The sequence below is a fragment of the Flavobacterium sp. DW-iso2 genome (genome assembly GCF_058725285.1).
On sequence record NZ_JBZXDY010000025.1, the window covers coordinates 1 to 54,942 of the forward strand.

Sequence of the window (54,942 nt, forward strand, 5' to 3'; positions counted from 1 at the left end):
AATTCGCTTGTACGTTTTTTTCATAATTCAACAAAGATAAAATTTATCATTTGTTGCGTTAGGTTATTGAATTCTCCAGATGTTTCAAATATAGTGAAAAACCCGCCACGGCATTGCGTGGTTCCGACACCACGGCGGGAACAAAACCAAACAATAAAAATTATGTTTGAATACCAACAAAACACACTTTGCGTTGCTTCGACTTGGCTAGTGAATGAGGGATTTTTGTCTGATTCTAATTTAAAGTTACTTACACATCGGGGTAAAATCAAAAAACTAACAATCGGCGGTAACGGTCGTAAGGCTTTAGTAGCCTACGAGTCTATCCCTGACCGTTTCAAGAAACTGATCCGTGAAAAAGTGGGCGATCCATACGCAAGCGTTAAAAACATTGTTTTTAGCGACTACATGGACTGGGATCATACTGCTGAACAGTATTTCAGAGATTACCTATTAGAGAATGGCTCGCACCTTCCTGAAGAAAAGCAGAAAGAATACACACACCAGGCGATCATGTTCAATGCTGTTAAACACATCGCAATTAATGTAGTGGTGCAAAAACGCTTCGGAGGTAAAAAACAAATGTGGGATCGTATGCTCGAAGCAATTGGAAATCTACCTGAAACGTGGTTACACACTCGGTACAAAAACGTGATTTCGTTCAAGCGAGCTATCCAAAAATATGATGCTGAAAGTTACGGGTCAATAGTTTCAGGCAAATGGATGAACTCAAACCCTTCTAAGATCATTGACGATGTTGCCGATTTTATTATGTCTCAATATTGTTTGCCTGTCAAATACACCATCACTGAAGTACTAAGAATTTACGAATCAGTACGTGAAGCCAAAGGATGGAAATCATTAAGCGAAAGAGCTGTTGGAGCGTGGCTTGATAAAACGGAACAAAAAAGGATTTGGATGCTGGCGCGAGACGGAAAAGACGAATACATGAAACACTTTGGCCACACTGTAACACGTAACCGTTCCCAGTGGTTTCCTAATGCTTGGTGGGCGATTGATGGTACTAAGCTAGATCTAGTACACTTTGCGGACAACAAACAGAAAATGGCAGCAGAACTTAAAATAAACGTTGTTTTTGACGTTCACAGCGAAAAAATCATTGGTTGGGACATTGCATACAGCGAGAACCACGCATCGCACTTTAGAGCTATTAAAATGGCTGTTAATCATTCAGGGTGCCGTCCACATTTGTTCACTTACGATAAGCAATCAGGGCATACCTCAGGAAAGATGCAAGATTTATACGATAAGCTACCGGTAAAAGGGCATCATTACAGCCATAAAGTGGGTAGAAAATCAAGTCCAGCTGAGCAAATTTTTAACCGCTTGCAACAACAGGTTATCTCTAAAATGTGGTTTTCTGACAAACAAGGGATAAAAGTTAGAACCGCTACAAACAAACCCAACACGGATTTCATTATGGAATACAAAGAGGCGCTTCCTACAGTAGATCAATTTAATAAAATATTCACAGCCCTGGTTAATAAATGGAATGCGGGCAAACAAGAAGATTGGGCAATCAACCGCATTGAAAGATACAATGAAGAAACGGAACACCGCGAAGAAATTAGCATTATGGACCAACTATCAATGTTCTGGATTGATGAAACCAAAGTTAAAAAATACTACGCTCACGGAATGCCACTTACTGTTGAAGGCAAAGATTATATCTACGAAGTGTATGATGAAACAAACAACATCGACACGGAATTTAGACGAAAATATGTTGGCGAAAACCTCATTGTAAGATACGATCCTGAACGACTAGATGAATTTATTGGATTATACGAATTGACTCCTTCAGGCGAAAAAAGATTTGTTGCCTATGCTCAATCCAAACGAATGCACGAGTCTATACCGGTACTTATGAAAGGAAATTCAAGAGCATTACTCGACCAAGACATAGCCGTTAGAGATGCCGAGCTAAAACGAGACCAAGAAGCCTACGAAAGATTAATACAGCGATCAGGCATAAGCCGCGAAAGCTTAATCGAAGAACAAGAGATGATGATCAAGTTTCAAGGCCATTTGCCAAAAGAGGAACAAATGGAAACCGACAGAACTTCTTTTCATTCCAGATTTTAACCCTTTAGAACTATTTAAAAACCATTTAAACACTGATTAAACCTAAGATTATGACACACACAGACAAATTAAACATCGTAGAACATTTAGATCAATACATTACTCAAAAAGGATCTCAAAACAAAGTAGCAATCGAAATGAAAACCGTTTCAGCCGCTACCCTTTCACAAATGAGAAACCACAATTGGGATAATATAGCCGAGGAAATGTGGCGCAAAGTTTCTGCCTTTCTTGGTATAGGTACTAACGAATGGAAAATTGCTGAGACTGGGAACTCTCAACTACTAATGAAATTGTTTAGCGAGTCTCAAAACTTCTCTTTAGTTCTAGCGGTTACGGGAAACGCAGGAAGCGGAAAAACAGCCATTGCCAAGAAATATGAAGAAGAGAATAAAAACGTATTTAGACTTTCCTGCAACGAATATTGGGACAAAAAATGGTTTCTACGTGAGTTGCTTTCCAAGATGGGAAAAGAGACAGACGGAATGACATTGCCCGAAATGATGCATAAGGCAGTTATGACATTAAAATCAGCATCAAAACCAAAAATCATACTAGATGAAGCCGATAAGTTGTCGGATACGGTTCTGCTGTTTTTCATCACCCTATACAACGAGCTCGAAGGACATTGCGGTATTACCATTATGGCAACCCAATATTTAGAAAAGCGTATCCGTCGAGGAATCGCAATGCAAAAGAAAGGCTACCGTGAGATTTATAGCCGAGTTGGTTTGCGCTTCATAGAATTAGATCAAACTACATTTTCAGATATAAAAGCAGTATGTGTGGCTAATGATTTGAATGACGAACAGATCATAAGAGGAATTGCCAAAGATGCTGACGGAGATTTAAGACGTGTAAAGCGTTTGGTTTTCGCCAATAAAAGAGCGGTATAATGAGTGAATTTAGATACCACCCAATCATAGAGTACCTCAAGATTAATGAAGATGGGTCAGAAATATTACTGAATGGTGCGATTTTAAAGATTAGTAGCCAGCAACTGCCTCACACAAAAAAAATTAGAAAAGTAGTTTTTGTTAATAGAAAAACGATCAACACTATCAGGCTAGTTTGTGAAGCTTGGCATGGTATAGCTCCTACAGGAGAACACGCAGCAAGGCGCACAGTGGAAACAAATGGAGATCATTACAGCAATTTATACTGGGGTAAAAAAGGAATGACCGAAAGTAATATTGTAGGACACAAATGGAATAACCGAGGAATACGAATGACTGAAGACCTTTTCAAATCAATAAGTGATAGGCTAGCAAATGAAAAATTAACCATTGTTCTAAAAGAGTTAAAAGTCAATGCAAGCTCTTATTACTATTATAAAAAAAAGCATGGCAAAAAAAATAAATAGAGCCTACTCTGTTTCAAACGTTCTTTCAAAAAAATTCAATCCTTTAGAGTTCTCTGGTGAATGGGAATCTACACTAGGAAAACCTGACAAGGCCTTTTCGGCGATCATTTGGGGAGGTACTACAAACGGTAAAACCGAAGCGGCTATAAAGTTTGCAAAGTACCTCACAAATTTCGGGAAAGTAGCCTACGATTCCCTAGAACAGGGGCTTTCGTCAACAATGCAAAATGCATTGGTGCGAAACCATATGGAAAGTTGTGGTAACTCATTTGTTCTCTTAGATCGTGAACCTTTTGATGAGTTAATTATTAGAATGAGTAAACCCAAATCACCTGATTTCTTATTTGTCGATTCAGTTCAATACACTCGAATTACTAAGGCTCAATATTACCAACTAAAGGAGTTAATGTTAAAAAAAGGAAAAGGGATCATTTGGATATCACAAGCCAAAGGGAGTATGCCAAAAGGTGCTTTAGCAGATGATATCATGTTTGATGTCGATTTGAAATTATGGGTTGAGGGATTCAAGATGTTTCCTGACGGACGGTTAAACGGAGGTGGTCAGCCATTCGTTATATGGGCTCAAAGAGCCGCTAAATATTGGAAAGAGATTATTTAAAAAACAACAACAGCCATGAACACAACAAAAACAACAAAAGAAAACACAGTAGCCTACCTATTGGAATTGCTACAAAAAACTAGCACAAAGGAAGATTTTATTTTTGAATTCTACTTATTCTGGGTTGAAAACGTAACAATAAGGCTTAGAGATTTCCAGAACGTCCTAGCGAGTGCCTCTGTTAATAAATGGTGGCTGCAAGAACTAGCAAAACACGAGGAACACTTTAGAGAAATAGCCGCCTCTTATCCAGAGATAGCGGGAAAAGATAAAGATCAGTTGTATTGCCAGTGTGTCAATAAAATGATGTCTCGCTTTCCAAAAGCATTGTTAGACCAGGCGCAAAAAAGAGAGTCAAAACCACAGCTGACAAAAGTAGCCGGGAAAAGAATTGAATACTCCATCATTAATCAAAACTAACCATGACAGAAACAAAAATTAAAGACCGAATCGAAAAACTGCAAAACTGCCTCATCGAAATGCCCAACCATCCCAACCGAGTGGAGATTGAAACCGACATCAGGAATTTAGAAAACCGCCTACACCACGAAGATTATGAGTAACCGAAAAATAAACCAACGCCTAGAAGACCTGCAGAACGTATTGTTCTATTGTTCAGAATTGCAAAAAGAAGGAAAGATATATGTGTTCAAAGTGGGCGAACGCATCTGCATTAATCAGGAAAGAGGGTCATTATTTAGCCAACTATCATTTGACAACAACGAGAACTATCTACACGAAGTGAGAGGTTATGAATGCCCACCCGCATTAGAGGCAAAAATAAAGTTCACCGTAGAGAAGATACAAGCCACCAACTGGGGCGGATTCAATCAAGATCAATATTTAAAATAAATGAACATCAATAATATAATAGTAAATCAACCAATAATTATGAATGCAGCAACATTAGATCTAAGCACGTTCAGTGCGGAACAATTAAAAGAAGCCTTGGCCAAAAAAGAAGCCAAAAAAGACACAGACCGTGAAGCTTACAAAGCTTTAGTACTCGAAACCGTACCTAAAGCCATGTTTCAACTTTGCGTAGCTTCCGAAGTAATTTCCGAAGCCAAAACCAAAACGTTTCAGTTTTTTGAGCAGGTTTTAGACTTAAAAAATATCGTTTACGGTATAAAAGAGAAACAACAGTCACACACCTTTTCTACAGATAAAGAAGAAATTACCATCGGGTACCGCATCAATGAGGGTTGGGACGATACCGTAACCGCAGGGATTGCAAAAGTCGAAAAGTACATAGGTTCCTTATCAAAAGACGAAGAAACTGCTTCACTTGTAGACATGCTTTTCAACCTACTAAAGAAAGATGCCAAAGGAAATTTGAAAGGTTCCAGAGTTCTCGAGCTTCAAAAAGCCGCAGCTAAATCTAACGATGAAGAATTTAAAGACGGCGTGGCCGTCATTGGGTCAGCATACAAGCCAGTGCGTTCTTCATGGTTCATTGAGGCTGCATTAATTAATGAAGATGGTTCTAAGACTAACGTGCCGTTGTCCATGTCTTCAGTCGGTTTCTCAGGAAATTACAAGTTTGAGTTTTTTAGCGAAGTAATACCAGCAGATCATGGAGATGAACAACAGTAATACCAGCATCTTATTAGTGATACTACTAATACTACTGAACGGAAAAGCCATAATTACCTATGTGTTATGGCTTAGATTCAAAATCAAAACCCACTTTACCCAACTAAAAAATGAGCGCAACAGTAACGATACTGCCCCTAGAAGATCATCAGCAATATAGTGTCAATGGGCATACTGTTTATAAGGATACCAACGGCAACTATATCTCAAGAATGGATTTATCAGACACAGAGAATCGAGCTTTCTCCAGGTATAAGAAAATAGTCATTGACAATCCAAGATTTAAAACACACACAAAAGCAACTTATAAATTATAATTATGAAAACACCTAAAATAAAAATTACGATCATTCTTTTAATCGCCACTTTGTTAACATCATGTGCCGACTCTAAAAAGTTCAATATAGATAATAAAGAGGTTGAAGTTCAGCCTTACGGATGGTTTGATTTAGAAGCGAAAAACGATAGCATTAAATACAAATTAAACACGGGTAACATTATTTTAAGTGTTGTTTTTTGTGAAACAATCGTCATTCCGATACTAATAACAGGTGACCAATTATGGGAACCAGTCGCTAAAAAATAATTCAGAGAATACCACCTAGATTATTAATTCGGTGTCCCGAGTGTCTTGGAGAATAAAAACTAGCTGAAAGGGACAATAGGTTTTTTAAAAAGTGATGCAGCCCGCCACCCATTATGTCAAGGGACCATCACAAGCAGGTTCGAATCCTGCCTCGGGAGCAAATTTAAAACAACAACAACAAGATGAATACAGACTTATTCTTAAAACAAAGAAAATTGTTATTAAACAAAAAAGAAGCTCAACTAAATGAAATTAACGTTGAATACGCTCGGATTTTAGAAGAGTTTAAAAAAAATAACTCCCCTGTTGAAAAGCATAAAGTATATGAGCTTATTGAGAATGGTAGAAAGCGTCGAGGTTTTAAACGAATTGTGATCTATGACCTTGAAGTTTCGGTATGGGATAAGGATAGTGTAATGATGCGTGTAGGTGGTTGGTGGCTTGATAAGGATAATGTACCAACCAAGTGGGATACAATGACAGTAGTCGGAGTAAGCAACAATGCAGTTTTTAAATTATCTGATAATCAAACAGCTAAAAAACACCCAGAAGCAAATGACAACAACTAAAACCGCACCATACGCCTACCAAGGCACAGGCAGTGCCACAGAGGATTACTTCAAACCAAAGCCCGCAAACTCTCCCCTTCCTTCGGAGGAAGTCGGGGGGAGGAACTACGGACTCTTCGACCACAAAAACCCCCAACACAAGCGAATAATGGCAAACCTACGAACGGCAAACATAGTCGTAAAAAGCGAACGCTGGGGCGAAGTTGCCGACATGACAGGATGGTTTGACCGCTTTTTAAAAAGCGATAAAAGCCCAGTTAAAAAGCCTTTAAAGGAAATGACCGAAAAGGAAGTATCAAAAATAATCGTGGCCCTGGACGGGGTAGTAATTTGGAAAAATTCAATATAAAATGATAACAACTACAACATTGATTTCAGGAATAGTAAGCTTTATTCTCGGGATGTTTTTTGAAGCATGGACTGAGCCGAAAAAAAAAAGAAAAGCAAAAAAAAGAAAAAAGAACACCGTTCGATGTGGCTCTACTGACCTCTATTGTTTCGAATGTGAAATGGAAATGTCAACAAAAGAAAAAAACGGTCAGCTATTTTGTAATAATTGCGGATTACGTCATTAATCATGGAAAAATGCAAACACCTTTACACCCGCTTAAAAGTAGTAAGCGTTACCGTCACCTGCGAAACCACTGTAGTGATCTGCAGTAGTTGCAAAAAAGAACTAGAACCTAGAAAAACACACTGCGCATGAAAATAGCAAAAGTAATAACAGAATGTCCAGAGTGTGAATTTTGCACTAAAGGATCTGCCCAAAATAGCAATAAAACAAACTTTCTTGTTTGCATGTCTCCAATGGCACAACCATTTTTAATTGATGCAAATGTTAACGAGTCTGTGATGAATTTCGAACATAAAATTCCCGAAAACTGCCCGCTAGAAGATTATAAAACACAAGAGCCATGAAAGAGCCAATTTTTACAATAGAAGAACTTCAAAATATGGGGTTTAAGGAACTGGAAGGCGATGCCTTAGATAATAATGGCTATTATCGTTGGTGGGGACTTCAAAAAAACGACTCTGAACTTCACGTTACTTACGTGTATGAGGCTGGCAATAAATTCTTAAATGCCTGCCTAGAGTTCAACGGCGAACAGCTTAAAGGCAGAGAGCTCACAAAAAAAGATGTCGAATTTTTAATCGAATTGATGTAATGAAAATAACCTTAAAACTAAACCCCGAAACCGCACTAATTGTAGCCGCAACAATTGAGGCAGTTTATAACAGCAAAGCATTAACCAGGAGGGAAAAGTCAACGCTTTCGATTGCTCTTGATGTAGCCGCTAAATTAGATGGAAAAGCAGTAGCTATCAAAGCAAAAATGAATCTTTTTGACCCTAAAAAGAAAATTACAATTAACCTAAAATTTCACGAAGCCGATATGTTAGAGTTGCTACTCATTCAACAAATGCAAGGTGTACAAGACACCTATATCAGGCTGGAAATTCAAAAAGCAATCAATATTCTCAATCAGAAGCTCGCATGATAAAAACTAAAACAATCCCAAAAAGACCTGTAGACAAAACCGAAACGATATTTGAAGAGGAATACCGCCTACGTCAAGAAGCAATCAAGTTGTCAAAAACATTCGTTCACACCAAACCCACTAGATACCTATTAAAATGAAAAAAATATACATCGCTGGTAAAGTAACCGGATTACTCCCCGCACAAGTTCAATCAAAGTTTTTTGATGCCACCTTAGCCGTAAATGTAGCGGGATTTGATGCCGTAAATCCTATAGAGGTAGTCAATGATTCCACCACCGAATGGGATGTTGCAATGAAACTATGTGTAGCCGCTTTACTAAAATGTGATGCTGTACTAGCACTGCCTTGTTTCGAAGACTCTCGAGGCGCAAAAGTAGAACTTTGGTTATCTATGAATTTAGCGATCCCCATATTTTATAACATCGAACAATTGAAGCAATGGAACAACTCACAACCTACCGTGTAAAACACAAAAAAAACGGTCTTATATTCCTGTTTAAATTTGATTTAAACGGTGATTTAAGATGGTTCGGTATTCCTGATGAGATTATGAATAACGAACAAATGGACTGGCTTTATTCTAATAAATTCCCACGACAGGAAAGTTATATGGATAAATGGAAAACCGACCCAAAGTACACCAAGCAATTTGAGGTAGAGAAATCGCCCGCCGATGTTTCCTTTGAAGCCCTTTGGAATCTATACGATTATAAAGTGAGCCGAATGGATTCCGAAAACAAATTTAAGAAGCTCAAACCCGCTGAAGTAATAAAATGTTTTATCGAAATTCCTTATTACCTCGACACCTTAAAGAAAACACCGGGCATTGGTAAATTGCATTTGGCCACCTACATCCATAAACGAAGATTTGAAGATGAACGCCCACAAGTAGCCATGAAAGTGGGCAAAGTTTTTAACCCCGTATTAAAGGATTTAGCTAGTAAAATGAGAAACAAGTAAAAGTATAATATTAGAACTCATAGAAAATGACAAAACACTTTATAAAAGTAACTAAAACAAACGGGGCTAAAAACAAGCTTCAGACGCTTTGTATTGACAAATTAACAAAGCTAGACCAAATACTATGCAATAGTTATCCTGAGGCTAAAGAAGAGGTAGAACGCCATTTTTACAACGCTTTAAAAGCCTATGTCGGTACCGCCAAAGAACCTGAATTAAGAGATTTTATTTCAAATGCTCACGAGCAAATATTTTATATCGAAGACCTAATTTACATCTCTATTTATAAAGTAAAAATTGAAGTAATAAACCCATAATCATGATACTAGGATTTAGCACAGAAATAAACGACAAGCCCACTTACTTTGTAGAGAAGATTTGGGCAGAAGTTGGTAAAATATTTGCCGAAATTACTCCAACAGGAAAGTATTATCTAATGCCAAATGAATATTTTGAATGTCTTGATAAAGGATTCCAAAATATGAGCCCTTTTCACCCCAAACTCCACAGCATTCGTGAAGATAAAACCAATCGATGGAAACAAGGGATGAAGATTGATTTTTTTATCAATGTTCGGAGAAAAAATATGTTCCGGTTTGCTCCGGTTCTGCCAGTGGTTAGCGTTCAAGATTTTGAGATTGTTTACTATACAGATCGAGAAGTGTTACGAAATGATTTACCACCCAAAAGGGCTATTGTAATTGACGACAAACGTTTATCAGAAGATAAATGGCTAGAACTAGCCCAAAACGACGGTTTCGACACGGTAGAAGAATTCTTTGCTTACTTCAATGAAGATTTTACAGGTAAACTAATTCACTGGACAGATAAAAAATATTAAAAACATGAGAACAAAATCAATAAATAAATCAGAAATACTAGCTATTCATAATTTTTTAAGGGATGCTATATACCGCTTCAGAGTAATGAACTGTAACCCGGATGAATTAATTGTCAGCTTACCTAATTGGCTACAACAGCTTTTAACTAGCTATCCAATGACTAATTATCTAGATCATAGCCTAGCAATGATTTTAGAACATTCAAGGTATTTTGATGTTAAAATACAGTCCCATTATAGTGATGAAGTGGTAGTGTTTTTTAAAGACTACCACTTGAACCCCAGTTTTTTTAAACCAATCATTCACAGAATTAATTTTGAGAATGAGGAAAACCGTAAGGAATCATAAAAACAACCTAATACCTTTGATTATGCAAGAAATATGGAACGATCACCACCGCCAATTAAAAGAAATAGACAGGCGGTATAAAAAACGAATAATAGTGCTGAAATTATTTGCAATACTAATATTTGTTGCTTTTATAATAATATTTACAAATAATTCCTACATTTGATTTATGGAGATACGTTATTATAAACAAAAAGTAGCAAGATATTTTATTATTATTGATGGAATCTATGAAATCTCAACTGATAGTTTAGACGATGTCACTCGCTATATTAAAGAACGTTCGATACCGGATATAATGCTTTTGGACGTTCAAGAAAGGAAATGGATAGAAGTTGAGTCACTACTAAAAAAAATAAATTAAATATGAAAAAACTAATCCTCTTAAGCACATTAGGGCTTATGTTAGCAGGTTCAGCAGTGGCCTATGAATATGTGGGTAAAAAGTGTACAGGAACAAAAAGTTGTTCTGCCTGTAAAAATTGTAAGTATTGTAAACACTGTGCAAAAGATGGCGGAGAATGTGGAGTATGTAAATAATAATAATCAAAAAATAAAAATTATGGGAAAACAAAATAATCCATCACCGTCAAGACCTACACAGTCACCTCCTTCAAGTCCACAGTCTCCACCGTCAAGTCCAACACAGTCTCCACCAGGACGTGGGAGTGAACAACAAAAAGGAGTAGAAAGACCTCCTAAAAGGTAGTTAAAAAATATATTAACATTAGAATCAATCCTGCAAATAATGAATACATACTATAAAAATTTAATTTCCTTGTATAAATACTATAGGTATCTGAAAGGTCGTCATACATTGTAATTTCTTGATCAATTTTTGCTTTTTTTATGTCATCTGTTTTGGTGTCTAATTTTTCAAGTTGAGATTCACTCATTAAGTAATCGTTGTAATTAGCTTTTAAGCCATAATGTTGTGATAAAAAGTTTAAGGCAACACCAAGTAAGAATGCTAAACCACAAAATTTTATAAATAAACTACAGGATAATTTATTGACAGCATTAAATTTAATAATTTCAAGACATACGTAAATTCCAGCTCCACAAAATGATACAATCAGCAAATCAAGTCTTTGAGCGCTATAAACCATATTATCCCACGCTTGTTTTTTACGTTCTTTAATTTTTTCCATATCATTTAATTTTGATCAAAATTACCTTAAATATACATGCAATGAAAAAAATAATATTACTTTTCTTATTCCTTATAAGTTCATTTATCCAAGCGCAAGACTTCAACACTTATCTCGCTGATGCAAATACATCATTAGAAAATAGAGACGCCAAAAAAGCCTACGCCATTTCTACCAAGGCAGTGGAGCTTAATGTAAATAGTATTGAGGCTAGATGGACTAGAGCGCAAGCCGCAACGGCAACAACTTACTTAGAAGAAAAATACACACAGGCATTAACTGACTTGAACTTTATATCTAATAATGGCGGCGCATCTGCTAAAGTTTACAACGCTATCGGACTTGTGGAACAAGAAATCGGTAGTAATGTGTATCGTTTTAAAAAGGCAAAAACAAATGACAGTTTTTCAGACGACAACACCGCTTATATCAAAGCACAAACGCAAATTTATAGCGAGGCTATTACAAACTACCAAAATGCAATAGCAGCCTTTAAAAATGCTATAGTAGCCAAACCCGAAACCGAATCGAGTTTGAAGTTTAAAATAAAAGATTCAGAGCGGTATATTTCCCAAATAAAAGAATCAATTTCGGATCTGAAATAACCCCAAAAGCCCACCTAAAAAGTGGGCTTTTTTTATATAAAAAAGTTTTCTATTTTTGTACTATGTCCAGAGATATTTTACTACAAACCCGCAAGAAAAAAGAAATAGTTGAGCACTTCAATAAGTTGAGTGCTGAGCGTGCGTTTGGAGTTAAGAAATATACCATTGCCTACTGCGTGGCCTCTACTGCAGAAAAATTCTTTTTGCGACCAAAAACAGTCGAAAGTTACCTATACTGCTAGACCTCTATTGTATCATACAAATCACTTTGATTTCCTGCGGGTGGTACCACCTCTCTAATTACTTCCATTTCCATCTGTTCAAACTTCATATTGTCATACAAAACACTTGCAGAATCGTCCATCATCGTTAACTCATACCGTTGCACGTATAAAATACCCGCACCGCCCGTTTCTACAGGGTTAAAACCAGTCCTGCGCATATTGTTGTAATAATTCCCATTTGTAGCGTGAAAAACGGCGTTTATTTGCGTTAGTAAATCCAAGAAATCTAAGGCTTTTTGTTGCCTTTTGCTGTTTTTTGCCGTATCGGCAAAGGTTTCGTAGAACAAATACACATCCACCTGCAGGCGAAGTTCTTGTATTTTCTCTCCCTGGTCCTCGGTACCTAAAACACGATAGCCAAAAAATACAGCTGGCGATTTAAACGGATGCTCCTCTGCCATAAAGCTAACCTGTTCACTCCACAAATCAGAATGTTTTATTTCGGGAATGTTAGCCGTTACACGGTTTTGATGCTCTAGGTATAAATTCTTTAAATCCTTCATAATTAATCAGTGTTTAAACGCTTTTGAAACGTTGTATAATCATATTTTGAAACTTCGCATCGATTAGCGTATTAAAAGCAATTGAATTCCCCATAAATTGACGTTTTGGCATCTTAATAGTTAGGTGCGTTTTCTTTGTTAGTGCCATCCCTTTGTATTTACCTTGTCCGGTTTCTTTGTATTTGTACCAAAAAAACTTACGCATTTTTGCCGTTACCGGAATGTTGATGATTCCTCCTTCATTATGAATTTTTGCATGAGCAGCATTAGTGCCTAAAACAACTCTTTGTGTACTGCTTTCGGTAATCCTTATAGAATCTCTTAGGCCTGCAGACTTGGTTAAAATGGCACGCCCAGGATCATCATTGTTTTTGCGTTGTTCCCAGTTTTGAATAGTAGCGTCTAAAAATCCTTGTTTCTCAAAATTGCCCATAACAAAGTTGATCATCTCTACTTCAGCAATAGTTTGAGCGTCTAGGATCAATTGTTTGCCCATCTTTTCAAAATCAGGTACTTTTTCTAACATATTGAAATTATTTGTATATTTGCCTATATAAATGGTTACGCGGGGCGAAAGCCCCAAGTTTCCTCCCTCTAATTACAAGCTTCTTAATTTTTTGTAATTCTTTTTCAAAACATCTTCTCTAGTTACTTCAACAGCCTTTCCTTTTCTAATTAAAAACAAAGAAGTTATCTTCTTACCACGTACTTCGCTTATTTTATTTTCAATTTGCTTAATGATAACATCAAAATCAATTGTTTTTATTTTGTCAAAATTCATCACAATAGAATAATTGAGACTTATGGTACCCATTTGTTCTTTTGCGGCTTTAAACTGTTTTGTAATACCGTTGTTACTTTCGGGATTCTTTAAATCCGAGACAAAGCCACGAATCAAGTATTCTGGGTTTTTTACTTTTGAAAGTTCACTATGTGGCCGTATGCTAACATCAACGCCCAATTGTTCAACAATTGTTTTTGCATATTGTACGTTTAGCTCAATATCTTTGGGGTCTGCCCAAGTGGATACTGCTAACTTTGCTTTTTTAGTTTCAAATACCGTTTGATAATCAGGTGTTGAAATCTTCATGTCTTCAAAGCTTGCTTTTATTTTCTTTACATCTGCATCAGGAAAAGCAAAATAAGGGTGTTCGTCTTCATTAAAGATCATATTCGATTTACCCACGTTTCCGTGAAAGCCGGGTGTCGGTTTGCCTTCGGGAGTTCCTTCAGTAGAAGCTTCATCGGTTTGGGTTACATAACAGCGACACGCCCACCCATTTGGTGGGTACCAGCTATCCCAAAAGGCATCATCGACTGGTTTTATAATATCCTCCAGATTGCGATGCTCTTCACGAACACGGTTATCTTTTACGGTTTTATATCTCAGGTTGGGATATAATACTTTTTGAGAGTCGAATTTATCCCATTTCTCAGCCATTGCACCTGATCGGTTAGCGCTATTGTATTCGGTTTCCAAATGCCTAACATTGTACTCCTGATTGACTTTTAAAGCTTTGTCCCTAAAGTCTTGAAAGTTTTTAGCATCTTTCAAATTATAATTAATTCGGGCTAGTTCTTGATAGGTCTTAGCAGCTGAAAAGCGGTATAAGTTTTTGTTTAAAGCTAAATTTCGTTTCGCTTTATCGGTATAATTATAAAAGGATTTACCCACACCTTCAGCGGTGGCGGTTCTCAGATCGCCCAATGTTTTTTGTAACAATTCGGGGTTTAAATCCGTAGGTTTCAAATTCCCCTCATGCAGTTGCTTGGATAGTTTTTCAATTAGCTTGCTGTAATCAGTAAGTTCTACCGCTTTAAAGGTGTTGTGTTCATAGTCGCAAGGATTCGCATTATAAAAATTTACAATTTCGTTTGCCAAAAAGCTACTGGCTGTTGCTTTTGAGACTTTTTTTTTTGATCCGGTTCTACCGTTGCTGCAGTAGTAGTTTGTTTTAATCCAATGATTGGAATACCTGTTTTGTCAGTGATAAATTTGGCGTCCACTTCAAAACCTGCATCAGATATATCTTTGACTAATGCAATCACTTCCGCTGCTGTTAGTTCCTTGGAATCATCCCAATCGAAAGTATAATTTTTCAATTGTGAATAAGCCGGGCTTATCAACTGCAAACGCCAAAGCAAATCCTCGTTTATAAGGTCTTTAATGTCGTTTTTGTCCGAGTCGTGACGATCATCAGATACGCCTTGCATCACCTTTAATGAGCCATACGTTCCTGTAGCTCCTGCATCAGTCGTTCCGTCTTGACCTAATATTCTTTTGGTCATTTCAGAGTTCATGCGATCAATCAACTTATCAAAAATCTCATATGAACTCGAACCCGCTGAGTTCATTACTTCAATTTTCTCATTGCCTTTCAATACTGCCCAATGGTTTGACACCATGTTTGCCATCATGTCGGCCAACTCGTTTTCTCTCGTTTCGCTATAACTATCTGTTGTTACCCAACGAGGTGGAATTCCGTATTTTTCGACATACTCAGCCCACGCAGCTTTGGCAAATTTCTTTGTCAAAGCATCGGGCGCAACGTCTTTTAATATTCCTAAATCCTTGTTTTTACCTATTTGGATATAATAAGGCTTCAAAGGATCTTCTCTATAACTGTAGCCCTTACTGTCGCCGTTCTCTTTTACAATCAAACCCTGCTCAGGAATAACGTTTTCTTGAGGGATGAAGTTCACACTCGCAAGCTCTGTAGTTTCGGCATTCAAGTCCCACAATTCAACGACAGTTGTTCCTTTGAATTTGGCATTAATAGCATGGTAAATAAAGGAGTTAAACCAAGGCCTCTCGAGTAATTTGTTTATTTCGGGATTGGTTTTTCCTGAAGCGTCTACGAGTTTAAAACGGGATTGCTTAATTTTTAAAGTTCGGCTTTCTATAACAGAAGCCAAATGACTGTCTAGTAAGATACTTTCGTATAATTCTACCAAGGGCGCACGGTTAGCGTTTTCGGCCAGTTGTGCCAATGTCAAAGCATCCTTCCATTTTCGAATGGTTTGAACGCTTAGCGATTTGCTTTTTGGTAAGATGATATTGGACGGTCTATTGTCGTAGGTCTTACCTACTTTTGCTCCTTGTGCCATAATTAATAATAATAGTCTTCGTTCTTGTTATTGCCCCATTGTACTGTTTTGCGTTCCACCTCTTTTGCGGGTAGTTCTGGACTCTCTATTGCATCTCTAACGCTATCGAGCCACTTTATAGCCCAATTGTAATTGTCCTTAAAGTCAGACGGGATTTTCCTTGGCGCATTCCGTTTTACCACAAAATAATTGACTAGTGAGGTCAACACTTGTTTGATAATAGGCTTGTCTTCGTAATCAGCCACAGAAAACATAACAGCAACATCAAAACGCCCACGAAGCTTGCTTTTCATAAAAGCAATTTGCTGTAGTTCGATATTGTCCAGGGCTTGTAAATCTTCTTGAACACTATCATCGATATAGGTTTCAAAAAGTTGTGTTTTTAAATCGTCTTCAGTTAAAAAAGATAGTGCCATTAGTATACGTGTTTGCGTTCAACTCTTCCCGTTTTTGGTTTTGTTCCGGGCTTTGGAGGAATCCATTTTGCTAAAAAAGTAATGCATTGTTCGTCTGCATCTGGTGAATCATCGTGACCGCTATACCCGGGTTCTATTCCAAGCAATAAAGCGTTCCCGATTATTGTATCATTATGCGACTTCATCTTCTCGTTGTACCAAACCCGGTTGTTTTGGTAAAAGCTATATTGCGATATAATTCGAGATTCTTTTTTACCTTTTGGAATATTGACCTGTGTTAGCCTTAGTTCAATACTTTCGGCTTCCTCTACAGCGGCAATAACTTCTTTTACGGCATCATTCCAAAATTGCGACTCAAATCGCCACAGTATTTTAACACTCTCAGGTAGAAACTTTTGAAAATCTGCCATAAATTGCACCGCGGGTTTCATTTTTGACTTTTTCACAAAACTGGTGATGTAATAAAAATGTTTGTCTTTTAATCCCCATATTCTCACGGCATTATAATCGGCTTTTGGTGTGCCTGAATAGGCAACATCCCAATGCCCAACAATGCACTCAAAATGGTCTATTCTTGGTAAAGATGTCCATTGTATATCACTTTCTTTCCAATACTTACCTTCAACGTGCGGTTCTTGGTTGTATTCAGACTGAGCGGCTAGTATGTCATCGTCTTCAATTTCTTTATAGTAATTCTTATCGTATTTTTGATGCCAACGAGGCTTGTAAGTAATAGGGTCGTACGCTTTTATACGGTGTATTTTCCATTTTGGGTGCCTTGCTTGGAGCTTCTTCTGGATCATGATAGGCGCAAATGCATTGTTGGACTGCATGAAGCGTCTAGTTTCTCCATCCATTGTAGGAATCAAAGAGCGCTCAATCCAAGTAACCAAAGTATCTTGGTTCTTTTCATTACTTATAGTTTCCTTACTCTCAATATCATCTACATTGATAAAGTTCGGTCTCAACGGACCTACTCTTAAACCTCTACAGTTTTGACCAATACCTAAAGATTGCCCAATGAATCTACCGTCTTTAGTTTGCCATAATTTTTCATCCCAACCACCAAACTTCTTTTGTTCGCCAAAATCGGCTATAATTTGAGCGTTGTTCTCAAACTCTAGGCGTAAATCTTCCAATAATTGAGTGGCTTTACTTTGATTGGTTCCTATGATGACCATGTACACCTTCTCATCATTTAGCCACAGCCAAAAAGGCAATAAGGTATTGCAGACAACCGATTTTGCCAACCCACGACCCCACTCACAAAAACCACGAAAGTTTTTGTTTTTCTTGACCAATTTTGCATATTCAATATGAAAGTCGGGTGTTTCAAAAGTAGCATAATGGGGAAAGTACCTTTGAACCATAAAAGGAAAGTCGGTTTTGCATCGCTCAATAGCTGCTTTCCGTTCTTCTTTGGTTTCGTTGGTATTCCCTTTACCGCCAGACGCACGAATTAACTTGATCTTATCAAGTATCCTCGCTTTAGCTACTTTGTCAACTACTTTCATTTATTTAGAATCTAAAATGTTATTCGCCGTTGTGTGGTTGATCTTATTCTCGTTGAAATCATAGAATAAGTTGGTAATCACTTTTACACGATATCTTTTGTTTCCTATGTGTTTTTCTCTAATTATTTGTCCCACTTTATAGCCACAGCCTTTTTTTAATAAATGTGCGCCTAGTTGTAATTGCCATTCACGGACACTGGCTCTGTTGAGCAATAGATTTAATATGATTTTAAACATGATTTAATTAGTATTTAAGCGCAAGCTCATTAGTATGATTTTCAAAAAACTCTAGAATTTCCAAATGAATCTTTGGATTAACCTTTGCGATCATATCGCTCATGATTAAGTCCATCACATTGATGTACGTGTTGTAAGGAATGCGGTGTTCTTTTTCAAAACCATCTTTGGTTTTGTTCAGTTTTGCAATGGCATCTACCAATTTAATCTTATCGGCATTATTGGCATCAGCATCGCTTTCCATCTCCACTAGCTTTTCGGCATAGATATCAATTAGGTTATTAATGTTTTGAAGTCCGTTTTTAGTAGAACTTAACAGCGCATTACGGCGATCCTTCCACTTGAACTTTTCGACCCAGTCGCCAATTGTCTTTTCGGTTACACCTACAAGAGCAGCGATTTCCTTAGCTGTTTTCTTGCCGTTGATGTATTGATCCTCTGCGAGCTTTTGTTCTCTAATTTTTGCCATAAGTGCGTTGATTATAGGACAAAATTGCACATTCATTATAGATAGTTAAGTATTGGATTTCCTAGACAGGGTTTGAGTTCCCCGTTAATAGGTTTGTATCCCTCGTTTAAGAATTATGATTTTTTTACCACTCGAAATAATCCAAATTTTGCCACTCAATCATTGGATTAAAAAAATGAAAAACACATGTAAATCAATCTTAATCATCGGAACCGCAGGGAGCGGGTTGACGGCAGCTGCTATTGAGGCAATGTCTAAACAATTCCCATTAAGTATTACTGCGGAAGCGGTAGGGCAAACGGCAAACTTTAGAGTTACCGGTGCATTATATGACTGGAACAATACAGCTGAAGATATGACAGCGCAAGTTGATCAGTTCTTAGCAGATGGTGTTCTTGATGTTCATGTTTATTTGAACGGTCCAGGAGGCGATGTATTTCTAGCTGCTGAAATCGAAAACCAAATTTTGCGTTTCCCCGGAAAGAAGATTGGAACGGGTGGTGCGCTTATCGCATCGGCATATACTAAGATTGCGAGTTGTTTAGATGACTTCAAGCAAGCAGATAATGGTCATTATATGTACCATAAGCCATCGGCAAACATTAGAGGTAATGAAGACGAAGTAACATCTGGTTTACAATTACTTAAAAACCTCAGTACATCTTACAAAGAAACGTATGCCACAAAAACGGGATTATCTGTTGAGCAAATTGAAAGCAATTGGTCAAAAGGAGATGTATGGCTAACAGCAAAAGAAGCCGCAGCTCAAAAATTTATTTCAGGAGTAATCAAAAAAGAGCCTATCACGGCCGAAATCAAAGCCTTATTTCAGGCTTGTCATTCTCCTATTATTCCAAAAATTACAAACATTAAAAAACCTGTAAATATTATGAATCAAAAACTTTTAGCACAAGCCCTAGGGCTTCCAGAAGATGCCAGCGAAGAGCAAATAAATGCTGTCGTATTGGCGAACAAAAAGGCAGCTGAAGAAACCGCTGGACTTAAAGCAACTGCAACTCTTAAAGAGGAATCAGAGAAAACGGTAAAAGTTGACGCCTTAATTAATGGCGCAATTACCGATAAGAAAATCACCGCAGCACAAGCTGAACCACTAAAAAGTTGGGCAAAACTAGACTTTATGGCCTGTGAAAACCATATCAAAGCATTAACTGCTTTGGGTAAAGTTTCAGATGCTATTGTTCCCGGTGCAACTTCAACGACGGCCAAAGATTATAGTGCCATGACTGAGGCAGAACAACAAACACTAGCACAAGAAGACCCTGAAGCTTTCAGAGCTTCATACATGGCTTATTTAGAGAAAAAGTAAAAAACAACAAAAACCAATAATTAGAATTATGAAAAATAAATTCGGAATGATCTTCGGCTTACTATTAATGGTATTGGCTGTAGTTACGGGTTTCGCAAAGGAAAACCCAAAAGGAGTAGCAATGGCTGCCGTTACAATTGTAGATGGCGATTTGCTTAATGAATTGAATGAAAAGTTCATCTTATCAAAATTCAAGCACTTAGGAACTTGGATTCAGGAAGTAAAATCCAAAGACAACTGGGTGGGTAATAACGCCATTAGAATACCTAAGAGAAAAGGCGATTCGGCACCAACAGTCTTAATTAACAACAACGTTTTCCCAATTGTGTCTAGCGGGCGTGAGGATGAGAAAGTAGTGGTTTCCCTTAATCTTTACTCTACAGTAAATAAAGAGGTAACTGCTGCAGAATTATATGCTATTGCGTATGACAAAGAAGGCGATATCAACATGGAGTTGAAAGAGGAATTAGAAAGCAAATCTACAGATCACGCTTTGCACTCTATTTCGCCAGCATCACACACAACGGACACACCTGTGTTGGAAACAACCGGAGAAGCGGATGGAACTCGTAAACGTTTATGTAAAAAAGACATCATCCTTTATAAAGGGAAGTTGGATAAATTATCGGTACCGTTAAAAGGTAGAATTTTGGTGCTGTCAACAGTACACGCCAACGACTTGTTATTGGAAGATGCTGCTTTTGAAAAAGGATATCACAACCGTATGGACGGTGCGATTTCTCAAAACTACTATAGCTTCAAAATTTACGAAGAGGTGTACACACCAACCTACCACGCTACTACAAAAGTAAAATTAGCTTTTGACTCTGTTACTGCAGGTAGAACGTCTTCTATTGTTTTCCACAAAGATTCTACGGTAAAAGCTAAAGGAACGGTGGAGCGTTACGCAAGAGACAAAAAGACTGATCCTGAACATAGAAAATCAGTAGTAGGTTACGATTTATACTTTGGATGTTTTGCTATCCAAGACCAAGGTCAAGGAGCAATCATTGACGGCGTAGTAGTCTAGTAATAATTTAAGCCCCGATTAATCGGGGCTATAAGCAACACTAAAAAAAGATGCGAAAGATAAAGTACTTAGCCGTGCATTGCACCGCCACAGCCCAATCGGAAACCGTTGAAAACATACAAAAATACTGGCGTGATAACCTAGGTTGGCAAATGCCCGGCTACCACTTTATTATTAAACCTAATGGTGAGATTGCCACTTTATTAGCAATTGAGAAAGTGTCAAATGGTGTAAAAGGATTCAACTCTGAAACAATTAATATATCCTATATAGGAGGTGTTGACGCAAAGAACAATCCACAGGACACTAGAACGGCACAACAAAAAACAACGCTCTTAAAGCTTTTAAGAGAATTGAAATCAAAATTTCCACAGGCAATAATACAAGGACATCGTGACTTTCCAAATGTTCACAAAGCATGTCCGAGTTTTGATGCTAAAACAGAATACAAAAATCTTTAACCCATGAAAAAGGCATTAATATACCGAGCTTCATTTTTGTTTTTAGGGTTAACAATAGTTGCCTGCAGCAGTAAAAAAGTAGTCATTCAAAAAGAAATAACGAAGGACACTATTATAGAAACGGTACACGATACGCTATTTTCTGTTGAAAAGGACAGCAGCTATTACAACGCACTTTTAGAGTGCCAAAATGGTAAGGTAGTGATCAAAGCCGTTACGGGAACTAGCGCAGGCAGAAAACTGGGGACTCCAAAAGTAGTTATCCAGGACAATCAATTAAAAGTAGATTGTTATGCTGAAGCGGAACAATTATTTGCTAGTTGGAAAAGCACTTTTATCTCAAGATACAAGGAAACCAACCCGCCATTAATTACCAATGTTTTGACATGGTGGCAACAAACACAAATTTATTTTGGTCGTATAGCGGCTTTATTAATAGCCTTATACCTCCTTTTATTATTATTCAAATTCAAACAATTGTAAGATGAATCAAGAAATTAAAAATGAAGCAATTGCGGTTTTCAAGAATTACCCCAATGCAAAAGAAGTTTTCGTAACTGCTGATGGTCAGGCTTTCTTAAAAAAAGACCGTGCAATATTGCACAACGTAGATTTTGAAACGGTAAAGCGCTCAGTTGTGATGCCGGCAGAAACAACAGAAGATACAGACGCACCCGTTAAAAAAACAGCTGCAGAACTAATCGAATTTATCCCAACTGTGGAAACAATCGAAGAGTTAGACGCTTTAGAAAAAGGCGAAAAAAGAGCCACAGTCTTAGCAGCTATTACAGCTAGAAAAGAGGCTTTAACCACTAAACAAGACTAATTATGAGCTTTGAAGGTGTAATAATTAACAAGGGGCAAGGCGGGTTAAACCGTACAGAAACTTCTACCGATGCCATCATGGCATTGGTGGTTTTTGTTAACGATCCCTTGACTAATGCTGTAAATACGGTTATGGAATTGACCAGTACTGCAGCGGTAGAAGCTTTGGGCTTCACAGCGGCTTATGATGCCAATGAGGCTGTTTTGCTTCATCATCATGTGTCGGAGTTCTTTAGGCTTGCGCCAAATGGAACTTTGAAATTAGTGGTTACCGAAAAGGCAACGGCTAAATTGTATTTTGAAAGTGATGTTGCAAAAGCATCATGGAGAGCGAATACAGATGTGAAAAGAATCGGATTCGTTTATAATTCGGATGTTGTGGCTTTAGATCTTGATTTAGAAATCAATGCCTGCCAATTGTTTATCAATGATTTGTTTGCTGATAAAATTTACCTAAACGGAATTTACCTCGAAGGTAGAAACTTGGGTAAAGCGGCAATTAACCGTAGAACATTGACAGCAGGAAAAGTAAGCGTAGTGATTGCACAAGATCCTGCCATTGCTTCCTTGGATGCAGCTTATTCTCATTATGCTGCTGTTGGTTCTATCCTAGGGAGTAGAGCGGTTAGAAAAGTGAACGAGAATTTGGGCTCTGTAGACATTATCAATAAACCGAACGCTCGAAAAGGAGAAATCACTTATCCGTTAACGGAAAGTTTGCAAGGGTTGTGGCTTTCGGCCTCATTAAGTGACGGTACTCCAGTTTCGTCTTTAACAGATGTAGAGAAAAAAACTTTAACGGCTAATGCCTACATCTATGCAGGAACTTTTCAAGGTTTTGCGGGGGTTTACCTAAATGGTGAGCCTACTTGTATTGCCATTTCCTCAGACTATTCTACAGGAGAAAACAACGGGGTTTGGGATAAAGCCGCTCTAGGAATTAGAAACGCATTATTGCCAAAGGTTCGTGGATGGTTTCAAAGAAACCCAACAACTGGTGCATTGAAAGATACTTCTATTACAGACTTGGAAAACACGGGTAAAAAACCATTGCAGGCGATGCTTGTGGCCGCTGAAATAAGTGGTTATGATTTGGTTATCCCTGCGGGTCAAAATCCAAACGATCAAACACCTTTATTGGTTAAAACAACAGTAACGCTAGGCGCTATTATTCACACTTTCGAGGTCGATTTATCATTAAACTAAAGACATGGCAAAAGTAACAACATTAATTAACGCCTTTGGGCGCATGGCGGGGTGGAACTCTGTCACTATGAATATACTAGGGCGTGATGCCCAGGGTATTTCTGAAATATCCTATGATGACGAAGTTCCTAAAGAACTCATTAAAGGAGCAGGTAAATTCTCTGTAGGAGTTGGAGAAGGTGATTATAACGCAAAGTTTGGATTGAAGCTTTACCAAGAGGAAGTAATCGCACTTATGGATGCATTACCTCCGGGTGTGCGTATGCAGGATATATTACCCTTTGATGTGATTGTGCAATATGCGTATAATACTCGTATTTATAAAGACATCATTCGTAATGTGGAAATTACCAAAGTGGGGAAAGCAGTAAAACAAGGAGATAAAACCGTGGAGCAAACACTTGAGGTGATTTGTTCTCACATAGACTGGAACGTATAATGGAAAAGAAAACACAAGATATCGAAGTAGTAGAAACGCCAATCTTCCCGATTGGCTATTTAGACGATAATCAATTAGCGGCTTTGAAATCGCAAAAGAAAGTAAAGTACATTCATGAGGTAATCACAGCCAATGAGGATGATGAGCATCATGTTACCTACTTCACTAAACCAACAATGGATCAGTTGCAAATGTTAGCTTCTTATGCTAAAAAAGACCAGTCTGAGGAAGGTATGGAAATTCTTTTCAATACCTGCCGTGTGGCTGGTTCTGACGAAGTGCTTACTGATGACGAAATGAAAGTTTCGGCATTCAAAGCATTAGCCGGAATCTTTAAAAGAAGGGAAGCCGTTATAAAAAAGCGATAGCAGATGAAAGCATCTCATCTGACGATCCTTATGACTTTTACAGGCGCGGTAATGCTTTAATAAGAAGTTATTTTAATAGAGGTCCTGAAAAGCTTTCTCTTAAAAAATGGACGACACTATACCACGAGGCGATGTATTTAAAAACATTAGATGCAGAAATTCAAACCAACTTATTCACTAAAATTTTTGGAGGGAAACCCGAAGAGCAAGATTAACCCATGGCAGATCAAGAAACGAATTGGATATTAAAGTTAGTTAACGAAATCACCGCTCCTGTAAAGGAAGTAACGGCGGGTGTGAAGTTAATGGAACAAGCTATCGAAAACGTGGACAAAGAAGTCGTTAAGATGGGTAATGACTCGGAAAAGGCTTTTAAAAAGTCGAATGATTCTTTGCGACTTTTAGCAGCTCAAGCAGGCGCACAAGCTTTAACTAATTTGGGACAACCCTTATTAGACGGTGCGCAAGGGGCGTACGCTTATGATGCTTCGCTCAAAGAATTGTCTGCCATTACTGGTGTTGTTGGCGATAACTTGGATTTGATTGGTAGCAATGCCCGTCAAAGTGCCAAAGACCTTGGAGGCGATGCCGCTGAATCGGTTAAAAGTTATACCCTATTGCTTTCTAAACTAGCTCCCGAAATTGCCGAAAACCCAAAGGCTTTGGATATGATGGGGCACAGTATTGGTTTACTGGGTGAAACCATGCACGGGGATTTAATAGGTGCGACCAATGCGGCATCAAGTGCCATGAACCAATTTGGCGTTGACTTAACAAACCCTGAAGAAGCGGCAAAACAAATGGATTTGATGTTGAACCAAATGGTGTCGTCTGCCAAAGTTGGTTCTCAAGAAGTGGATCAGGTTGCGGCGGCTTTGGACGCATCGGGAGCGGTGGCAAAAAACGCCAACGTTTCGTTTGCAGAAACCAACGGAGCTTTGCAAGTTCTTGGGAAATTTGGAAAAGAAGGAGCTGAAGGTGGTGTCGCTTTGCGTAATGTGTTGTCTATTTTGGGTAAAGAGGAATTTTTGCCAAAAGAAGTTAGAAAACAATTGCAAGGCGCAGGTGTCGATGTCTCCATTTTGGCAGACAAAAACAGAAGCCTAGCCGATAGATTGACCGAACTTAAAAAGCTAGCCGGTAAAGATGCACTATTAGGTGCGATGTTTGGTCAAGAAAACACAGTCGCTATAACAGGCTTGTTAGGTAATGTCGATTTATTGAAACAATATACTAATGACATTGTAAACGATCAAACAGCACTTGCTGATATGGCAGGTACAATGGGTACCAGTTACCAAGAGCAAAAAGATAGAATTGTTTCCTATTTTGATGATATCAAATTGAGTATTTATGGAGCTACGGGTTCGATGTTACCGTTTATTGATGTTGGTATGCAAGGCGTTTTGGGGATGATTAACCTCGCACCTGGTGTTCTTGCGATGGTTAATATGGTAACGTTATTAAAGGAGGCTACTATTTTACAAACGGCAGCGCAATGGGCTTTAAATATTGCAATGGATGCCAACCCGATTGGGTTAATAATCGCAGCGGTAGCAGTTTTAATAGGTAGTATCGTTGCGTTAATAAGTTATTGGGATGAATGGGGTGCTGCAGCAACATTAGCTCTTTCTTATATTTTTCCACCATTAGGTTTAATCATTGGCTTAGTTCAGAGTTTTAGAATGCATTGGGATAGTATTACGGATGCTTTCTCAAACGGCGGTATTATATCAGGAATTAAGCGGATTGGTCTTGTATTACTTGACACCTTGTTATATCCAGTGCAACAATTACTGGAGATACTCGCACACATTCCGGGGCTTGGTACTTTGGCGGGTGGTGGGGCTAAAATCATCAATGAAATTAGAACCAATCTACAACTTACTGAGGGTGATCCGAAAAAGGAAAAAGCAAAAGCGAAGGAAGAAAAGAAGCTTAAGGCGACCGATCATGATTTTAAACAACCACCATTACCGGGTTTTGTAAAATCTCCAAGTTCGATTGGTTCTGGTGATGCTAAAGGGGGAAACTCTGGAGCGGGTAAAATTATCAACATGACTCTTAACGTAATCAACAACTTCAATATCAAGGAAGGTGGCTTTATGAAGAACAAAGAGGAAATAGTGGATTATGTAGTAGGTAGAATGAATGACAGTTTAAAGGACGCATTAATAACAGCAGGATGATAGAACTAGGATTTAGCGTACCGCTTTCGGGCTTGTTTCAAGAGGTGTTTGGTGTTCGTATTGGTGGTATGTACCGCCCTGAGGTTGGCGATGGAGCGGATGACCCCACGACAAAGGCCTCTTATTTTGGGGTTCAGTATGTTGATGATACAACAGCGAAGCAATTGAGCCAATTTGGTACGCCTATTATTTATCCTATTGAGTTTGGCGCTTTTCGATACAAAAAGTACAATGATAAAGGCGAAATAGTAGACGCTGATATGAGTGATTTTCGTTTGCCAGTTGCTTCTATTGTTTCTTTTAAAAGAGATAAGGTTATGGGCGAAACCAAAATGAATGGCGGTTATGGTACAGTCAAAGAAATTTACGGTTTTGATAATTTTCAGGTAACAATTAACGGTTTTTTGATTCCAGACAGCACTCAACCTCAAGGTTTATTTACACCATTAGACCAAGAAAAAGAATTACAAAAATGGGATGATTTGGCATCCTCTATTGAAGTGTTTGGGGAGTTATTCGATGCAAAAAAAATAAGAAACCTAACTATTAAGGGAATGAACTTTGAGCCTATGCGTGGGCGTCCAAATATTAGAGCCTTTACCATTAATGCGGTTAGCGATGAACCAATAGAACTGAATATAAAAAGCGGGTTATGACATTAGCAATGGTTTCGAAAATAGTGTTTCCTGAAACGGACGTTCATGGCGAAATAGTTATTAGGAAAGCTAATGCTGTGAAAATTGAAAGCTCATGGGAAACATTGACAGATACAGCAACAATTGTATTGCCACGTAATGTCAAGGATTTTGATAAAATCAATGTGAAGTCAGTTTTTAAAAAAGGTGACCCTGTTGAAATTTATCTAGGCTATGATGAAAAGTTATTATTAGAATTTACTGGTTTTATAAGTGAAGTGTCGGCAGATATCCCGATAAAAATAAAGTGTGATGACTTTATGTATTTGCTTAAAAAACACACGGTAAATGTGTCGATGCGATCTACCAAATTGCTTGACCTGATAAAACTAATTGTTCCTGCAGGGATTGAATATGATGTTGCTGATATGAATTTAGGAACAAAACGTTTTCCAAATACTACTGCAGCAAAGATATTAGAGGAACTGCAAGGAGAAAATATCTACTCCTATTTTGTAGGTAAAAAGTTGATTGTTGGTAAAATATACAGTGATAATAAAGAAGACGCTGTAGTATTCAACTTTTCTCAAAATGTAGTTGATAATGCGCTGCAGTATAAGAATAAAGAGGATGTTATTGTTAAAATAATAGCGACCTCGACACTACCAAAAGGAAAGAAGCTAAAAGCGGAGTTTGGTGATGATTTTGGACAGGAACAACATTTGAGTTATTACAACATTACGCTTGAGGCGGAATTGTTGAAGTTGGCAAAAGCCGATTATGATAAATATAAGGTAGAAGGTTTTGAAGGAAATATAACGGCGTTTGGAATACCATCTGTAAAGCACGGAATGAAAGCCCAAGTGATCAGTTACCAATACCCAGATAGAAAGGGTTTGTATTTTATTAAAAAAGTAGTTAAGGAGTTTGATGACAGTCCGAAATACCGTCAGATAATTGATTTAGATAAAAAAGCAGAATGAGCAAACATTTAATAGAATTTAGAAAATTACTTACTGAAAAGATGCACAATAAGGTGCCTATCCAGACGGAGTGGGTAAAAGTGAGTTCTGTTGACTGGGAAGATAAAACAATGGTTGCAATAGGCGAAAGCAATGGCTTAGAATATTTTGATGTTCTGCTTGGGTTAGGTTCTTTGAATATAAGGCCAAAAGTAGAAAGTTTGGCTTTAGTGGGTTCTATCCATAATGGAGAAGCCTGTTTTATGATTTCCTGTGAGGAAATGGAAGAAATAGAGCTGATTGATAAAACAGGGTTTAAATTGAGTTTAAACAATGGTTTATTACTGATTAATGGAGACGAATACGGGGGAATTGTTAACGCCAAAGAGTTGAAAACGCAACTGGATAAAAATACTTTGATTTTGGAAAAAATACAAACGGTTTTTCAAAGTTGGGTTGCAGTGCCTAACGATGGCGGAGCGTCATTAAAAACATTGGTAACTGAGTTTGTTTCATTGGAACGAACGGATTTAGACAATATTGAAAACACAACAATACAACACGGCAATGGCTAAAGATATACTACTGGACCAGGGAAACGATTTACTAATTATCAACGGTGATTTTGCCATTGGTGAAAGCGAATTACAAGAGGTGGGAATCATTTTGCAAATGAGTCAAGGCGAATGGAAAAGTGACCCAATGATGGGAGCCAATTTAACGACTAATATAAGAGGTGTTCAAAATGATGCTAAAATTAAACGCCACATTGAAAAACAATTGGAGTTGGATGGTAAAAGTTACGACTTGATAAAAGATAGGTTAACGCAAAAAATATAATTAAATGGAGTTGATATTGAATAACATAGGTGTTCTTTTAGGAGCTATTGGAGGTACGGGTCTATTTACTTTTTTGTTTGCAAAAAGTAAATACCAAGTAGATGTTTTGCAAGCGAAAGAAAATGCGGAAACAACTGCTATTGACAACGATGTAAAATTATCTGGACACTATAAAGAGATTCTCGATGACTTAAAACAACGATATGAATCTAGATATCAAGAGTACGACGGAATGATGCAGCGGAAAATTTCTCTACTTGAAGAGGAAAACAAGCTGAAGGATAGAAAAATAAAATTACAGCAGATTGAAATTGTTGAGTTGAAACGAGAAAACCGAACCTTAAAAGCCAATGCAAAAGCAAGTAATACATAATCAATCCTTATTTGATGTCGCTATTCAAGAAGACGGCAGCGTTATGGCCGCGTTTGAGAGGGCTTTTATAAATGGATTATCATTAACGGATGAATTAGCACCAGGACAACAATTAATTGATCCTATTTCAGTCTTTAAAAATAGGGATGTTGCTAACTATTTTGAAGGTAAAAATCAAATGATAGCCACAGGCTTCAACGGATCAGATAACACCGATATCATACCGCACCTCGGTATAGGAACAATGGCAATTGAATCAACATTTATAATTAGTTAACATGGCTAGAAATATATACGACATACAGCAACAAATGTTTAATGCAATTACCGCAGACGAAACTTTGGCTGGATTGAACTCTACTAGTAGGGTTTCAATTTTTCGTCTTTTTGTTCTTATGGTTGCATACCCTATTTGGTTACTCGAAACTTTATTTGACACCCATAAAAAGGAAGTATCTGAAGTAATTATTAACGATAAAGCGCACCGCCCGAGTTGGTACAGAACCAAAGCTTTGGCGTTTCAGTACGGATTCGATTTGATTCCCGATACTGATAATTACGACAATACAGGTTATACTGCTGAAGAGATCGAATCTTCAAAAATTATAAAATATTGTGCGGTTTCTAAGGGTGGGCAAAAGTTCTTAAAGATAGCAAAAGAAGTTGGAGGGGTTTTGATACCGCTGACCGATGAAGAAAAAGATGCTTTCATTGCTTATATGGATGAAATAGCCGATTGGGGAGTCGACTATTACATAATCAATCATTTGCCCGATATTTTGGCACTGACTTTACAAATATTCCGTGATCCTTTAGTGCTGAATAGCGAAGGAATGAGTATTCGAAAGGGAACATATCCTGTGCAGGATGCCATTTTAGAGTATATGAAAGAGCTGCCATTCGATGGCGAATTAGTGTTGTTTGATTTAGAAACAAAGATAAAAACAGTAGAAGGCGTGCGAATTCCTGAAATTGTCAATGCCGAAAGTCAAGCGATTGATATTAGTACTGGCAATTATTCAGATCCACAACCAATTACCGTGAAAACAGTTCCTGAAAGCGGGTATTTTACAATTCCAAATTTTGACAACGTGACTTATGTGGTATAAAGTAGACTGGGACAGATTGATTTTGTTGCTGTTGCCAACATTCTTGCGAAAGCCTGTTTTGTTTGGTTACACCAGGGCATTGCTTTCGCCTGTTGTAAGCCTGCATGATGAATGGAAGTTAGAGCGAGAGGATAATTTGCGAAAGCTATCCTATAATAGTCAAAAATGCTATTTACGAAAGGCGCTAAATGACAAAAGCGACAATGACAAGAGGCGTATCTATTTAGAAAAAGTACCACCAACTGAGAATGTATATATCTATACAGAACCTGAGGATTTAGACTTGTATTTAGATACGATCTATCTCGATTTAGACTATACCGAAGGCGGTGAAACGGTTAACGGTGTTGTCTTTGTTCCTCTTGAGTTTAAAGACACGGATAAAATGCACGAAATCATAGCAACATTAGAATTTTACATATTGGCAACTATTAGCTACAAAATACAATATTATGAATAATCAAGATTTTGGAATTATAAACGGTTTTCCACTCAATCAAGCTGCGCTTGACCGTATGCAAACGGCCTATTCAGTTTTCAATGCGCTCGGTAATATTATTGGCGAAACGGCTATTATTTCTGGGTGTACAAAACCTGTTGGTTCGTCGACTGTGAGCGATGGAGTCGTGTTCGTGAATGGTGAAATTTTTACATTCAAAGGAGGCGTCGAACAATCAAAAGTCATCATTAAAGAAGAGATTATACCTTTGGTTTATAAAAATAAAAATGCCTATCCTGCTGTAAAAATTCGTTACGTGAAGTTTGGAACGGGAGTTGGTCAAATGGATTGGGCAGATTTTAAGCGCGGTTTTGCTACAAAAGACATTGTTGCAGGATTACTAGGTAAGGCAGATCAGAATTCGTTTAATGCGCTTGCTGATGCTTTTGCATTGGTTTACACTAAGATGTTAACGATTGAGGAAGGCGCTAAAAAGAACCTACAGCCTAACTGGAACCAAACGGACAATACTAAGGATGATTATATAAAAAATAAACCAGGTACAATAAGCTATTTAGCTAAGGGCACATTTGCTGTGGGTGACGTTTTGGGATCAGACAATTTAAAAACGGTAAGCTTTCCTACTGTAGGGACTAACAACTACATGGTCGTGGGTTGTATGGTTTCCACGAGCAGTAACTACGACAATGACAATGACGTGATTTGGATGGTTCGTGAAAAAGGGAACTCTTCTTTTAAATTGGCTCTTAGAGAAATTTCAGGAGTTGTACAAAATTTAAGTTTTGAATATATTTTAATACCACTATAAAAATGGCAGATAAAAACACAGTTAAAAATTGGTTTAAAACGGGTTTAAAACCAACACAGGCACAGTTCTGGTCATTCTTTGACTCGATATGGTTTAAAGGAGAAAAAATACCTGTAGCAGATATTGAAGGTATCGAAGGGATTTTGAATGCTAAGGCAGAAGCGGAAGTGTTGACGCATCACTTGACTGATGTGGCGGCGCACGCTGCGGAGTTTGCCCAAATAAATCAATTAATATCCGAACAAATTGATAGTATAAGTAACAATAAGTCTAGAGTAATATACATAACTCCAGTTGACATATCAGCGTATACTGAAGGAACTCTAGAAGATAAGATTTGTAAATATGTAAATAGTTTAAATTATTTAAAATTAGCTACTGATTCTGATATAGTTGTAGAATTCGAGGAAGCAGTTGTTGATAATGTTGTTGGTTCAATTACGGGTTTTGATTTTATTTCAAGTACACTGACCTATGAAGTTAACATTGATGTTCGAAATAGAATGTATAGCTGTGGTGGTTATGACGGTGTTACTCTTTGGGTTAAATATTTTAATAACCTAGGGTATCAAGAAATAGGTATAGCTACATATCCAAGCGGAACAATTCAGCCTTTAAACGTTGGTGATAAAATTAAACTAGTGGATTATAACGGTGAATTTTTAGAATCCGCTGAATTCATAATAGTTGATAATACACCACAATAAACTAAAAAACATGAAAAGACAATATAGAATAATAAATATTGGAAAAGGTGTTTTAAACTTGACCAAAGACAATTTACACAAGATAGAAGTTCAGGATGTATCTCTATTTGCCACAACTGAATATGTTGACCAAATGAATAACTACAATATTTTTTTTGTGGATTCTTTTAATGGCATAAATTCTGAGGGGGCATTTCAATCTAGGTCGAAACCCTATAAAGACATTTCTTATATCCAATCTCTCTCTGAATACAATAGTAGTGTTCATTTAATAATAGTAATCAAGTAACTTTAAATTTTTTTATATGCAACCATTTATTTCAGAAATTCGCTGTTTAGCAACACCTACCACTCCTACGGGATGGATGAAGTGTGAAGGACAAACATTATTAATTGCCACACACCCCTCTTTGTTTTCCGTTATAGGAATTAATTATGGTGGTAACGGAACTACCGATTTCAAGATTCCAGATTTAAGAGATAGGGCAATTATTGGTACATCAGAAACAAAACCTATTGGTACATCTGGAGGTAGTGATGCAATTATATTAGTAGAAGCAAATCTACCAACACATAGCCACGATTTAAAAGTAAGCTCCTTAGCCAAAACACTGGAAACTCCCACTACAGGAGCCGCCATTTCAAAAGGATCATTTGTGGATAGTACTAGTACTGTAGTTAATGTAGGTTCTTTCAACAACTCAACCCCAGATGTTACATTAAACACATCTTCTATAGGGAGTACAGGCTCAGCAACTCCCGTACCAACGCAGTCTCCTTACTTAGCTATGAACTACTTTATTTCCCTATATGGAGTATTACCCGTAATAGAATAAATCAATAATTTAAACCAAATATAATTATGTATATCTCAGACATAAGGTGTTTAGCTACTCCTTTCACTCCTAAGGGGTGGATGAAGTGCGAAGGACAAACACTATTAATTGCCACATACCCCTCATTGTTCTCCGTAATCGGAATTGCTTATGGGGGTAACGGAACTACCGATTTCAAAATTCCAGATTTAAGAGATAGGGCAATAGTCGCTATGTCAGAAACAAAACCTATTGGTACATCAGGAGGTAGTGATGCAATTACATTAGTAGAAGCAAATCTACCAACACATAGCCACGATTTAAAAGTAAGCTCCTTAGCCAAAACAATGGATACTCCAACTACAGGGGTTTCACTAAGTAAAAAAGGGTTTAATGAAGGACGAGTTATAACCCAAGTAGGTTCTTTCAACAACTCAACCCCAGATGTTACATTAAACACATCTTCTGTAGGGAGTACAGGTTCAGCAACTCCCATAAGTAATAATTCTCCTTATGTAGCTATGAATTACTTTATATCATTGAATGGGGAGTTACCAGTTTTGGAAGTTCAGTAGTTAAAAAGAATATGAAATTTTAATGAATTAATTCTCAGGAGGACGGGAAGTAAAAATAGTCCTCCAACAATTAAAAACTTCTCACGGTAATTTAATTAAGCACAAAGCCACAGCGTTGGAGGACATAAGTCTTCTATGCTGTGGCTTTTGTATGTTATAAATTATCGTGAGAGCTGCAAATATAGAATAATCAATCATTAATCAAAAATCGAATGGAAACAAAAAAGAAAATTTTCACGACAGCACCTTTGCCTTTTATGGGGCAAAAACGCAAATTTCTAAAGCAGTTTAAAGCCGCTTTAAAGCAATACCCTGACAATGCGGTCTATGTAGATCTATTTGGCGGCAGCGGGTTGCTAAGTCATACCGTTAAATCTGTTTACCCAGAGGCAACGGTAATTTATAATGATTTTGATAATTTTAGAGAACGTCTTGAGAATATCGATAAGACTAATCTACTTATTGAAGATTTAAGGGTTATTTTAAACGATTATCCAAAAGACAGTCGAATCATTGGGTGTACAAGAGATAGTGTAATAGCGTGTGTTAAATTAGCTCAGGAGAGTGGCTATGTTGATTATATTACATTGTCTTCTAGTATTTTGTTTAGTATGAAGTACGTGCTCTCGTTTGAACAATTAGAAAAGGAGACGCTTTATAATTGCGTTAGAAAGTCCAATTATAGCGGTGTGGGCTATCTTGATGGCATTGAAGTAGTGAGCCAATGCTATAAAGAGTTGTTTGGAAACTATAAAGAGACCGCTAACGTGGTGTTTTTAGTTGACCCACCATACCTATCAACTGATGCCGGAACGTATAAGAGTTACTGGAAACTAAGGGACTATCTAGACGTCCTACAGGTGTTGGATGGTACAAATTACTTTTACTTCACGTCTAACAAGTCGTCTATCATTGAGCTGTGCGAGTGGATTGAGACTAAAATGCCTATGAGTAATCCGTTTACTGGTGCTGCTGTGGAGTCTATGAATGCGACGGTTAACTACAACTCAAGCTATACGGATATCATGCTTTATAAGCAATGGACGCAGAACGTTAGTTAATGTTGGTTTAATTAGGGTTTAAACTTAGTTTAAAAGCCTGTGCAGTTGATGCGCAGGCTTTTGTTTTTTTTTGATACTTTTCGTTGTGTTTTTATGTACTTTTGGTTTTTCCGATTATACTAGTCACTAAGTTTTTTCTTATTATTTTCATCTACTAAGCGATCCAGTGGACTTGCTATTTTATCGGTAGCCATTTTTGAAACATGTGTGTATATCGTGGTGGTTTTGATACTGGCGTGACCTAAAAACTTTTGAATGTATCTAATGTCTGTTCCGCTCTCTAATAAATGGGTGGCAAAGCTATGTCGCAGTGTGTGCACGGTAGCTTTCTTTGATAAACCAGATTTTTTTAATGCTGCTCGCATCACTTGCTGTGCGCTGCCTGTGCTATAAGGCTCACCTGCATACTGCCCTTCAAAAACATATTTACTGGGTTGGTATAATTTCCTGTAATAATCCAGTGAACTCACAATAGAGTAGGGTAACATGACCATACGGTCTTTCTTGCCTTTGGCATCTTTAATATGAATTTTATGCTCTGAGAATAAGATGTCGCGCCACTCTAGCGTCACGATCTCACTTACACGCAAGCCTGCTCCATAGCCTATTAACAATAATAATTTATGTTTTGGGTTGTCTACCGCTCTAAATATTTGCAAACATTCTTCCATTGTTAATACTGAGGGTAATTTTTTTTCCTTCTTTGGACGGGGAATATTGAGTTCAAAACCTTTTTGATGTTCTATTTGCTGGTAGTAAAATAATAGCGCATTGACCATACTATGTCCCGAAGCTGCCGATAAACCGCGCTCCATAAGAGAGGCTAAGTATTTTGTAATTTCTTTTTGGGTAATCGTATGCGGGTCTTTAAACTGGTGATCACGCAAGAATTTTAGAAAGGAACTCGTATAGGTTCGCATCGTGGAACTACTATAATTGTAGGCCAAAATAGTGTCTACTAGTAACGAAATGTACTCATGTGCTGCATCTGGAACTTGATTGAATAATTGTGCTTTGGTTTTGCTTAAATCGAGCTGTTTCCTGTTAGGTATGTTTTGTTTCATCAAATACCCCTTTGGAAGCTGGCTGCTCACAAGGACTTGATGGGGTTCAAACTGCATGACCATCGCCTCATATACGCTTGGTGCCGCAGGAAGTAAATAACAATCTTTGATGGTGCTAAAACGAGCCATAGAGAAGCGTTTTATCTTTTCGCGCAATACAAGAAAGGGTGGCATATACACTTCCATCCATTTAGGATCCTCTTGATGTGGTCTAATTACAATGGATTCGCCCTGAAAGACAGTTTCGTTTTTATAATAATCATTTTCAGGAAAAAACGCAGGGGAGTCAAGTATTTTTTCTACCAGCGTTTGCACATTTGCATGTCTTAAAGCCATGTAAACTTTATAATTGACATTCCAATAGACTCCTTTTGTGGCTAGTAATTGTCTGCTAATATGCTGGAAATACTGCATCTTGAAAACCCAATATTTGCCTAAATTAGGCAATAACTCTAAACGCAAATTAGGTGCTAACGAATTAGTTTTCGTTATATGTTCAGGGTTATTCAGCACTGTTGCTGCGTCTAACTGAAGTTCGCTTTTGGCTATGGCTGGAAGGTCACGGCTTATGGTAAGGCCGGCCAGCAGTTGCGTTTCATTATTTTTTGGGTTGTCTATAACCAAATCTTCAAAGGATTGGCTTATCAGCTTATAATTGACAGCAGTGTAATCAAAATACCAACAGCGGAGCGACTGACTATATGTACTTCCCAATTTTTTTAATTGAGAAATTGTAGCGCTATCGTACTTAAAAAAAAGTCCGATGCGATCTGCATCACGATGCCAAATCTTTTTTACAATTATTTGCATAAGGCGTATATGAAACAACTAAAATACTACTTTATAAGTAATAATAGACTATAATTTATTGGCTTTTAATGGAATAGGATAAAAAATAATTGGCTATTTTAAATTTAAATGTATTTGTATATTCTAAAAGTGGCTGTGCGTAAGGGATAGAAGTGGAAATCCTCTCTTGCCTTGTCTCGTTTTAAAACGAGACAAGGCAAGAGAGATTATAACATATAGCCCGACCTGAGTGAAATTGCGAAGCGGAACGATGAAGCAATCACGAAGGGTACGCCCAAATAATTTTAGAACAGTAATTTATGATTTTACTTTTGATGCTACTGATGGTGGTTTTGGTATAGAAAAAAACGATGAACTCGCGAATCTAATTAATAAAAAAAAGTTGAAGTGAAAATTGCAACTTAATAAAAAATAGAACTAGCGCACTACATTACTTATAATCTCTTTTATTTATTGGAAGTGGTATCAATTAAGTGAATTATTAAAAAACAAACAAACTTTAAATTCCAAAAATGGAAGGAACTCCTTTCACACAGAAGGTCTTTTTAGAAATACTAGTAGTACCATAAATAGCAGTAAAGGTAATACACAAAAGAAAAAATAGAGCGCTATTTTTACTTCAAAATGCATCTGTACTAAATTACGACCAAATTAATCCAGTTGCTAAAAAACTAGAGTATAAACCGTGGTACAATAGACAATCGTATAGTTGCACATTTTTGTGAAGAAGAAATTAATCGAAAGTAAGCTTCGAAAAAACGAAATTTGCATCTAGGGATAATGAATTTCCCAGATGTTCCTTCTTATATAGGATAGCAATTCTTTAATGACAGATACCATTTTAGGCTGATAAAAGGAAAGCGTGAATTATGTAACTTAACGATATTGTTATGTAACATGAAACATATAAAGCAATCCTACATTTGCAATGTGATAATTTCGAAACTTCACAAATACATATAAACATGAAAATTAAAAATTTATTATCGTCCTGTGCAATAGTAATGGTTGTCTTATTTACGGGTTGTTCAAATGATGACAACACGCAATCGACTCCGGCTCCAACTCCGGCCCCAACTCCAACTGTGACTTCAACTAGCCCTTTAAATAGTGATACAAATGTAGCGAGAAATAAAGTTGTTTCTGTAGACTTTAGTATCGCAATGGATGCATCAACTATTAATAGTACAACGTTTACAGTAAAACAAGCAGGAACCACAGTATTAGGTGCAGTTTCATATTCAGGTACTACTGCAAAGTTTGTTCCAGCAACTGTACTTGCAGCTAATACACTTTATACAGCTACACTAACTACAGGAGTAAAAAGTGCAGATGGAAAAGCTCTTAGCGCTAACAAGCAATGGGAATTTACAACAACGGCTAATGCGGCGGTTGGCTTAGCAGCTGTTAGTCTTGGTTCAGCAGGGAATTATGTAATTCTTGCAAAAACTACAATTACTAACGTACCAACGTCTGTAATTACAGGAGATCTAGGACTAAGTCCAGCAGCTACCTCGTTTATTACAGGATTATCTTTAACAGATTTTACAGGTTATGCAAAGGCAGCACAAGTTACCGGAAAAGTATTTGCTGCTGACATGGTTACTCCAACTTCATCTAATCTTACTACTGCGGTTGAAAATATGATTACAGCTTACAATGATGCCGCAGGACGTCCTTCTCCTGATGTTCTCAATTTGGGAGCAGGTAATATTGGGGGGCAAATATTATCTCCAGGTCTTTATAAATGGACTAGCTCTGTAACCGTACCAGCAAATATAACCATTTCAGGATCAGCAGATGATGTGTGGATTTTCCAGATTTCAGGTGATTTAGCTATGAGTGCTGCAACAAAAGTAACTTTAGTAGGTGGAGCCAAAGCTTCTAATATTTTCTGGCAGGTAGCTGGTAAAGCATCTTTTGGAAGTACGTCTCATTTTGAAGGTATTATCTTGTCAAAAACAGGAATAACTTTTCAAACAGGAGCATCTTTTAATGGAAGAGCTTTAGCGCAAACTGCTGTAATTCTTGATGGAAACACAGTAGTACAACCACAATAAAGTATAGTATAAAATAATGTTGAAAGAGGTGTTCCCGTGGAGCGCCTCTTTTTATGTTTAGTAACATCACAATCGCTGGTTTGCTTCTGTGTTTGGATGCATTCTGATCGCTATCAGGAAGTATGACCAGAGTGAGATTGTGAAGCAGAACGAGGAAGCAATCATGAAGGGTATGCCTAAATGATTTTAGATTTATGATTTTGCTTTTGAGGCTACCGATGGGGTACAAACAACAGAAAGTTTTATAGTACAACCTTGTTTTTGGCAGGAAATTCTAAAACTTAACTAATTTTTGTAATTATCTAATTTTGCAATTGTCGAATTAACCTATCTTTGCCCACTGAAAAAAGCATCTATGAAATGAGCTATGATAATCTTAATGTAAAAAAAGAGATTGCTAGCGAATTACATATGACGGCAAAAAAAACAATAAAAGAAACAGATGAAGTTTGATTTATTAGAAAAAGATCCGCAGACGAAAGCCAGAGCGGGAAGCATTACTACTGATCACGGTGTTATTGAAACACCTATTTTTATGCCCGTTGGTACCGTAGCCTCTGTAAAAGGGGTACATCAAAGGGAATTGAAAGAAGATATAAACCCAGATATTATCTTGGGAAACACCTATCATTTATATTTACGGCCTCAAATGGAGATCCTAGAGAAAGCCGGTGGTTTGCATAAATTCATGAATTGGGATCGTAATATTTTGACGGATTCTGGTGGATACCAAGTGTATTCGCTTTCGGCAAATAGAAAAATAAAGGAAGAAGGGGTGAAGTTTAAATCGCATATTGACGGTTCGTTTCACTTTTTTACACCAGAGAATGTGATGGAAATTCAGCGTACCATTGGTGCCGATATTATCATGGCATTTGATGAATGTACACCATATCCTTGTGATTACCGTTATGCGCAACGCTCGATGAAAATGACACACCGCTGGTTAGACCGATGTGTGAGCCATTTAGAAACAGTGCCTGTAAAATATGGATATGACCAAGCTTTTTTTCCTATTGTGCAGGGAAGTTGTTACAAAGACTTACGTCAACAATCAGCAGAATATATCGCTAACAGCAACCAAGTAGGAAACGCCATTGGAGGACTTTCAGTAGGGGAACCAGCAGAAGAGATGTATGCCATGACCGAAATAGTTTGCGAAATTTTGCCAGAAGACAAACCCCGTTACCTTATGGGCGTGGGAACTCCGATAAATATTTTGGAAAATATAGCCTTGGGAGTTGATATGTTTGACTGTGTGATGCCTACTCGTAACGCTAGAAATGGAATGTTATTTACGGCTAACGGTACGATTAACATCAAAAACAAAAAATGGGCAGATGATTTTTCTCCTATTGACGAAATGGCAATCACTTATGTGGATACAGAGTACACTAAAGCCTATTTGCGTCACTTGTTTGCTGCTAATGAATATTTGGGAAAACAAATTGCGACGATCCATAATCTTGGATTTTATATGTGGTTGGTTCGTGAGGCCAGAAAACATATCTTAGCAGGAGATTTTAGAACATGGAAAGAAATGATGGTTCGTAACATGAGTCAGAGACTGTAATACATTTTAATCGATGGGCTGTTTAATCAAATAGGCAGCTCACTGATAGATTGATTTAATCAAATTAGCCTTTATGCTTTCAATAATTGATAAATATATTCTGAAAAGATACTTGGCCACTTTTGCGGCCATGTTGCTTATGTTTATTCCTATCGGGATTGTTATTGATGTCTCAGAAAAGGTGAATAAGATGATTGAAAACAAGGTGCCCATTTTAGATATTGCGATCTATTATTATCATTTCACGATTTATTTTGCCAATTCGTTGTTTCCAATATTTCTGTTTTTATCGATTATTTGGTTTACCTCAAAACTGGCCAATAATACAGAAATCATTGCGATTTTAAGTTCGGGGATTTCATTTACACGTTTTTTAAGACCCTATATTATTGGGGCTTCGCTTATTTCTGTTTTTGTTTTAATCATGGGATTCTATGTAGTTCCAGCATCGAGTGAAGGCTTTAACAATTTTAGGTACACGTATCTAAGAGGAGGTGGTCAGGAAGCGATGAGAGGGGATAATACGGATGTATACCGCCAGATAAACGACAACGAATTTCTCTACGTGAATAGTTTCAATACGGTTTCTAAAGTCGCCTTTAATTTTGCCCTAGAGAGATTTGATAAAGAGAAATTAGTTTCTAAAGTTACTGCTAGCAGAATAAAATGGAATCCGCAGGACAGTACGTATACCATGTATGATTATACTAAAAGAACAGTAGGCGTATTAGGGGATAAGATTGAAAAAATTCCTGAGAAAAAGACCAAATTCAGTTTTGATCTCGAAGATTTGACACCCGTAATCTATATCGCAGAAACCTTGAGCTTGGATAAACTGTATCAATTTATTGATAAAGAAAAAAAGCGGGGTTCTTCTAATATCAACATCTATATGGTGGTTTTGTATAAAAAGTACAGCGTTCCTGTTTCGGCATTTATTTTAACGATAATCGCCGTTTCTGTTTCTTATAAAAAAAGAAGGGGAGGGATGGGGATGAACCTGACCATAGGTATTGCGATTGCTTTTGGCTACGTATTTTTTGATAAAATATTTGGTACGTTAGCCGAGAAATCTACGTTTTCGCCACTACTGGCAGTATGGTTTCCTAACATTATTTTCGGAATATTAGCAATATTTTTACTACGCAATGCAAAACGATAAGTTAAAAAGTTACATCAACCTTCATCTAATTGTCTTTATTTGGGGTTTCACGGCTATTTTAGGGGCGCTAATTACAATTACTGCCGATGCTATTGTGTGGTATCGCATGTTCTTAGCGGCAGCATTCTTATTCGTTTTTATCCTTTTTAAGAAAAAATCCTTCCGAATTCCATTAAGCTCCTTTTTGAAATTAATTTTTGTGGGATTCTTGATTGCGATGCACTGGATAACTTTTTTTCATGCCATCCATGTTTCTAATGTTTCCATTACCCTTTCTGTTTTTTCATTGGGTGCTTTTTTTGCTTCTTTGCTGGAGCCGCTGTTTTATGGTCGAAAAGTGTTGTGGTACGAAGTATTCTTTGGACTCATAATAATAGCTGGATTAGGCATGATCATGAAAGTAGAGGTGAATTACCTAAACGGAATGTTGTACGCATTGGTTTCGATTATTTTAGGGGTTTTGTTCACTCTTATGAACGGGAAATTAATTAAAAATCATGACGCTACCGTAATCTCTTTTTATGAGTTCATGGCGGGTGTGTTTTTTATATCTCTTTATTTTTTGTACCAAAATAAATTCACCGCAGACTTCTTTGTACTCAGCTTTAATAACTGGATTCTTATGTTGATTTTAGCATCAATTTGTACGGCTTATGCTTTTACGGCTTCTGTAAAAGTGATGGAAAAACTGAGTCCGTACACAGTAATGTTAACTACGAATTTAGAACCGGTGTACGGCATTATTTTGGCCTATTTTATCATTGGCGGAAAAGAAAAAATGAGTTTTTCCTTTTATATTGGCGCTGTAATTATAATCATAACGGTAATATTAAACGGGATTATCAAACACAAGACCGGTAAAAAGGAACTTGCCAATACTACCAACACAGACCTACTAATGTAATATAAGTGTGATTAATTTGCGCGAAACTTGCTATCCGTTTTCAGGAGGAAGAGCAGTTATTCATTCGATAGAAAAAGCAACAATTTATACCAAACGAATTTATGTTTTAGTACTAAAACCTTAGTATAATGTCAATGTAATGTGAAAATTGTACAATACAATTGGACTTTATGCAATCTTTAATAAGTAGTTTTTTTTATTACAAAGAGGGTTCTGGTCGAATTAAAGAAGAAAGCCTTCGTTTAAGATTGCATGGGTTAACTGATTGATCGATAGCAATAGACGAAGTAGTTAAATTTCAGTAATTTTACGGCTAGTAATTTATAGTTAAAAGATGAAAAAGAAGATAATTGGTTTTTCGCTGCTTGTGCTACTTTTAGTGTTCGCAGGGAAGTATGTCTATGATATGAACATCAATCATAATTTTGAGACTATTACAGTAGGTAAAGTCTATAAATCTGGAGTTATTCCTCCGGATGAAATTGAAAGTTATGTTAAGAAATACCACATCAAATCTATTGTAGATTTGCGGATGCCGGGGACTAATGATTTGGTTTTAAACCCTGAAAAAATTGGAGAAATTCAGGCAGAAAAGAATGCTGTGGCAAAAATTAAAGGAGTTAATTATTTTGGTAACCCATCAGAGCAGGTTCCAAACAAAAAAAATATTGAAATCTTTGTAAAAATAATGGACAATACTACTAATTATCCGGTGCTAATCCATTGTTATCATGGTACAGGAAGAGCTGAATTGTACTCTGCTTTGTACCGAATTGAATATGAAAATTTCACGAATAAAGCAGCACGTCAAGGAGTAAGAACGCTAGTCAAATTTAGCTCGTTTGATGACGGAACCCCTAAAGGAGAATACCTTAAAGCATATAAAACACGCAGGGAATTAGCTACTGAAAAATAATAATGAAGAGTAAAGGTTTTAGTTTTGAACGCGGATTTTAATACTTTTAATAGAATCAATCTAAAAAAAGTGTACAATAGATTTATTTGTCTTTTTACTGTACTAATAAACCGAATGAGACTCCGACTTATTTAGAGAATTAGACAATTAATTTAAGTTTTGATTGAGCCTTTTGGGACTAAAACAAAAAATAAACGACGGCGAACGATTTAAAATTTTATATTTGCAGTTCGAAATAAAAAACAAAAACGCACAGATCCTATGGAATATTTAGATTTTGAGCTTCCGATAAAAGAACTAGAAGATCAGTTAGAAAAATGTATCGTTATTGGTAAAGAATCAGATGTTGATGTTACAAATACTTGTAAGCAAATCAATAAGAAGCTAATAGATACTAAAAAGACTATTTATAAAAATCTGACCGCATGGCAACGTGTACAATTGTCGAGACATCCAAGCAGGCCCTATACATTAGATCATATAAGAGCACTTTGCGGAGATACTTTTCTAGAACTTCACGGGGACAGAGGCTTTAAAGATGATAAAGCGATGATTGGTGGTTTAGGGAAAATTGATGGTCAATCTTTTATGATTGTTGGTCAACAAAAAGGATATAACACAAAGACCCGTCAATACAGAAACTTTGGAATGGCAAATCCAGAAGGATATCGAAAAGCTTTGCGTTTAATGAAAATGGCAGAGAAGTTTGGTATTCCTGTTCTAACGCTCATAGATACTCCGGGAGCTTATCCAGGACTTGAAGCAGAAGAACGTGGACAAGGGGAGGCTATTGCTAGAAATATATTTGAAATGGTTCGTCTTCAGGTGCCTATTATCACTATTATTGTTGGTGAAGGAGCTTCAGGTGGTGCATTAGGAATAGGAGTGGGAGATCGCGTTTATATGCTTGAAAACACTTGGTATTCTGTGATTTCTCCAGAGTCTTGTTCTTCTATTTTATGGAAAAGCTGGGAGTATAAAGAAATAGCTGCTGAAGCACTAAAATTGACTTCTGCAGACATGAAAAGACAAAAATTAGTTGATGATATTATACCGGAACCATTGGGTGGTGCGCATTACAATAGAGAAACAACGTTTGTAACTGTGGAGCAATATATCATGAAAGCATTTAATGAACTTAAAGACTTATCAACAAAAGAGTTAATTGCTCAAAGAATGGACAAATACACTAAAATGGGTGAGTACAAAGAGTAATATCTCATAAATATAAAAAAAACCCGTCTCGTTTACAAACGAGACGGGTTTTTTTTGGGTTATAAACAAAAATCAGTTACTTATAAACAATTATTTGTAATAAGTCAACAGCAATATTTTTTAATTTTTTGTTACTTTCGCTACATGGAAAACTTCAGGAATATAAACCCAGTTAAGGTCGATAAAACAACAATTATAAACCTAGAAAAGGGCAAGTTGCCACCACAGGTTTTAGAATTGGAAGAGGCCGTTCTTGGTGCTATGATGATTGATAAAAAAGGGGTAGATGATGTAATTGATATTTTATCGCCTGATGCTTTTTATAAAGACGCGCACAAACATATTTTTGAGGCAATCGTTCAGCTGTTTACTGAAACACAGCCTATCGATTTACTTACCGTTTCAGCACAACTAAAGAAAAATGCTAAATTAGATTTGGCCGGTGGTGACTTTTATTTAATTCAGCTTACGCAAAAAATATCCTCATCAGCACATATCGAGTTTCACTCTAGAATTATTCTTCAAAAATTCATACAACGAAGTTTGATTCGAATCTCTTCGGAGATAATCGAAGAATCGTACGATGAAACTACGGATGTTTTTGATTTATTGGATAGAGCAGAATCTAAACTTTATGAAGTTACCCAAGGAAATATAAAACGAAGTTCTGAAACTGCCCAAAGTTTAGTACTACAAGCTAAAAAACGAATTGAAGAAATTGCAGGGCAAGAAGGACTAAGCGGAGTTGCTACTGGATTTGAAAAGTTAGATAAAATTACTTCGGGTTGGCAGCCAAGTGATTTAATTATTATCGCGGCTAGACCAGCAATGGGTAAGACCGCATTTGTATTGTCAATGGCAAGAAATATGGCGATTGATTATGGAATGCCTGTGGCCTTATTTTCATTAGAGATGGCATCGGTGCAATTAATTACGCGTTTGATTTCCTCTGAAACCGGTTTGTCTTCAGAGAAATTGCGTACCGGTAAATTAGAAAAACACGAATGGGAGCAACTGAGTACTAAGGTTAAAAATCTAGAGAAAGCTCCTTTGTATATTGATGACACTCCATCACTCTCTATTTTTGATTTAAGAGCAAAAGCAAGACGTTTGGTTTCACAGCATGGAATCCGAATTATTATTGTGGACTATTTGCAATTGATGACTGCCGGAGGAAATGGTAAAGGTGGAGGAAACAGAGAACAGGAAATTTCAACAATTTCCCGAAACTTAAAAGCCCTTGCAAAGGAATTGAACGTTCCCGTAATAGCGCTTTCTCAATTATCGCGTGCGGTTGAAACTCGTGGGTCCAGTAAAAGACCGTTACTTTCTGACCTTCGTGAATCGGGTGCGATTGAGCAAGATGCTGATATTGTATCGTTCTTATACCGTCCGGAATATTATAAAATTGATGAATGGGATGATGATGAAGCTTCACCTACTGCAGGTCAAGCAGAAATAATGATAGCCAAGCACCGTAATGGTAGTATCGAAAACGTTCGTTTGAAGTTTATTGGACATCTTGGAAAGTTTGATAATTTAGAAGACCATAGTGGTAATTATGATGATTTACCTTCTTCTATGAATCAAGATGAAAGTTCGTTTATGACTAAAAGTTTACCTTCTGCGCATGAAGCATTCGGGAGTAATCTCAATGACGACGATGACGACAGCGATATGCCTTTTTAGAAAGTATTAAAAGCCTATTTTTATAGGCTTTTTTTATGGTTTGCATTTTATACTTAATTTTAAACCTTTTCTTGTAATCAGTAATCGCGAAATTGAATTGATTTAAAAAGGTATATTTGAGCAGTATAATTCTTTTCCTTTTCTATCTTTGATTCAAAATCGTATATAATGATTCCTAAAAGAGTTTTTTTTATTCTAGTTTTTCTAGTTTCTATTGCAGCAAAAGCTTCTTTTATTTTGTTGCCAATGGACGAAACTACGCAACAAAATCACCTGAAAGCCTACGGAATTACGTTTTGGTGTTTAGAAAAAAACTATAAAGCCAGCTGGTTACTTAACTACCGTGGGGGGTCTTTTCTATTGCCTGACGCTCCAGAAATACGCAAAGAATGTCAGATTAGAGGGGTGAGTTTTGAAGTACTTTCTGATAGTGAAGAAGCCAAGATTTTAGATGAAATAGCTAGTCCATCTCAAAACATGGACGCCGTGATCCTTGAAAAAGCACCCAGGATTGCAGTTTATACACCTAAAGGGAAACAACTTTGGGATGATGCGGTGACACTCGTTTTGACGTATGCCGAAATTCCATTTACACACATATATGATGAGGAAGTCCTCAGTGATCAATTAGTACTTTACGATTGGTTGCATTTGCATCATGAAGATTTTACGGGACAATATGGAAAGTTTTTTGGCTCCTTTAGAAATGTGCCTTGGTATATTGAGGATAAGAAAGAGGCGGAGCAACTAGCAACCAAGTTAGGCTTTGCAAAAGTTTCAGAGGAAAAAGGAGCTGTAGCCAAAAAAATAAGAGACTTTGTCGTTGGAGGAGGGTTTATGTTTGCCATGTGTTCGGCTACTGACAGTTTTGATATTGCTTTGGCAGCAGATGGAGTTGATATTTGTGAGCCAATGTTTGATGGTGATCCAAGTGATGCTAATTATCAGTCCAGTATGAACTATTCTAATTCTTTTGCTTTTAAAGATTTTATTCTCGAAAGAAAACCGGAAAAATATGAATTTTCAGATATTGACATGACGGAGAAGCGCCGTGTCCCAATGGATAAAGATTATTTTACGCTGATGGAATTTTCGGCTAAATGGGATCCTATTCCAAGTATGTTGTGTCAAAATCATACTCAACTCGTAAAGGGATTTATGGGACAAACTACTGCCTTTGATTATGCACTAATTAAATCTAATGTTTTAATTATGGGAACCTGTGAACTCAATGGGGAAGCGCGATACATTCACGGCGAAAAAGGAAAAGGAATGTTTACCTTTTATAGCGGCCATGATCCTGAAGATTTTCAGCATCAGGTGGGGGATTCTCCAACAGTTTTGGATTTGCATCCTAATTCGCCAGGTTACCGCTTAATTTTAAATAACGTTTTATTTCCTGCTGCCAGAAAGAAAAAACAAAAAACCTAACTTGGACCGCTTTCTAAAACTTGTATTACATTATGGACTACGCATCAATTTTGCAGGAAATAAAACAGGAATCAAATGGATTTCCAGCTAAGGGAAATGTGACGGTAACCATACCAGAGTTAGCTAAGGTTCACCCCAATAAATTTGGAATTCATTTGACTACAATCAACGGGGACAATTTTGGCATTGGAGACAGTAATGAAAAATTTTCTATTCAGAGTATTTCAAAAGTATTGACTGTGGCTTTGGCCTTTTCTTTTTTGGATGAAAAAATATGGAAAAGGGTAGGCGTTGAACCTTCTGGAACTGCTTTTAATTCTTTGATTCAATTGGAATATGAAAAGGGTATCCCAAGAAATCCATTTATAAATTCGGGAGCAATTGTTATAGCTGATATGTTAGTTTCCTGTTTAAAAAATCCTAAAAAAGAGTTTCTAGCTTTTATAAGACTAATTTCTGGGAGTCCAGCAATTGAATATAATTTGGACGTAGCTCAATCGGAGAAAGACACCCGCTTTAGAAATGCCGCTTTGGCAAATTTTTTAAAGTCATTCGGAAATATTGAAAATGATGTTGATACTGTTTTGGATTTTTACTTTCATCAATGTTCAATAGAAATGACGTGTAGCGAACTGGCGCATTCTCTTTTCTTTTTTGCCAATGAAGGAAAAACGAAGGAAGGAAAACAAATTTTGACAAAGAGCCAAGTAAAAAGATTAAATGCTTTGATGCAAACCTGCGGTTTTTATGATGAGTCGGGGGAGTTTACTTATAAAGTGGGATTGCCGGGTAAAAGTGGAATTGGTGGTGGAATCGTTGCCTTATATCCTAATAATTTTGTGGTCGCTACTTGGTCTCCACGATTAAACAAAAAAGGAAATTCAGAATTGGGTATGCATGCTTTAGAATTATTAACGACAAAAACTGGGATGTCCGTTTTTTAGCAAAAAAAAGCTACTATTTCCAGTAGCTCTTCTATTTGTAAAATGAAACTAAACGGTTCCATATTCATTTTCTTTGTCCAAATATTCTTGTACAATTTCGATAGCATTGGTGACTACATCACTTAAGGCTGTTATAAAACTTCCTTCCTCAGCACAATTGATGGCATGTCTAATAGCTTCGGTTTCTTTTGGAATAATTTCGTAAGTCACATTTTTACCTGAAGCAGTAATTCCTTCTAATATTAGATCAATTATTTCATTTTCGGTTCTTCCTCTTAAATATTTCTCTTGTCGAATGATGATGTGATCAAACATTCTAGCTGCAATTGTGGCACATTCACGAATGTCTTCATCGCGACGATCACCAACACCTGCAATAATTCCAATCTTTTTAGTAGCATCTACACTTTGTAAATACTCTTCAACCCCTTTGTATCCTGAAGCATTGTGTGCAAAATCAATCAATACTTTGAATTTTTTGAACTCAAAAATATTCATACGGCCCGGTGTTTGTGCAGCACTAGGAATGAAAGTTTGTAAGGATAAACTAATGTCTTCTGTTTTGAATCCCCATACATAACTAGCTAAGGTTGCTGCAAGAACATTTGCAATCATGAATTTGGCTTTTCCGCCAAGTGTTAAAGGAACATGAGTGGCTCGTTCGATTCTAATTTTCCATTCTCCTTTTTTGATTGTGATAAAACCATTCTCATAAACTGCAACTGTTTTTCCTTCAGCGCTTAATTTTTTGATGAACGGATTTTCTTCATCTAAACTAAAGTAAGCCACATTGCAGCCTAAATCAGCACCTATTTTTATACAATGTTCATCATCTCCATTCAAAATTGCCCAACCGTCTTTCTTGATACTTTTTACGACAGTCGCTTTTACTCTTGCTAAATCATCCAAAGAATGAATATCACTTATTCCTAAATGATCTTCTTGAATATTGGTAATAATTCCGATGTCACAAATGCTGAAACCTAGTCCAGAGCGTAATATTCCACCTCTTGCAGTTTCCAAAACGGCAAACTCAACAGTAGGATCTCTTAACACATATTGTGCACTTTGAGGCCCAGTAGTATCTCCTTTTTCCATCATGTGATTTTGAATATAAATCCCATCAGAGGTAGTGAAACCTACTTTATAACCATTATTTTTTACAATATGTGCGAGCAATCGTGTTGTAGTAGTTTTGCCATTGGTACCGGTTACTGCGATAATAGGAATTCGGCATGATTTTCCTGGAGGATAGAGCATATCAATAACAGGAGCGGCTACATTTCTAGGCAAGCCTTCAGAAGGAGCGAGGTGCATTCTAAAACCGGGTGCTGCATTTACTTCAAGAATTACACCGCCATTATCTTTTAAGGGTTGTGTTAAATTCTCGGCCATAATATCCACACCACAAATGTCCAGTCCAATTACTCTTGAAATTCTTTCGGCTAGAAATATATTTTCGGGGTGCATCATATCTGTTACATCAACAGAGGTGCCACCTGTACTTAAGTTAGCTGTAGATTTCAAAAACACAATCTCACCTGATCTTGGTATAGTTTCTAGAGTATAGTTCAGTTTTTCAAGTAGGTCTTCGGTATCCCTGTCAACATCAATCTGTGTTAAAACATTTTCATGTCCATAACCTCTTCTTGGATCTAGGTTTTCAACAGCAATTAATTCTTGGATTGAATTTTTCGCATTTCCTATTACATGAGCAGGTACTCGTTTTGCTGCAGCTACTAATTTATTGTCAATGACTAAAATTCGAAAATCAAAACCAGTAATGAACTTTTCAACGATAATACGTTTGCTGTATTCTTTGGCGAAAGCCAAACCAGAAACAGCATCTTCCCAATTAGTAACATTTATAGAAGCTCCTTTACCGTGGTTTCCATCAAGCGGTTTCAGTACAATAGGGTAGCCAATTTTATTGATGGTCTCGGCTAGGTCTTCTTCATCTACACAAATACTTCCGCTGGCTACCGGAATCGAAGCCATATCAAGCATTTTTTTTGTCAGTTCTTTGTTGCAAGCCATGTCTACTGCTATACTACTGGTCTTGCAAGTGATGGTAGCTTGAAAACGCATTTGGTTTATTCCATGTCCCAATTGTACTAATGAATTAGTACCTAGTCTTATCCAAGGAATATTTCTCGAAACGGCCTCTTCTACAATACTTCCAGTACTTGGTCCCAAACGAACGCGTTCCCTAATTTCTCGCATTTTTTGTAAGTCACTTTCTAGGTCATATTCTGTTCCTGTGATTAATGCTTCGGCAATTGCTACAGATGATTCTGCCGCAAAAAGACCAACGTTTTCTTCTGTATAACTGAAAACAACATTATAAGTCCCAAGAGTTTTGGTTTCTCGAGTTCTTCCAAATCCGGTTTCCATACCCGCTAAGGTTTGTATTTCAAGTGCAATATGTTCAATTACATGCCCCATCCAAGTGCCGCGTTCTACTCTGGAAAAAAATCCACCTCGGCAACCTTCGGAGCAACGATGTTCAATCATTGTAGGAAACATTGCTTCTATTCTTTCTTTAAATCCTTCTATTTTATTGGTAGGGAACTGTTCCATTTCCTCCAAATCCAATCGCATTTGAATCAATTTTTTTCTTTGGATACTCCAAATATTTGGCCCACGAAGAGCTTGTACTTTTATTATTTTCATAAAGACAGAAGGGTTATTTTAGTTGAAACAAATTACTGTTAAGAAATCGTATTCTATATTGCAACCAATATAAAGGTTTTTATAGCTGAAACAAAATTTATGTATTTTAATTAACAGTAATCGCATGTTATAATTTTAAAAATAAACAGAGTAGTTCAATAGCTCCTTTTCTTATTTTGTTTATTTTTGCCGAATGACTATAATAGGAAAATTGATAATAATAGGAGGAGCAGTAGACAAAGGAAGTTTTACTGAAACCGATATAGATAAAAATAGTGCCAGTAATTTAAATTTTTTTGAAACTGGAATACTTAAAAGAATAATCAGCGAATCCAAACATAAAGAAAATTCACGTATTGAAGTAGTTACTACAGCTTCAAATATTCCAAAGGAGATTGGTCCTGAATATGTGAAAGCTTTTTCTTATTTAGATGCGAAGAACATAGACGTTCTTTATATTGAGAAACGCGAAGAAGCTGCAGATGAAGCTGTTTTGACGCGATTAAAAGCAGCTGATGTTGTGATATTTACAGGCGGAGATCAATTGCGTTTGACTTCAATTCTTGGCGGAACTCCATTTCATGATATCTTATTGGATAAATACCATAACGAGGAGTTTATTTATGCTGGAACATCTGCTGGAGCTGCAGCAGCCTCTAATAATATGATCTATCAGGGAAGTAGTTCAGAAGCATTATTGAAGGGAGAAGTAAAAATTACAAGCGGACTCGGTTTGATCGATGGGGTTGTTATTGATACCCATTTTGTAAGAAGAGGAAGGATAGGTCGATTGTTTCAAACAGTTGTAAGTAATCCAAGAGTCCTCGGAATTGGATTAGGAGAAGATACAGGTTTGTTGATTACTAATAATAATGCGATGGAAGCAATTGGATCTGGATTAGTTATTTTAGTTGATGGACGCGATATAAAAGATACGAATTTGACGCAGGTCGAATTAGGGCAACCTATTTCAATAAATAATTTGGTGGTTCATGTGATGAGTATGAATGATACTTATGATATTAGGACACATAAAATGCAAATTCATACTTGATAATATAACTAATGTTAGTTAAGAGTGTGCGAAAGCTAGCGAGATGTTGCTGTTTTGTTTTCAGAACAACTAGTCTACACTAAACAATTTGCAACCTGAAATAAAAAAAATAATGAAATTAATTATACACGGTGGTTTTTTCTCAGAATCTTCAACCAGTAATGAGACAAAAATAGCCAAACAAGACGCTTTAGAACAAATAGTTAAAGATTCTTATGACTATCTAAAAACACATTCAGCACTTGAAACAGTAGTTTTTGCAGTTTCACTGCTGGAGGACAATGAACTGTTTAATGCAGGTATTGGATCCCAAATACAAAGCGACGGAAAAATCAGAATGAGTGCTGCGATAATGGATGGGGTAACCCAAAAAATGAGCGGTGTTATCAATATCGAAGAAGTAAAAAACCCAGTTCAAGTTGCACAGATATTAATGCAATACGACGACCGCGTTCTAGGTGGAAGCGGAGCAACAAACTTTGCAAGGAAAAATGGTTTTCAATCGTTTTCGACCGAAATTCCACAGCGTCGTGCAGAACATGAAGAAAAAGTAAAGTCATTGGGCCTAGGAACAGTAGGTTGTGTTGCTTTTGATAAAAACGGAAAAATTGCAGCAGCCACATCGACAGGAGGAAAAGGATTTGAAGTTCCCGGTAGAATATCAGATTCGGCTACGGTTGCAGGAAACTATGCCAATTCATTTTGTGGTGTGAGTTTAACAGGAGTAGGTGAGGACATTATGAGTAATGCCACTGCTACCAAAATCGTAACTCGTGTGACCGATGGTTTTTCGTTAAAAGAAGCTTTCGCTAAAACCTTCAATGAACTAAAACCGTATGATGGCTTTGCCGGTGCTATAGCCATTGACAGCGCAGGGAATATCTATCATCAAGATTCTCATCCTGCTATGGTTTTTGCTAGTTTTGACGGCGATACGTTTGAAGTGTTCGGCTAATTAATTCAGCGAAAATTCAAACCAAATAGGGATATGATCTGATATTTTTCTTGCTTCTTTCAGCGAGTTAAAATTTTTGTAAAAAGAAATAACCCCTGAGTTTATACTCTTAATTTTAGAGGTTTTATAATACATATTATCAAATTCAGATGCTAGGCATCTGGATTTTTTACATTTTTGTTTTAAAGATGTTTTTTGGCCAATCAAAATAGGTTGGTATCCCATTTTTCTCAAAGGATTAAAAACTGTATGTGATTGCGGACAATTGAAATCACCGGCAAATATTAAATTTAGCGTTGGGTATTCATCAGGAAGGAACTTAAAATATTTTATTTCGGTTTCTGGCTGCATTTTTTTGGTTATCGCATGAAAATTAACAACAGTAAATTGTTTATTTTCGAATTGAAAAGTGCAAAAATAAGGTTCTCGGTCTATTTCTAAATGGAATCTTTTTTCTAGCCATGCAGTACCAATTTTTTTAAGTTTGGCGGTTTTCCATATAAAAGCATATCGTTCCGTTTTATAAGCGCTACTACTCGTAGGGGCACTAATTACATAATCCCATTTAGCTCCTGTGCGGTTCAGTTCGTCTGCTAGTTTTGCAACGGCTTGGGCGCCACCATAACCTGCTACTACTTCTTGGATGGCGATAAGATCATAATTTCTAACTGTCTGTGCTATATCGGCAATTTCTACTTGAGATTTTGATTGACCGAAGTTTTCAATATTCCAAGAGAGAAGTTTGGTTTGGGGGTAAAGGACAGCGCAAAAAAGGAGTAGGAATACTAAAATAATATGTTTCATTTATCTACGAAAAACTAAGATTGAAAATAACGCAACCTAGTCAATTATTTTAAAAGAACGGGTGTTAGACTTCTATTTTTAATTGAAATATAAAAATAAGGAATAGTTAAGAGATAAGGGCGATATTTATTATAATAGCGGCGTCGATAATTTACTTAATTTTCAGATTGTATTTATAGCCTTCTAAATCAGTGGCTATTAATTTTTGTTTGCCAACCCGTTCTACAACAATTTCAATTTCCTTCATATCTTTTCTAACAAGGGTACCAAGACCAATTTCACCTTCAATATTTATATAGCCTCGAACATTGTCTCCGTTTTCATCAGTACCGATAACACGCTGTTGATATTGATCTATTGCTAACGGTTCTATTTTTTTAGTAACGGCGGAAGCAGATTGATCTGGAACCTTAACTAATTCACTTCGGTTTTTACAAGAAACCAATGATATAGACAATAAAAATAGGGCTATTCGCATGTTACTTATAGTAGTCATCTAGATTTTTTTTTCAAATGTACAAGTAGATAAATTGATTTCTTTACGGAAAACCTCATTGAGGGTGGTTTTTTCTAGAATTGAAAAAAAACAGGGTAGTTTCTAAAGCTGTAATGATAGATTGAAGTACCTGTGTTTTATTCTAAGTTGATTAGGGGATATGCGTACTTGTTGTATTATGTACTTACTATTATCCAAATTTAATCAATGTATTTCCTTTTGAAG

Annotated in this window: 72 protein-coding genes; 59 read left to right on the plus strand and 13 right to left on the minus strand. The window is 36.9% G+C overall.

Features of this window, described 5'->3' with window-relative positions; genetic code table 11:
* Nucleotides 1-162 precede the first annotated feature (162 nt).
* The 23 genes from AC4PRO_RS14575 (at nt 163) to AC4PRO_RS14685 (ending at nt 11,199) form a co-directional block, all read left to right on the plus strand.
* The gene (locus tag AC4PRO_RS14575) at nt 163-2,106 is read left to right on the plus strand and encodes a transposase family protein (RefSeq protein WP_492117855.1); all 1,944 of its coding nucleotides are present in this window, start codon (nt 163-165) and stop codon (nt 2,104-2,106) included.
* Between the two features lie 50 nt (nt 2,107-2,156).
* Nucleotides 2,157-3,002 carry an AAA family ATPase gene (locus tag AC4PRO_RS14580; RefSeq protein WP_492117856.1) on the plus strand — a complete coding sequence of 282 codons (846 nt, stop codon included), beginning with the start codon at nt 2,157-2,159 and terminating at the stop codon, nt 3,000-3,002.
* Nucleotides 3,002-3,469 carry a hypothetical protein gene (locus AC4PRO_RS14585; RefSeq protein WP_492117857.1) on the plus strand — a complete coding sequence of 156 codons (468 nt, stop codon included), beginning with the start codon at nt 3,002-3,004 and terminating at the stop codon, nt 3,467-3,469. Before AC4PRO_RS14580 ends, AC4PRO_RS14585 begins: the two co-directional genes overlap by 1 nt.
* A complete protein-coding gene (locus AC4PRO_RS14590) occupies nt 3,450-4,088 on the plus strand; it encodes a hypothetical protein (RefSeq protein WP_139262298.1) in 639 nt (212 codons plus the stop codon). Before AC4PRO_RS14585 ends, AC4PRO_RS14590 begins: the two co-directional genes overlap by 20 nt.
* A 15-nt stretch (nt 4,089-4,103) precedes the next feature.
* On the plus strand, nt 4,104-4,508 hold the full coding sequence (locus tag AC4PRO_RS14595) for a hypothetical protein (RefSeq protein ID WP_492117858.1): 405 nt from the start codon (nt 4,104-4,106) through the stop codon (nt 4,506-4,508).
* A 2-nt stretch (nt 4,509-4,510) separates the two neighbouring features.
* Nucleotides 4,511-4,651 carry a hypothetical protein gene (locus tag AC4PRO_RS14600; protein ID WP_492117859.1) on the plus strand — a complete coding sequence of 47 codons (141 nt, stop codon included), beginning with the start codon at nt 4,511-4,513 and terminating at the stop codon, nt 4,649-4,651.
* The gene (locus tag AC4PRO_RS14605; RefSeq protein WP_091431746.1) at nt 4,644-4,940 is read left to right on the plus strand and encodes a hypothetical protein; all 297 of its coding nucleotides are present in this window, start codon (nt 4,644-4,646) and stop codon (nt 4,938-4,940) included. Before AC4PRO_RS14600 ends, AC4PRO_RS14605 begins: the two co-directional genes overlap by 8 nt.
* The gene (locus AC4PRO_RS14610) at nt 4,941-5,684 is read left to right on the plus strand and encodes a DUF3164 family protein (protein ID WP_492117860.1); all 744 of its coding nucleotides are present in this window, start codon (nt 4,941-4,943) and stop codon (nt 5,682-5,684) included. It begins immediately after the preceding gene.
* A gap of 110 nt (nt 5,685-5,794) precedes the next feature.
* Nucleotides 5,795-6,001, plus strand: coding sequence for a hypothetical protein (locus AC4PRO_RS14615; RefSeq protein ID WP_492117861.1), 207 nt, complete (start codon nt 5,795-5,797; stop codon nt 5,999-6,001).
* A 2-nt stretch (nt 6,002-6,003) separates the two neighbouring features.
* Nucleotides 6,004-6,270, plus strand: a complete 267-nt coding sequence (locus AC4PRO_RS14620) for a hypothetical protein (protein ID WP_492117862.1) — start codon at nt 6,004-6,006, stop codon at nt 6,268-6,270.
* A 182-nt stretch (nt 6,271-6,452) separates the two neighbouring features.
* Nucleotides 6,453-6,839, plus strand: a complete 387-nt coding sequence (locus AC4PRO_RS14625) for a hypothetical protein (RefSeq protein ID WP_492117863.1) — start codon at nt 6,453-6,455, stop codon at nt 6,837-6,839.
* The gene (locus AC4PRO_RS14630; RefSeq protein WP_492117864.1) at nt 6,826-7,188 is read left to right on the plus strand and encodes a hypothetical protein; all 363 of its coding nucleotides are present in this window, start codon (nt 6,826-6,828) and stop codon (nt 7,186-7,188) included. The genes AC4PRO_RS14625 and AC4PRO_RS14630 overlap by 14 nt, the downstream gene beginning before the upstream one ends.
* A gap of 353 nt (nt 7,189-7,541) precedes the next feature.
* On the plus strand, nt 7,542-7,757 hold the full coding sequence (locus AC4PRO_RS14635; protein WP_492117865.1) for a hypothetical protein: 216 nt from the start codon (nt 7,542-7,544) through the stop codon (nt 7,755-7,757).
* Entirely contained in the window at nt 7,754-8,005 is a 252-nt protein-coding gene (locus AC4PRO_RS14640) for a hypothetical protein (RefSeq protein WP_492117866.1), read from the plus strand. Before AC4PRO_RS14635 ends, AC4PRO_RS14640 begins: the two co-directional genes overlap by 4 nt.
* Nucleotides 8,005-8,337 carry a hypothetical protein gene (locus AC4PRO_RS14645; protein WP_492117867.1) on the plus strand — a complete coding sequence of 111 codons (333 nt, stop codon included), beginning with the start codon at nt 8,005-8,007 and terminating at the stop codon, nt 8,335-8,337. The genes AC4PRO_RS14640 and AC4PRO_RS14645 overlap by 1 nt, the downstream gene beginning before the upstream one ends.
* Complete coding sequence (locus tag AC4PRO_RS14650; protein WP_492117868.1) at nt 8,334-8,477, plus strand: hypothetical protein; 144 nt, start codon at nt 8,334-8,336, stop codon at nt 8,475-8,477. The genes AC4PRO_RS14645 and AC4PRO_RS14650 overlap by 4 nt, the downstream gene beginning before the upstream one ends.
* The gene (locus tag AC4PRO_RS14655) at nt 8,474-8,806 is read left to right on the plus strand and encodes a DUF4406 domain-containing protein (protein WP_492117869.1); all 333 of its coding nucleotides are present in this window, start codon (nt 8,474-8,476) and stop codon (nt 8,804-8,806) included. The genes AC4PRO_RS14650 and AC4PRO_RS14655 overlap by 4 nt, the downstream gene beginning before the upstream one ends.
* On the plus strand, nt 8,779-9,300 hold the full coding sequence (locus AC4PRO_RS14660) for an LvrA C-terminal domain-related protein (RefSeq protein ID WP_492117870.1): 522 nt from the start codon (nt 8,779-8,781) through the stop codon (nt 9,298-9,300). Before AC4PRO_RS14655 ends, AC4PRO_RS14660 begins: the two co-directional genes overlap by 28 nt.
* A gap of 26 nt (nt 9,301-9,326) precedes the next feature.
* A complete protein-coding gene (locus tag AC4PRO_RS14665) occupies nt 9,327-9,617 on the plus strand; it encodes a hypothetical protein (RefSeq protein ID WP_492117871.1) in 291 nt (96 codons plus the stop codon).
* Between the two features lie 2 nt (nt 9,618-9,619).
* A complete protein-coding gene (locus AC4PRO_RS14670) occupies nt 9,620-10,141 on the plus strand; it encodes a hypothetical protein (RefSeq protein ID WP_492117872.1) in 522 nt (173 codons plus the stop codon).
* Between the two features lie 4 nt (nt 10,142-10,145).
* Nucleotides 10,146-10,490: a hypothetical protein gene (locus AC4PRO_RS14675; protein ID WP_492117873.1), complete on the plus strand. Its 345-nt coding sequence runs from the start codon at nt 10,146-10,148 to the stop codon at nt 10,488-10,490.
* Nucleotides 10,491-10,659: 169 nt separating this feature from the next.
* Nucleotides 10,660-10,854 (plus strand): hypothetical protein, encoded by a 195-nt coding sequence (locus tag AC4PRO_RS14680; RefSeq protein ID WP_492117874.1) that lies wholly within the window; start codon nt 10,660-10,662, stop codon nt 10,852-10,854.
* 63 nt (nt 10,855-10,917) lie between these two features.
* Complete coding sequence (locus AC4PRO_RS14685) at nt 10,918-11,199, plus strand: hypothetical protein (RefSeq protein ID WP_492117875.1); 282 nt, start codon at nt 10,918-10,920, stop codon at nt 11,197-11,199.
* On the opposite strand, the gene AC4PRO_RS14690 is transcribed toward AC4PRO_RS14685, so the two are convergent.
* Complete coding sequence (locus tag AC4PRO_RS14690; RefSeq protein ID WP_492117876.1) at nt 11,189-11,641, minus strand: hypothetical protein; 453 nt, start codon at nt 11,639-11,641, stop codon at nt 11,189-11,191. The genes AC4PRO_RS14685 and AC4PRO_RS14690 overlap by 11 nt on opposite strands.
* 41 nt (nt 11,642-11,682) lie before the next feature.
* Here AC4PRO_RS14690 and AC4PRO_RS14695 point away from each other — a divergent pair, with 41 nt between their 5' ends.
* Nucleotides 11,683-12,246, plus strand: a complete 564-nt coding sequence (locus AC4PRO_RS14695) for a hypothetical protein (protein ID WP_492117877.1) — start codon at nt 11,683-11,685, stop codon at nt 12,244-12,246.
* A gap of 238 nt (nt 12,247-12,484) precedes the next feature.
* Here AC4PRO_RS14695 and AC4PRO_RS14700 read toward each other — a convergent pair whose 3' ends face one another.
* The 8 genes from AC4PRO_RS14700 to AC4PRO_RS14735 form a co-directional block, all read right to left on the minus strand.
* Complete coding sequence (locus AC4PRO_RS14700; RefSeq protein WP_492117878.1) at nt 12,485-13,033, minus strand: hypothetical protein; 549 nt, start codon at nt 13,031-13,033, stop codon at nt 12,485-12,487.
* 13 nt (nt 13,034-13,046) lie between these two features.
* On the minus strand, nt 13,047-13,559 hold the full coding sequence (locus AC4PRO_RS14705; RefSeq protein WP_492117879.1) for a phage virion morphogenesis family protein: 513 nt from the start codon (nt 13,557-13,559) through the stop codon (nt 13,047-13,049).
* A 72-nt stretch (nt 13,560-13,631) separates the two neighbouring features.
* Nucleotides 13,632-14,915: a phage minor head protein gene (locus AC4PRO_RS14710; protein ID WP_492117880.1), complete on the minus strand. Its 1,284-nt coding sequence runs from the start codon at nt 14,913-14,915 to the stop codon at nt 13,632-13,634.
* On the minus strand, nt 14,897-16,141 hold the full coding sequence (locus AC4PRO_RS14715; protein WP_492117881.1) for a phage portal protein family protein: 1,245 nt from the start codon (nt 16,139-16,141) through the stop codon (nt 14,897-14,899). Before AC4PRO_RS14715 ends, AC4PRO_RS14710 begins: the two co-directional genes overlap by 19 nt.
* Before the next feature lie 2 nt (nt 16,142-16,143).
* A complete protein-coding gene (locus AC4PRO_RS14720) occupies nt 16,144-16,557 on the minus strand; it encodes a hypothetical protein (RefSeq protein ID WP_492117882.1) in 414 nt (137 codons plus the stop codon).
* Nucleotides 16,557-18,071 (minus strand): hypothetical protein, encoded by a 1,515-nt coding sequence (locus AC4PRO_RS14725; protein ID WP_492117883.1) that lies wholly within the window; start codon nt 18,069-18,071, stop codon nt 16,557-16,559. The genes AC4PRO_RS14720 and AC4PRO_RS14725 overlap by 1 nt, the downstream gene beginning before the upstream one ends.
* Nucleotides 18,072-18,308 carry a hypothetical protein gene (locus AC4PRO_RS14730; protein ID WP_492117884.1) on the minus strand — a complete coding sequence of 79 codons (237 nt, stop codon included), beginning with the start codon at nt 18,306-18,308 and terminating at the stop codon, nt 18,072-18,074.
* Nucleotides 18,309-18,315: 7 nt separating this feature from the next.
* On the minus strand, nt 18,316-18,777 hold the full coding sequence (locus AC4PRO_RS14735; RefSeq protein ID WP_492117885.1) for a hypothetical protein: 462 nt from the start codon (nt 18,775-18,777) through the stop codon (nt 18,316-18,318).
* A 175-nt stretch (nt 18,778-18,952) separates the two neighbouring features.
* On the opposite strand from AC4PRO_RS14735, the gene AC4PRO_RS14740 reads away from it, so the two are divergent.
* The 23 genes from AC4PRO_RS14740 to AC4PRO_RS14850 all read left to right on the plus strand — a co-directional run bounded on the left by AC4PRO_RS14740 (nt 18,953) and on the right by AC4PRO_RS14850 (nt 34,967).
* Complete coding sequence (locus AC4PRO_RS14740; protein WP_492117886.1) at nt 18,953-20,104, plus strand: ATP-dependent Clp protease proteolytic subunit; 1,152 nt, start codon at nt 18,953-18,955, stop codon at nt 20,102-20,104.
* Nucleotides 20,105-20,132: 28 nt separating this feature from the next.
* Nucleotides 20,133-21,134, plus strand: a complete 1,002-nt coding sequence (locus AC4PRO_RS14745; protein WP_492117887.1) for a hypothetical protein — start codon at nt 20,133-20,135, stop codon at nt 21,132-21,134.
* A 50-nt stretch (nt 21,135-21,184) separates the two neighbouring features.
* Nucleotides 21,185-21,595 carry an N-acetylmuramoyl-L-alanine amidase gene (locus AC4PRO_RS14750; RefSeq protein WP_492117888.1) on the plus strand — a complete coding sequence of 137 codons (411 nt, stop codon included), beginning with the start codon at nt 21,185-21,187 and terminating at the stop codon, nt 21,593-21,595.
* A gap of 3 nt (nt 21,596-21,598) precedes the next feature.
* Nucleotides 21,599-22,078 carry a hypothetical protein gene (locus AC4PRO_RS14755; protein WP_492117889.1) on the plus strand — a complete coding sequence of 160 codons (480 nt, stop codon included), beginning with the start codon at nt 21,599-21,601 and terminating at the stop codon, nt 22,076-22,078.
* A gap of 1 nt (nt 22,079) precedes the next feature.
* Nucleotides 22,080-22,421, plus strand: a complete 342-nt coding sequence (locus AC4PRO_RS14760; RefSeq protein WP_492117890.1) for a hypothetical protein — start codon at nt 22,080-22,082, stop codon at nt 22,419-22,421.
* Nucleotides 22,422-22,423: 2 nt separating this feature from the next.
* Entirely contained in the window at nt 22,424-23,626 is a 1,203-nt protein-coding gene (locus AC4PRO_RS14765) for a DUF2586 family protein (protein ID WP_492117891.1), read from the plus strand.
* Nucleotides 23,627-23,693: 67 nt separating this feature from the next.
* The gene (locus tag AC4PRO_RS14770) at nt 23,694-24,065 is read left to right on the plus strand and encodes a hypothetical protein (protein WP_492117892.1); all 372 of its coding nucleotides are present in this window, start codon (nt 23,694-23,696) and stop codon (nt 24,063-24,065) included.
* The gene (locus AC4PRO_RS14775; protein WP_492117893.1) at nt 24,065-24,433 is read left to right on the plus strand and encodes a hypothetical protein; all 369 of its coding nucleotides are present in this window, start codon (nt 24,065-24,067) and stop codon (nt 24,431-24,433) included. The genes AC4PRO_RS14770 and AC4PRO_RS14775 overlap by 1 nt, the downstream gene beginning before the upstream one ends.
* Before the next feature lie 218 nt (nt 24,434-24,651).
* Entirely contained in the window at nt 24,652-26,622 is a 1,971-nt protein-coding gene (locus AC4PRO_RS14780; RefSeq protein ID WP_492117894.1) for a phage tail tape measure protein, read from the plus strand.
* The gene (locus AC4PRO_RS14785) at nt 26,619-27,278 is read left to right on the plus strand and encodes a DUF6046 domain-containing protein (protein WP_492117895.1); all 660 of its coding nucleotides are present in this window, start codon (nt 26,619-26,621) and stop codon (nt 27,276-27,278) included. The genes AC4PRO_RS14780 and AC4PRO_RS14785 overlap by 4 nt, the downstream gene beginning before the upstream one ends.
* On the plus strand, nt 27,275-28,240 hold the full coding sequence (locus AC4PRO_RS14790; RefSeq protein WP_492117896.1) for a hypothetical protein: 966 nt from the start codon (nt 27,275-27,277) through the stop codon (nt 28,238-28,240). The genes AC4PRO_RS14785 and AC4PRO_RS14790 overlap by 4 nt, the downstream gene beginning before the upstream one ends.
* On the plus strand, nt 28,237-28,794 hold the full coding sequence (locus tag AC4PRO_RS14795) for a hypothetical protein (protein ID WP_492117897.1): 558 nt from the start codon (nt 28,237-28,239) through the stop codon (nt 28,792-28,794). Before AC4PRO_RS14790 ends, AC4PRO_RS14795 begins: the two co-directional genes overlap by 4 nt.
* Complete coding sequence (locus AC4PRO_RS14800; RefSeq protein WP_492117898.1) at nt 28,787-29,059, plus strand: hypothetical protein; 273 nt, start codon at nt 28,787-28,789, stop codon at nt 29,057-29,059. The genes AC4PRO_RS14795 and AC4PRO_RS14800 overlap by 8 nt, the downstream gene beginning before the upstream one ends.
* Nucleotides 29,060-29,063: 4 nt before the next feature.
* Nucleotides 29,064-29,432, plus strand: a complete 369-nt coding sequence (locus tag AC4PRO_RS14805; protein ID WP_492117899.1) for a hypothetical protein — start codon at nt 29,064-29,066, stop codon at nt 29,430-29,432.
* On the plus strand, nt 29,410-29,709 hold the full coding sequence (locus tag AC4PRO_RS14810; protein WP_492117900.1) for a hypothetical protein: 300 nt from the start codon (nt 29,410-29,412) through the stop codon (nt 29,707-29,709). Before AC4PRO_RS14805 ends, AC4PRO_RS14810 begins: the two co-directional genes overlap by 23 nt.
* Before the next feature lies 1 nt (nt 29,710).
* Complete coding sequence (locus AC4PRO_RS14815) at nt 29,711-30,541, plus strand: nucleotidyltransferase (protein WP_492117901.1); 831 nt, start codon at nt 29,711-29,713, stop codon at nt 30,539-30,541.
* The gene (locus AC4PRO_RS14820) at nt 30,531-31,001 is read left to right on the plus strand and encodes a hypothetical protein (protein WP_492117902.1); all 471 of its coding nucleotides are present in this window, start codon (nt 30,531-30,533) and stop codon (nt 30,999-31,001) included. The genes AC4PRO_RS14815 and AC4PRO_RS14820 overlap by 11 nt, the downstream gene beginning before the upstream one ends.
* A complete protein-coding gene (locus AC4PRO_RS14825; protein WP_492117903.1) occupies nt 30,994-31,809 on the plus strand; it encodes a hypothetical protein in 816 nt (271 codons plus the stop codon). The genes AC4PRO_RS14820 and AC4PRO_RS14825 overlap by 8 nt, the downstream gene beginning before the upstream one ends.
* Before the next feature lie 2 nt (nt 31,810-31,811).
* Nucleotides 31,812-32,516, plus strand: a complete 705-nt coding sequence (locus AC4PRO_RS14830; protein ID WP_492117904.1) for a hypothetical protein — start codon at nt 31,812-31,814, stop codon at nt 32,514-32,516.
* A 10-nt stretch (nt 32,517-32,526) separates the two neighbouring features.
* Nucleotides 32,527-32,805, plus strand: coding sequence for a hypothetical protein (locus tag AC4PRO_RS14835; RefSeq protein WP_492117905.1), 279 nt, complete (start codon nt 32,527-32,529; stop codon nt 32,803-32,805).
* Between the two features lie 16 nt (nt 32,806-32,821).
* Complete coding sequence (locus AC4PRO_RS14840; RefSeq protein WP_492117906.1) at nt 32,822-33,352, plus strand: phage tail protein; 531 nt, start codon at nt 32,822-32,824, stop codon at nt 33,350-33,352.
* Nucleotides 33,353-33,378: 26 nt separating this feature from the next.
* Nucleotides 33,379-33,906 carry a phage tail protein gene (locus AC4PRO_RS14845; protein ID WP_492117907.1) on the plus strand — a complete coding sequence of 176 codons (528 nt, stop codon included), beginning with the start codon at nt 33,379-33,381 and terminating at the stop codon, nt 33,904-33,906.
* Between the two features lie 212 nt (nt 33,907-34,118).
* On the plus strand, nt 34,119-34,967 hold the full coding sequence (locus AC4PRO_RS14850; RefSeq protein ID WP_492117908.1) for a DNA adenine methylase: 849 nt from the start codon (nt 34,119-34,121) through the stop codon (nt 34,965-34,967).
* Between the two features lie 119 nt (nt 34,968-35,086).
* Here AC4PRO_RS14850 and AC4PRO_RS14855 read toward each other — a convergent pair whose 3' ends face one another.
* Nucleotides 35,087-36,841, minus strand: a complete 1,755-nt coding sequence (locus AC4PRO_RS14855) for a tyrosine-type recombinase/integrase (RefSeq protein WP_492117909.1) — start codon at nt 36,839-36,841, stop codon at nt 35,087-35,089.
* A gap of 250 nt (nt 36,842-37,091) precedes the next feature.
* Between AC4PRO_RS14855 and AC4PRO_RS14860 the strand changes: the two genes are divergently transcribed.
* From AC4PRO_RS14860 to AC4PRO_RS14905, 10 genes are all read left to right on the plus strand, one after another.
* On the plus strand, nt 37,092-37,232 hold the full coding sequence (locus tag AC4PRO_RS14860; RefSeq protein WP_175460307.1) for a hypothetical protein: 141 nt from the start codon (nt 37,092-37,094) through the stop codon (nt 37,230-37,232).
* 574 nt (nt 37,233-37,806) lie between these two features.
* Nucleotides 37,807-38,901 carry an ice-binding family protein gene (locus AC4PRO_RS14865; RefSeq protein ID WP_074724678.1) on the plus strand — a complete coding sequence of 365 codons (1,095 nt, stop codon included), beginning with the start codon at nt 37,807-37,809 and terminating at the stop codon, nt 38,899-38,901.
* Nucleotides 38,902-39,343: 442 nt separating this feature from the next.
* On the plus strand, nt 39,344-40,474 hold the full coding sequence (tgt, locus tag AC4PRO_RS14870; protein WP_492117910.1) for a tRNA guanosine(34) transglycosylase Tgt: 1,131 nt from the start codon (nt 39,344-39,346) through the stop codon (nt 40,472-40,474).
* Between the two features lie 73 nt (nt 40,475-40,547).
* A complete protein-coding gene (locus tag AC4PRO_RS14875) occupies nt 40,548-41,636 on the plus strand; it encodes an LptF/LptG family permease (RefSeq protein WP_492117911.1) in 1,089 nt (362 codons plus the stop codon).
* A complete protein-coding gene (locus tag AC4PRO_RS14880; protein ID WP_492117912.1) occupies nt 41,623-42,540 on the plus strand; it encodes a DMT family transporter in 918 nt (305 codons plus the stop codon). Before AC4PRO_RS14875 ends, AC4PRO_RS14880 begins: the two co-directional genes overlap by 14 nt.
* Before the next feature lie 334 nt (nt 42,541-42,874).
* Complete coding sequence (locus AC4PRO_RS14885; protein WP_492117913.1) at nt 42,875-43,456, plus strand: dual specificity protein phosphatase family protein; 582 nt, start codon at nt 42,875-42,877, stop codon at nt 43,454-43,456.
* Nucleotides 43,457-43,717: 261 nt separating this feature from the next.
* On the plus strand, nt 43,718-44,671 hold the full coding sequence (locus tag AC4PRO_RS14890) for an acetyl-CoA carboxylase carboxyltransferase subunit alpha (RefSeq protein ID WP_492117914.1): 954 nt from the start codon (nt 43,718-43,720) through the stop codon (nt 44,669-44,671).
* A 144-nt stretch (nt 44,672-44,815) separates the two neighbouring features.
* Nucleotides 44,816-46,360: a replicative DNA helicase gene (gene dnaB, locus AC4PRO_RS14895; protein ID WP_074724672.1), complete on the plus strand. Its 1,545-nt coding sequence runs from the start codon at nt 44,816-44,818 to the stop codon at nt 46,358-46,360.
* 168 nt (nt 46,361-46,528) lie between these two features.
* Nucleotides 46,529-47,791, plus strand: a complete 1,263-nt coding sequence (locus tag AC4PRO_RS14900) for an asparagine synthetase B (RefSeq protein WP_492117915.1) — start codon at nt 46,529-46,531, stop codon at nt 47,789-47,791.
* A 32-nt stretch (nt 47,792-47,823) separates the two neighbouring features.
* Nucleotides 47,824-48,735, plus strand: coding sequence for a glutaminase (locus tag AC4PRO_RS14905; RefSeq protein ID WP_492117916.1), 912 nt, complete (start codon nt 47,824-47,826; stop codon nt 48,733-48,735).
* Nucleotides 48,736-48,783: 48 nt separating this feature from the next.
* Here the strand turns inward: AC4PRO_RS14905 and cphA are convergent, their stop codons facing one another.
* Nucleotides 48,784-51,408 carry a cyanophycin synthetase gene (gene cphA, locus AC4PRO_RS14910; RefSeq protein ID WP_074724669.1) on the minus strand — a complete coding sequence of 875 codons (2,625 nt, stop codon included), beginning with the start codon at nt 51,406-51,408 and terminating at the stop codon, nt 48,784-48,786.
* 193 nt (nt 51,409-51,601) lie between these two features.
* Here cphA and AC4PRO_RS14915 point away from each other — a divergent pair, with 193 nt between their 5' ends.
* Nucleotides 51,602-52,462: a cyanophycinase gene (locus AC4PRO_RS14915; protein ID WP_074724668.1), complete on the plus strand. Its 861-nt coding sequence runs from the start codon at nt 51,602-51,604 to the stop codon at nt 52,460-52,462.
* A 112-nt stretch (nt 52,463-52,574) separates the two neighbouring features.
* Nucleotides 52,575-53,417, plus strand: coding sequence for an isoaspartyl peptidase/L-asparaginase (locus tag AC4PRO_RS14920; protein WP_074724667.1), 843 nt, complete (start codon nt 52,575-52,577; stop codon nt 53,415-53,417).
* Here AC4PRO_RS14920 and AC4PRO_RS14925 read toward each other — a convergent pair whose 3' ends face one another.
* Nucleotides 53,418-54,221, minus strand: coding sequence for an endonuclease/exonuclease/phosphatase family protein (locus AC4PRO_RS14925; protein WP_492117917.1), 804 nt, complete (start codon nt 54,219-54,221; stop codon nt 53,418-53,420).
* 151 nt (nt 54,222-54,372) lie between these two features.
* Nucleotides 54,373-54,717, minus strand: a complete 345-nt coding sequence (locus AC4PRO_RS14930) for a hypothetical protein (RefSeq protein ID WP_139174278.1) — start codon at nt 54,715-54,717, stop codon at nt 54,373-54,375.
* Nucleotides 54,718-54,942: the final 225 nt, after the last annotated feature.

Coding starts and splice junctions, on each gene's coding strand:
- AC4PRO_RS14575 (WP_492117855.1), top strand. CDS start 163: ATGTTTGAATACCAACAAAACACACTTTGCGTTGCTTCGACTTGGCTA.
- AC4PRO_RS14580 (WP_492117856.1), top strand. CDS start 2,157: ATGACACACACAGACAAATTAAACATCGTAGAACATTTAGATCAATAC.
- AC4PRO_RS14585 (WP_492117857.1), top strand. CDS start 3,002: ATGAGTGAATTTAGATACCACCCAATCATAGAGTACCTCAAGATTAAT.
- AC4PRO_RS14590 (WP_139262298.1), top strand. CDS start 3,450: ATGGCAAAAAAAATAAATAGAGCCTACTCTGTTTCAAACGTTCTTTCA.
- AC4PRO_RS14595 (WP_492117858.1), top strand. CDS start 4,104: ATGAACACAACAAAAACAACAAAAGAAAACACAGTAGCCTACCTATTG.
- AC4PRO_RS14600 (WP_492117859.1), top strand. CDS start 4,511: ATGACAGAAACAAAAATTAAAGACCGAATCGAAAAACTGCAAAACTGC.
- AC4PRO_RS14605 (WP_091431746.1), top strand. CDS start 4,644: ATGAGTAACCGAAAAATAAACCAACGCCTAGAAGACCTGCAGAACGTA.
- AC4PRO_RS14610 (WP_492117860.1), top strand. CDS start 4,941: ATGAACATCAATAATATAATAGTAAATCAACCAATAATTATGAATGCA.
- AC4PRO_RS14615 (WP_492117861.1), top strand. CDS start 5,795: ATGAGCGCAACAGTAACGATACTGCCCCTAGAAGATCATCAGCAATAT.
- AC4PRO_RS14620 (WP_492117862.1), top strand. CDS start 6,004: ATGAAAACACCTAAAATAAAAATTACGATCATTCTTTTAATCGCCACT.
- AC4PRO_RS14625 (WP_492117863.1), top strand. CDS start 6,453: ATGAATACAGACTTATTCTTAAAACAAAGAAAATTGTTATTAAACAAA.
- AC4PRO_RS14630 (WP_492117864.1), top strand. CDS start 6,826: ATGACAACAACTAAAACCGCACCATACGCCTACCAAGGCACAGGCAGT.
- AC4PRO_RS14635 (WP_492117865.1), top strand. CDS start 7,542: ATGAAAATAGCAAAAGTAATAACAGAATGTCCAGAGTGTGAATTTTGC.
- AC4PRO_RS14640 (WP_492117866.1), top strand. CDS start 7,754: ATGAAAGAGCCAATTTTTACAATAGAAGAACTTCAAAATATGGGGTTT.
- AC4PRO_RS14645 (WP_492117867.1), top strand. CDS start 8,005: ATGAAAATAACCTTAAAACTAAACCCCGAAACCGCACTAATTGTAGCC.
- AC4PRO_RS14650 (WP_492117868.1), top strand. CDS start 8,334: ATGATAAAAACTAAAACAATCCCAAAAAGACCTGTAGACAAAACCGAA.
- AC4PRO_RS14655 (WP_492117869.1), top strand. CDS start 8,474: ATGAAAAAAATATACATCGCTGGTAAAGTAACCGGATTACTCCCCGCA.
- AC4PRO_RS14660 (WP_492117870.1), top strand. CDS start 8,779: ATGGAACAACTCACAACCTACCGTGTAAAACACAAAAAAAACGGTCTT.
- AC4PRO_RS14665 (WP_492117871.1), top strand. CDS start 9,327: ATGACAAAACACTTTATAAAAGTAACTAAAACAAACGGGGCTAAAAAC.
- AC4PRO_RS14670 (WP_492117872.1), top strand. CDS start 9,620: ATGATACTAGGATTTAGCACAGAAATAAACGACAAGCCCACTTACTTT.
- AC4PRO_RS14675 (WP_492117873.1), top strand. CDS start 10,146: ATGAGAACAAAATCAATAAATAAATCAGAAATACTAGCTATTCATAAT.
- AC4PRO_RS14680 (WP_492117874.1), top strand. CDS start 10,660: ATGGAGATACGTTATTATAAACAAAAAGTAGCAAGATATTTTATTATT.
- AC4PRO_RS14685 (WP_492117875.1), top strand. CDS start 10,918: ATGAATATGTGGGTAAAAAGTGTACAGGAACAAAAAGTTGTTCTGCCT.
- AC4PRO_RS14690 (WP_492117876.1), bottom strand. CDS start 11,641: ATGGAAAAAATTAAAGAACGTAAAAAACAAGCGTGGGATAATATGGTT.
- AC4PRO_RS14695 (WP_492117877.1), top strand. CDS start 11,683: ATGAAAAAAATAATATTACTTTTCTTATTCCTTATAAGTTCATTTATC.
- AC4PRO_RS14700 (WP_492117878.1), bottom strand. CDS start 13,033: ATGAAGGATTTAAAGAATTTATACCTAGAGCATCAAAACCGTGTAACG.
- AC4PRO_RS14705 (WP_492117879.1), bottom strand. CDS start 13,559: ATGTTAGAAAAAGTACCTGATTTTGAAAAGATGGGCAAACAATTGATC.
- AC4PRO_RS14715 (WP_492117881.1), bottom strand. CDS start 16,141: ATGGCACAAGGAGCAAAAGTAGGTAAGACCTACGACAATAGACCGTCC.
- AC4PRO_RS14720 (WP_492117882.1), bottom strand. CDS start 16,557: ATGGCACTATCTTTTTTAACTGAAGACGATTTAAAAACACAACTTTTT.
- AC4PRO_RS14725 (WP_492117883.1), bottom strand. CDS start 18,071: ATGAAAGTAGTTGACAAAGTAGCTAAAGCGAGGATACTTGATAAGATC.
- AC4PRO_RS14730 (WP_492117884.1), bottom strand. CDS start 18,308: ATGTTTAAAATCATATTAAATCTATTGCTCAACAGAGCCAGTGTCCGT.
- AC4PRO_RS14735 (WP_492117885.1), bottom strand. CDS start 18,777: ATGGCAAAAATTAGAGAACAAAAGCTCGCAGAGGATCAATACATCAAC.
- AC4PRO_RS14740 (WP_492117886.1), top strand. CDS start 18,953: ATGAAAAACACATGTAAATCAATCTTAATCATCGGAACCGCAGGGAGC.
- AC4PRO_RS14745 (WP_492117887.1), top strand. CDS start 20,133: ATGAAAAATAAATTCGGAATGATCTTCGGCTTACTATTAATGGTATTG.
- AC4PRO_RS14750 (WP_492117888.1), top strand. CDS start 21,185: ATGCGAAAGATAAAGTACTTAGCCGTGCATTGCACCGCCACAGCCCAA.
- AC4PRO_RS14755 (WP_492117889.1), top strand. CDS start 21,599: ATGAAAAAGGCATTAATATACCGAGCTTCATTTTTGTTTTTAGGGTTA.
- AC4PRO_RS14760 (WP_492117890.1), top strand. CDS start 22,080: ATGAATCAAGAAATTAAAAATGAAGCAATTGCGGTTTTCAAGAATTAC.
- AC4PRO_RS14765 (WP_492117891.1), top strand. CDS start 22,424: ATGAGCTTTGAAGGTGTAATAATTAACAAGGGGCAAGGCGGGTTAAAC.
- AC4PRO_RS14770 (WP_492117892.1), top strand. CDS start 23,694: ATGAATATACTAGGGCGTGATGCCCAGGGTATTTCTGAAATATCCTAT.
- AC4PRO_RS14775 (WP_492117893.1), top strand. CDS start 24,065: ATGGAAAAGAAAACACAAGATATCGAAGTAGTAGAAACGCCAATCTTC.
- AC4PRO_RS14780 (WP_492117894.1), top strand. CDS start 24,652: ATGGCAGATCAAGAAACGAATTGGATATTAAAGTTAGTTAACGAAATC.
- AC4PRO_RS14785 (WP_492117895.1), top strand. CDS start 26,619: ATGATAGAACTAGGATTTAGCGTACCGCTTTCGGGCTTGTTTCAAGAG.
- AC4PRO_RS14790 (WP_492117896.1), top strand. CDS start 27,275: ATGACATTAGCAATGGTTTCGAAAATAGTGTTTCCTGAAACGGACGTT.
- AC4PRO_RS14795 (WP_492117897.1), top strand. CDS start 28,237: ATGAGCAAACATTTAATAGAATTTAGAAAATTACTTACTGAAAAGATG.
- AC4PRO_RS14800 (WP_492117898.1), top strand. CDS start 28,787: ATGGCTAAAGATATACTACTGGACCAGGGAAACGATTTACTAATTATC.
- AC4PRO_RS14805 (WP_492117899.1), top strand. CDS start 29,064: ATGGAGTTGATATTGAATAACATAGGTGTTCTTTTAGGAGCTATTGGA.
- AC4PRO_RS14810 (WP_492117900.1), top strand. CDS start 29,410: ATGCAAAAGCAAGTAATACATAATCAATCCTTATTTGATGTCGCTATT.
- AC4PRO_RS14815 (WP_492117901.1), top strand. CDS start 29,711: ATGGCTAGAAATATATACGACATACAGCAACAAATGTTTAATGCAATT.
- AC4PRO_RS14820 (WP_492117902.1), top strand. CDS start 30,531: ATGTGGTATAAAGTAGACTGGGACAGATTGATTTTGTTGCTGTTGCCA.
- AC4PRO_RS14825 (WP_492117903.1), top strand. CDS start 30,994: ATGAATAATCAAGATTTTGGAATTATAAACGGTTTTCCACTCAATCAA.
- AC4PRO_RS14830 (WP_492117904.1), top strand. CDS start 31,812: ATGGCAGATAAAAACACAGTTAAAAATTGGTTTAAAACGGGTTTAAAA.
- AC4PRO_RS14835 (WP_492117905.1), top strand. CDS start 32,527: ATGAAAAGACAATATAGAATAATAAATATTGGAAAAGGTGTTTTAAAC.
- AC4PRO_RS14840 (WP_492117906.1), top strand. CDS start 32,822: ATGCAACCATTTATTTCAGAAATTCGCTGTTTAGCAACACCTACCACT.
- AC4PRO_RS14845 (WP_492117907.1), top strand. CDS start 33,379: ATGTATATCTCAGACATAAGGTGTTTAGCTACTCCTTTCACTCCTAAG.
- AC4PRO_RS14850 (WP_492117908.1), top strand. CDS start 34,119: ATGGAAACAAAAAAGAAAATTTTCACGACAGCACCTTTGCCTTTTATG.
- AC4PRO_RS14855 (WP_492117909.1), bottom strand. CDS start 36,841: ATGCAAATAATTGTAAAAAAGATTTGGCATCGTGATGCAGATCGCATC.
- AC4PRO_RS14860 (WP_175460307.1), top strand. CDS start 37,092: ATGAAGCAATCACGAAGGGTACGCCCAAATAATTTTAGAACAGTAATT.
- AC4PRO_RS14865 (WP_074724678.1), top strand. CDS start 37,807: ATGAAAATTAAAAATTTATTATCGTCCTGTGCAATAGTAATGGTTGTC.
- tgt (WP_492117910.1), top strand. CDS start 39,344: ATGAAGTTTGATTTATTAGAAAAAGATCCGCAGACGAAAGCCAGAGCG.
- AC4PRO_RS14875 (WP_492117911.1), top strand. CDS start 40,548: ATGCTTTCAATAATTGATAAATATATTCTGAAAAGATACTTGGCCACT.
- AC4PRO_RS14880 (WP_492117912.1), top strand. CDS start 41,623: ATGCAAAACGATAAGTTAAAAAGTTACATCAACCTTCATCTAATTGTC.
- AC4PRO_RS14885 (WP_492117913.1), top strand. CDS start 42,875: ATGAAAAAGAAGATAATTGGTTTTTCGCTGCTTGTGCTACTTTTAGTG.
- AC4PRO_RS14890 (WP_492117914.1), top strand. CDS start 43,718: ATGGAATATTTAGATTTTGAGCTTCCGATAAAAGAACTAGAAGATCAG.
- dnaB (WP_074724672.1), top strand. CDS start 44,816: ATGGAAAACTTCAGGAATATAAACCCAGTTAAGGTCGATAAAACAACA.
- AC4PRO_RS14900 (WP_492117915.1), top strand. CDS start 46,529: ATGATTCCTAAAAGAGTTTTTTTTATTCTAGTTTTTCTAGTTTCTATT.
- AC4PRO_RS14905 (WP_492117916.1), top strand. CDS start 47,824: ATGGACTACGCATCAATTTTGCAGGAAATAAAACAGGAATCAAATGGA.
- cphA (WP_074724669.1), bottom strand. CDS start 51,408: ATGAAAATAATAAAAGTACAAGCTCTTCGTGGGCCAAATATTTGGAGT.
- AC4PRO_RS14915 (WP_074724668.1), top strand. CDS start 51,602: ATGACTATAATAGGAAAATTGATAATAATAGGAGGAGCAGTAGACAAA.
- AC4PRO_RS14920 (WP_074724667.1), top strand. CDS start 52,575: ATGAAATTAATTATACACGGTGGTTTTTTCTCAGAATCTTCAACCAGT.
- AC4PRO_RS14925 (WP_492117917.1), bottom strand. CDS start 54,221: ATGAAACATATTATTTTAGTATTCCTACTCCTTTTTTGCGCTGTCCTT.
- AC4PRO_RS14930 (WP_139174278.1), bottom strand. CDS start 54,717: ATGACTACTATAAGTAACATGCGAATAGCCCTATTTTTATTGTCTATA.